This window comes from Buchnera aphidicola (Meitanaphis flavogallis) (genome assembly GCA_039830035.1).
GTDB lineage: Bacteria > Pseudomonadota > Gammaproteobacteria > Enterobacterales > Enterobacteriaceae > Buchnera_B > Buchnera_B aphidicola_AZ.
On record CP140038.1, the window covers coordinates 461372 to 519042 of the forward strand.

Sequence of the window (57671 nt, forward strand, 5' to 3'; positions counted from 1 at the left end):
AATTATCTGACACACAAGAAAAATGTAAAGTTTACATATCTCAACCTGAGGCATTAATGGGAGCAACATTTATTGCAATTTCACCTTTTCACAAATTAGTTAAAAAAATATCTAATATAAACCGAAATGTACATCATTTTATTAAAAAAAAATCTTATCTCAATCTCAATTATAATAATTTTGAAAAAAACGAAGGAGTTAATACTGAAAAATTTGCTTTTCATCCAATAACTAAAAAAAAAATACCCATCTGGATAGCCAATTATGTGGTATCTGAATATAACACTAAAGCAATATTAGGTGTACCTGCTCACAATCAAAATGATCTTGATTTTGCCAAAATGCATAATCTAACAATTAAACCAGTAATACTTGATGAAAATGATAAAATACCAAATATAAAAACTATAGCTATGACAAAACCAGGAAAATTATTTGATTCTGAAAAATATAATAATTTACATACTAAGGAAGGATACCTTTCTATAATATCAGAACTAAAAAACAAAAAAATAGGAGAAGAAAAAACGCATTATAAACTTAAAGATTGGGGAGTATCAAGACAACGTTATTGGGGAGTTCCTATTCCCATGGCAACTTTAGAAAACGGTGAAATCATTCCTATACCAGAAAAATATCTTCCTATACAATTATTATCTAAAAAAACTAATACTGCATACACTCATGACTATTTTTCAAATACTTTCAAAAAAAAGAAAATAAATATCAACGGAAAAATAGCAATATGCGAATCTGATACATTAGATACATTTGTAGAATCATCATGGTATTACGCTAGATATACTTGTACAAAATTTAATCAAGGCATGATAAATAAGGACGCTGCTAATTATTGGCTTCCTATAGATTTATATATTGGTGGTATAGAACATTCTATTATGCATTTAATATATTTTCGATTTTTTCATAAATTATTAAGAGACTTTGGATTAGTCCAATCAGACGAACCAGTAAAAAAACTATTATGTCAAGGAATGGTATTATCTGATGCTTTCTACTATATTGATAGTAAAAATACACAAAATTGGATTAACATTGCGTCTTCTAATTTTCAATATGATCTTAATGGAAATATTAAAAAAACTTTTACATATAACGAAAAAAAAGTTTTTCATGCAGGCATGATTAAAATGTCGAAATCAAAAAAAAATGGAGTAGAACCGGAAAAAATGATTGACAAATATGGTGCAGACACAGTAAGACTATTTATTATGTTCGCTGCTCCAGTAGAAGCATCATTAGAATGGAAGGAATCTGGAGTAAAAGGGATGTATCGATTTCTAAAAAAGTTATGGATATTTTGTTATAATCATATTCAAAACTACAAACATTCTAATGTACTACTTAATTATGAAAGTTTTACTTATGATCAACAAGAACTATATGTGCTATTACACCGAACTATACAAAAAGTAGAAGATGATATCAGTAAAAAACAATCATTTAATACAGCAATTGCTGCAATTATGAAATTAGTTAATACACTTTTTAAGTTTTCTTCAAATCAAAAAGATAGTCAAGAACTAATTCAATATTCCTTATTATCTATTATAAAAATTTTATATCCTTTTACACCTCATTTCAGTCATACACTATTACAATATTTATTGATAAATGATAAACATCTAAAAAATATTTCATGGCCAAAAATTGAAAAAAGCATTATTTTAAATAAAAGTACCACTGTAATAGTAATACAAATAAACGGGAAAATGCGTCATAAAATCACGATAACACAAAAATATTCTAAAAAAGAAATATTAGATAAAGTTTTGAAAGAACCAAAAATATTTAAATATACTAAAAAATATAAAATTAGTAATATAATATATATTCCAAATAAACTCATAAATTTAATAATACATCACTAAAATAATCTAAATATTATTTATACATATAAACATTAATAAGTAATAACATTTACAAACAAAATTATGAAAATTATTTATCCACAACAATTATTTCCTGTTTTTTTTAATACATTAAATTCTTATTATGTTTTAATTGGAAATGATGAATTTTTTATTCAAGAAAGTAAAAAAATTATAATCTCTACTGCTAAAAAACATGGATTCACTGAATATATTATGCATACAATAGAATACCATGTTGATATTAATTACTTATCTTTTGTTTTTAAAATTAGAAACATGTTTTTAAAAAAAACAATCATTATATTGAATCTTTTTGAACATAAACTTACTACTAAAGTTCAACAACAACTATCTATTCTATCTCATTTTATAAATTCTAATTTACTCCTTATTATTCATAAAAATGTGAGAGAGTGCATGGAAGAAAAAATTTGGATTAATATATTTAAATTAAACGGAACAATTATATATTGCCGAACTATTGTAAAAAAAGAACTAGAAACTTGGACTGAAAATAAGAAACATGAATTACAAATAATAATTAGTAATAATGCAAATAATTTACTACTTCAATGTTATAAAAAAAATATAGTTTATTTATACAACATGTTAAATATTTTAAAATTGATTTGGCCTAATTCCTTAATAACAACTCAAAAAATCCGAAAAATTATTAGTAACGTAGCTATTTTTACTCCAGAAGAATGGATCGATGCAATACTAACTGGAAATTTAAATAAATCTATGAAAATACTAAACAATTTTTATATCAAAAATTATAACCACATAAAACTGATCCGATATTTACAACATGATTTACTTACAATATTGATGATACAACGTAACACATCAGTTACTACCAACTATATTTTAAAAAAACGAAACATCTCAAAAAAAAGATATTTTTTACTAACTCATGCTGCACACTTCAAAAGTTTTAAAACAATCAATCAATCAATTAAATTATTAACACAAATAGAAATTACAATTAAGAAAAAATATGAAAAATCTATATGGAATAAATTAAAAATTTTATCTTATATAATGAGTACAAATAATTAAAAAATTTTTATAACCAAACGGAAAAAATAATGACATCATTATATGCAATTTTAGGTGGAACTTTTAACCCTATTCATTATGGTCATATTGTTACAGCAGAAATATTAGCAAAAAAAATTCATTTAAATAAAGTTACCCTATTACCTAATTATACTAGCTTGTACCGATCTAAATTAAATATCACAACAGAACATAGAATTCAAATGATAAAATTAGCTGTAAAAAATAAACCATTATTTAAGATCAATTATCTTGAAATAAAAAAAAAATATTATATACTATAGATACACTAAAAGAAATCAGAAAAGAAATAGGATCTAAAAAACCACTAGGATTAATTATAGGATCAGATAATTTAATAACTTTAGATAAATGGTATAAATGGAAAGAATTGTTACAATGGTGTCATCTAATAATATTAGCACGATATTTACATCAACCAAACATTATTAGTAAAATTTTAAAACAATGGATTAAAACTCATATAATTAAAAATTATATTTTACTAAAAGAACGTCCTTTTGGGCACATTTTTTTTTCTAATACACCATATATTAATATTTCTTCTACTTATATTCGAACTTCTTTAAAAAATAATTTTTCCTGCTTAAATTTATTACCCATATCTGTAATTAATTATATAAAAACACATAAGTTATACATTTAATGTAATTATTTTGAATAATTATATTAAATATACTGTTTATAGTAATATGAATATTAAAAAAAATACAAATCATAAATTACTAGATTTAAGAACTTTGCGGTGTCCTGAACCCCTTATGCTATTAAGAAAAACCATAAGAGAAATTAATTCTGGTACCATTTTATTAATATTAGCAGATGATCCATCAACTATAAGAGACATTCCAAACTTTTGTCATTTTATGAACCATATATTATTAAAATTTGTTATCAACAAATTACCTTATCAATATTTGGTTCAAAAAAGAAATACTTTTTCCAAAAAGGTTTAAAATACTATTAAATAATTTTATGCAATCTAAAAAAACATTTTTAAAAAATAAAAATCAAAAAATATTAAAAAAATCAATATATATTCATATTCATACTTCAGCTTTCAAAAAAAACTAACAATTATTAACTTATTTTAATAATTGTTAGAATAATATTCTATAGAATTAAACTATGTGAATATCATAATAAAAAGTACTCAAATCAATCTACAAGTAATTTCAACATTCGTCGCAAAGGTTCCGAAGCACCCCACAACAATTGATCTCCAACAGTAAATGCAGATATATATTTACTTCCAATGTTTAATTTTCTTAATCTTCCTACAGGAGTAATTAAAGTTCCTGTCACTGCACATGGAGTTAAATGTTTTATAGTTTCATTAATTTCATTTGGAATTACTTTTACCCAATCATTATGATTAGATAAAATATTTTCAATCTCTGTTATAGAAATATCTTTCTTTAACTTGATCATGAACGACTGACTATGACACCTTAAAGATCCAATTCGAACACACAAACCATCAATAATAATATCTCGTTTAGATGATAATATTTTATTTGTTTCAGCCTGAATTTTCCATTCTTCTTTGCTTTGTCCATTCTTAATTTTAATGTCAATCCAAGGAATTAAACTACCAACTAATGGAACATGAAAATTATTAACTGGAAAATCTTTAGACAAACTAATTTTACTAATCTTTTTTTCGATACTTAAAATAGACTGAAACGGATTATCTATATCATCAATTACTTCTTTGCATAACATATTCATCTGCATCAATAATTCAATCATATGTGATGCTCCGCTCCCTGATGCTGCTTGATAAGTAGAAACCATGATCCAATCAATTAAATTATTAGAAAAAAGCCCTCCTAATGACATTAACATTAAACTAACAGTACAATTTCCACCAACAAAAGTTTTAATATTATTATTAAGCGATTCATTAATTACTGATAAATTAATTGGATCTAATACAATAGCTGCTTCATCTTTCATTCTAAGATGAGATGCAGCATCTATCCAATACCCTTTCCAACCTCTTTTTCTTAATTTATAATATATATTTTGGGTATATTCACTTCCTTGACATGTAACAATAATATCTAATTCTTGTAATATATCTAAATTATAAGCATCATATAGACTTCCATAATATTGACTATTAAAGATAGGTCCTTTTTGATTAATTTGAGATGTAGAAAAAAAAACTGGATCAAAAAAATCAAAATCGTTTTCTTCTTCCATACGTTGCATTAAAACTGATCCCACCATTCCTCTCCATCCTACTAAACCTACAGATTTTTTCATAATGTGTTTTATCCAATAATATGAAACATAAAATTAAAAAATTTACAAATGATATTACAATATATTTAACGTAAAGTATATTATTGAAAATAATTTTAAATATCGCATCACTCCTAACCTTTATATAACAAAAACTGTTATATAACTTTAACTAAAGTTAAAAATTTGCTAAAATTTATAATTAGAATCACTAAAATGTTACCAATAAATACCTACTACAACGTAGTAAAACTTATTCAATTGTATTACAAAATATTACTCAGATAATAAATCAAAATATTCAGTTATACATTGATTAATTGCTAAAAAGTTTAAATCATTGAATTACATTTTTTGAAATTATTCAAATAAATTAACAATTGATATCTCAATAAATATAATTTTTATATTATTTTAACGTATTACAAATGTTTTTAATACGAGTAAATTATGAACGAAATGATTTCTTCAACTATTTTATTAATTTTAATTATGGATCCATTAGGAAATCTTCCTATATTTATGTCCATATTAAAAAACTTAGAACCTAAACGTCGTCGAATAGTATTACTACGAGAAATGACAGTAGCATTAATAATAATGTTACTATTTTTATTTGCAGGAGAAAAAATTCTTACTTTACTAAATTTAAAAACTGAAACAGTCTCAATATCAGGTGGAATAATTTTATTTTTAATTGCTATCAAAATGATATTTCCTTCTCACCACTACGAAAAAGAAAAACCATACATCCGAGAAGAACCATTCTTAGTTCCTTTAGCTATTCCCTTAGTAGCCGGTCCATCTCTTTTAGCTACATTGATAGTATTATCACATGAATACCTAAACAAAATAATATACCTAACTGGATCACTTTTAATAGCCTGGACTTGTACAGTAATTATTTTATTATTATCAAATATGTTTTTACGTTTATTTGGCGCTAAAGGAGTAGACGCTTTAGAAAGACTAATGGGATTAATCTTAATCATGCTGTCTACTCAAATGTTTTTAGATGGTGTTAAATCTTGGTTTCACATCTGAATAATCATATTAAAAACTCAAATACAACAATATAAATTATACTTTTATTTGTTCAAAAAGGAAATCAATATGCCTAAATATCGTAAAATTTCAAAAATAACCAACATCTTTTTTTAAAAAATAAAAAATGTTTTAACATCCAATCATACTGAAATTTTATTGATTAGTTAAATATACAAAATATTTTATATATTTTAAAAATCTTAGAAGCACAATAAAAATATATTTTAATTCATTTTTTATTTACATTTAAAATACCAAAATATATATTTATAACGGAAATTTAAATTTTATAAAATCAATAAAATTCTAAAAAATAATGTTTACATTCGCTTAAATTTTTTAGAATTTTATTTTATCAAATATTTCATTAATGGAAAAAATATGCCAATAATCACAATAAAAGATTTAAGTCTTACAAATAAAATAGTGCTTATAAGATCAGATTTAAATGTACCAATTAAAAACCAAAAAATCATGTCTTATGCTAGAATTCACGCATCATTACCAACTATTCAATTAGCATTAAAAAAACATGCAAAAGTAATTGTTGCTTCTCATTTAGGACGACCAGAGGAAGAAAAATATAATCCATCATTGTCATTATTTCCCATTTTTAAATATTTTAAAAAAACCTTTAAAAATACCAAAGTAAATTTTTGCAAAGACTATTTACATGGAATAGATACCAAATTAGGAGAACTTACTATATTAGAAAATGTAAGATTTAATAAAGGAGAAACAAGTAATAGCATTTCTTTATCTAAAGCATATGCAAATTTATGCGATATATTTGTTATGGACGCTTTTGGAACGTTGCATAGAAACGAAGCATCAACTTATGGACTTACAAAATATTCAAAAATAGCATGCGCTGGATTATTGTTACAACATGAACTAACAACATTACAAAAGTTTTTAAAAAATCCAATTCAACCTCTAGTAACTATTGTTGGAGGTGCAAAAGTATCAACAAAATTCAATTTATTAAAATCATTATCAAAAATATCAGATACTTTAATAGTTGGAGGAGGTATTGCTAATACGTTCATATCTATTGACCACAATGTTGGAAAATCTCTTTATGAACCTAATTTCGTCGATCAAGCTAAATTATTGCGCGATAATTATAATATTTTTATACCTATAGATTCTCGAGTAAGCACAACATTTAATGAAGACAGTATAGGAATTTCTAAAAATATTTCTAATATAAACATAAACGAAGAAATCATGGATTTCGGAGATAAAACAATAGAAAAAATGGTACCAATACTAAAAAAAGCAAAAACTATTTTCTGGAATGGACCAATAGGTGTATTTGAGTTCAAAAATTTTAGAAAAGGAACAGAAACATTAGCCACAACTATTGCTAATAGCAACGCGTTTTCTATAGCAGGAGGAGGAGATACTTTATCTGTAATAGAAAAACTAAAAATAAAAAATAAAATTTCTTATATATCTACTGGAGGAGGATCTTTTCTAAAATTTCTAGAACAAGGGGAATTTCCTATAATAAAATTATTAAAAAATTCTGTTTAAAAAAATAAAAATAATTTTATTTATACTAAAATTTCTTTTTAATAGGATATTAAAATGTGTAATATTTTAAGTTTAATAAATCCAGGTGTAATAAATGGGTACGACGCACTAAAAATATTTGAAATAGCTAAAAAAAATTGTTTTGCAATACCAGCAATAAATTGTATAGGAACTGATTCTATAAATATAGTTTTAGAAACAGCAAAAAAAGTTAATAGTCCAGTAATAATACAATTTTCGTATGGAGGATCAAATTTTATTTCAGGAAGAGGATTAAAAACAAATTCTCCACACAAACAAGCGATATTAGGTGCTATATCAGGAGCTCAACATGTACATCTAATGGCTAAATACTATGAAGTTCCTGTAATTTTACATACTGATCATTGTAATAAACACATGCTACCATGGATTGACGAATTAATCAAAAAAGGAAAACAACATTTTAAAATTAATAAAAAACCTCTTTTTACTTCTCATATGATAGATTTATCTAATGAACCATTAGAATTTAATTTAAGTCAATGCAAACAATATCTAAAAAAAATGAACAACATTAATATGATGTTAGAGATGGAACTTGGTTGTACAGGAGGAGAGGAAGATGGAGTAGATAATACTGATATCAATAATTCTTTGTTATATACCAAACCAACTGATGTCAATGCTGCATATGAACACTTATCGTCTATAAGTTCTTGTTTTACTATTGCAGCATCATTTGGAAACGTGCATGGTGTATATAAATCAGGTAACGTTAATTTAAAACCTACTATTTTAAAAGAATCACAAAATTATGTTAGAAAAAAACATAACCTATCTTATAATCCATTAAACTTTGTATTTCATGGAGGATCTGGATCTTCAATAAAAGATATTAAAACATCAATCAAATATGGAGTAATAAAAATGAATATTGATACTGATGTCCAATGGGCAACCTGGAAAGGAATATTAAAATTTTATAAAAAAAATCATATGTATCTACAAACTCAATTAGGTAATCCATGCGGATTAGATAAACCAAATAAAAAATATTACGATCCTAGAGTTTGGATACGTTCTTCTCAAGCATCAATATCAAAATATCTAAAAAAAATATTTAAAACATTAAATTCTAACAATACTTTATAAGAATATTACAATACACACATACCTCTTGAAAAGTTAGAGGAGGATAAATATTATTCTCCCTAATTTTTAATATTTGCACTAACAATATTTATTGTTGCACATAGTTCTAATATTAACGTCACGTACAAAGAACTCTAAAGAATATAGATAAAATGGAAAAATTAAATGTAGTAAACGATATTCATCATGCAGGAAATTGGTTAATAAGAAATCAAGAACTACTACTAGGATACGTCATGAATTTCGTATCTGCTATTATAATATTAATAGTAGGTTTTTTTATAGCTAAAATAGTTTCAAATATCATCAATAAAGTTTTAATTACCAGGAATATTGATTCTACAATTTCTGGATTTTTAGCTGCGATAGCAAGATATGTAATCATTACATTGACGTTAATAACTTCATTAGGATGTATCGGAGTTCAAACTACTTCTATTATTGCTATATTAGGAGCAGCAGGCATGGCTGTTGGATTAGCTTTACAAGGTTCATTATCTAATTTTGCAGCAGGAGTTTTATTGGTGATATTACGACCGCTTCGTACTGGAGAATACGTAAATTTAGGAAATATATCTGGCACTGTTTTAAACATTCATATATTCTACACTACTCTTAGAACACTAGATGGAAAAATGGTTGTTATACCTAACGGAAAAATTATATCAGGAAACATAATTAATTATTCTAGAGAAAAAACTAGAAGAAACGAGTTTATTATTAGTGTATCATATAATTCCGATATTGATCTAGTAATAAAAGTATTAAAAAAAGTTTTAGAAAATGAAAAAAGAGTATTAAAAGATAAAGATATTATTGTTGGATTAAGTGAATTAGCTCCATCTTCTCTCAATTTTATTGTGCGCTGTTGGAGTCATACTGATGAACTAAACATAGTATATTGGGACTTAATGGCACAATTTAAAAAAGCTTTAGATTCCAATAATATTAATATCCCTTATCCTCATCTTGAAGTATATTACCACAAAAAAAAATAACTCAAACAAACTTCTTACACCTATCTAATAAAAGCTATGTTCATATTATATAAATCCTATAATTTTCATTGTCTTATAAAAAAAGCATGTTCTATTATCACTACAACTCCATTATGTAATCCATTAGCTAATGAAATATTCATTACACCAAATAAAACAATCAACCACTGGACAAAAATATTTATAGCTCAACAATGTTCAATAGCATCGAATATTAAATTTCTTAAATTTAACGAATTCGCATGGACAATTTTTCAACATATCAATCTTGAAAAAAATTCAAAATCAGAGTTTGAAAAATATCATCTAATATGGAAGATGATGAATATAAAAAATATTAAAAATCTAACTAAATTTGTCAGTAACAGCAATTCAAAAATAAAATTATTCGAAATAGTATCTTTTTTATCACAACAATTCAAAGAATATTTATCTTATCGACCAGACTTAATACATAAATGGGAACAATTTTCCGAAAACCAGCTTAATATAAATTTATTATATATGAATCAAAATAAATTATTATGGACAACTCTCATAAAGTATATGCAACATAGAAATCAACCAATATGGAACTATGCAAACTTACTCTTCCTTTTAGAAAAGAAAATAAAACAAAAAAAAATCAATATAAATACATTTCCATCAAGAATATTTGTGTTTGGAAACGATATCTTAACACCATATAACATAATAATGTTAAAAAAAATAAGTAACTTATGTTCAATCTATTTTTTTTATATCACTCCATATAAGAACGAAAAAATGCTACTCAGGGAAATAAAATCTCAAACACATCAATGTAACCTTATTCAGGAACATACATCACATTTTTTTAAAGCAACAATATGTTATAAAAAATATCTAGATAAAACTTTAAAAATATATAACAATATCGAAAACATTTTATTATGGGGAAAATATGGATATGATTACACTTTATTGTTAAGCTTAATAAGTAAAAAAGAAATAAATTTATTTAATATACCAAAACCTACTAGTTTACTAAATAAAATACAAAAAAACATAATACAAACTAATTTTAACTTAAATATAAAAAATAATAAAAACAATGCAAATTATAATATAAATAAACAAATAATATATAATAACGACAAATCTATTTCTATACACATATGTACTACGTTAAAAAGAGAAATAGAAGTTTTACATGATAATTTACTTGATGTACTTAACAATCATTATGATATATTATTTCATGATATTCTTATTATTAGTAAAAATATAAATAAATATGTTCCATTTATTCATTCTATATTTCATTCAATCAATCCTAAACATCGAATTCCTTTCTACATTACATCTACTTCTCATGAAGACACAAACACCATCTCAAATATTATTTTACAAATACTAGACTTGCCTAATAATCCACTTAATGAAAAAGATATTTTCAATTTTTTAAAAAATTCTTTTATATTAAAAAAATTTAATATAAAAGAAAAAGAAATAATCATTTTATCAAAAATAATAAAAAAATTTCACATTAAATCAGAAACTAATCATACTTTTAAAAAACATAAACTATCAAAAATTAATAAAGAATATACTTTTAGCAATAATGAGAAAAGAATATTTCTTGGAAAAGCGATCAATGATGTTAATTATACAATATGGAATACAATCGTACCTTTCAATTATTTGAATGAAAAACATTATACAATATTCAGTAAATTAATAACATTTAAATTGTTATTACACAAATGGAAAAAAAAACTATCTATTTCAAAACCATTAACATCTTGGAAAATCGTCTTCGAACAACTATTAAACGATTTTTTTACACATAATGAAATTAAAAAAGAAGAAATAATATCTATTAAAAAACATTGGAACAAAATAGTTGAACCTGGAATTCAAGAAGGTTATACAAAACCACTTCCTGTACAATTGTTAAAAAATGAATTACTGAAAAATATCTCTCAAAAAAAAAATATATACGATTGTTTTTCTGGAAGAGTAACTTTTTGTAACGGATTCATATTAAGAAGTATACCATTTAAAGTAATTTGTATTATCGGAATGCACGATAAATTTATTATTCAAAAAATTCCTACTAAATGTCTTAATTTAATACATACACACCCAAGAATATGTGATCCATATAGAAAAAATAAATACGAATATTTATTTTTAGAAACAATATTAGCAACGCAAAAAATATTATTAATAAGTTATCCACAAGGACCTGAAAAAAATAATAAAACGTATCAAAGATCTATACTAATTGATCAATTATTATCATATATTTCTAAGAATTTTTACATTTTTAATAAAAAATGTGAAAAAAAAAGAAAAGAAAACAAAAAAAAATTAATTTTTCATTTATGTTATTTTCATACCGATCAACCATATAATATTAAAAATTTTATTAAAGGATCTAAATATCAAAGTTTTAATGAAACCTGGCTTAAAATTTCTCAATTAAAACAAAAAAATAAAAACAACTTTGAGAAAACTCTTCAAACAATAAAATTTAAAAATATTATGCTATCCGAATTAATTGCATTCTGGAAAAACCCCGTTCAATATTTTTTTAATAAACGACTACATATTATACTTAATGACGTTAAAAATATAGATTTAAATAAAGAAAACTTTTCGATTACAAAACTTAACCATTACATAATTAGTATGAACATAATTGACTTTTTACTAAAGAAAAAAGATACTAAAAAGTTACTTCTATACTACCAATGCAAAGGAATTATACCAATTGGAAATTTAGGAGAAATATATTGGGAAAATCAAATAATTCTAATGACATCTTTATATAAAAAAAGTAATTTAATAAACAAAAATTTAAGAAATAAAAAATTTCGTATAAAAATTAATCAATATACATTGTTCGGAATATTAAAAAATAAAAATAAAACAGGTTTATTACGCTGGAAACCTACTACTATCAATAACAAAGATATTATCTCGCTATGGTTAGAACATTTAGTATATTGTTCCATATATAAACCTAGTAACAATACCATATTAGGATTAAAAAACAATAATTGCACTTTCATAAAATTAAAAAAGAAAAAAGCCAAAAATCTATTAAATCAATACATAATTGGATATATAAAAGGAATGCATAAACCTATATTGCTCACTAACTCAGGAATTAACTGGTTAAGTACTATATATGATAAGAAATATAAAACAATTTCTACAAAAATAACTCAATTACAAAAATCAAAAGAAAATATGATCACAACATGGGAGGGAAATAATTGGAAAATAGGAGAAAAAAATGATTTATATTTAAAAAAAATCATTACGACTTTAGACGAAAAAAATGTATCTAAAATATGTGCAACAGCTAAAAAATGGATTCTTCCTGTATTAAGATACATTCAATAAAAAAATAAAAATAACTTATATATAAATAATAACTTAAAAAAATAAAATATGAAAAAAATACAATCAATATCTACTAACGATGTAGTAACTTTACCTTTATCAGGAAAAATATTAATTGAAGCATCAGCAGGAACAGGAAAAACATTTTCTTTAATTATTATATACCTAAGATTAATTCTAGGAATTGGAAAAATATCTAATATTCATCGAACTTTTTTAATCAAAGAAATTTTAGTAGTCACGTTTACAGAACATTCAAAAGAAGAAATAAAAAATAGAATAAAAAAATATATTTTTAAATTTAAAGAAATATGCAAAAAAAAAAAGCGACAACGTTGTATTACAACACTTATTAAATAAAATTAAAAATTTAAATACAGCTACTGATTTATTATATCAAGCAGAAAGATCACTAAATGAATTAGCTGTTTATACTATACACGAATTTTGTTATCAATCACTAAACATTAACAAATTTTGCTCTAATATATTATTCCAAAATAAAATAATAAAAAATAAATATCATTTATACCTTCAATCTAGTAGCGATTTTTGGAATGAATATTTAGTCTCTTTACCAAAAAATATTGTTAAAATTATAGTAAAGTACTTTAAAAATCCAAATACCCTTCTAAACTATATATTACCATTGTTATCGAAAAACAACACAAAAAAAAATATATCTATCAAACAGAAAATAAACTTAATTCAATTCTATAACATACTTATTCAAAAAATAATAATCTTCAAAAAAACATGGCTACAAAATTATTCAATAATATTAATATTAATCAATAAATCTGATATAAACAAACGCAGCTATAATAAATCTAATTTATCTCGGTGGACAAAAATTATCAACATGTGGGCTCTTCATAAAACAGAAAATTTTGATATTCCTAAAGAATTACAATATTTTAAAAAAAGTTATTTAATAAAAAAAACTGCTAGTGGAGAAATACCAAAAAACGACATGTTCGAAATAATTGAAAAATTTTTAGAAATTAGTTTTTCATTAAAAAAAACATTTATTTTAGAAGCAATAATACAAATCAAAAAAAGATTTAATAAAAAAAAAGCAGCAAAAGGACTTTTTGATTTTAATGATTTAATTCAATTCCTTTATACTATTTTAAATAAAAAAAAAGAAACAATTACAAAAATAATTAAAAAACAATACCCAACATTATTAATTGATGAATTTCAAGATACAGATTATCAACAATACCAAATATTTAAAAAAATTTATAATTTAAAAGAAGATTTATGTATTTTTATAGGTGATCCTAAACAAGCTATTTACAGCTTTAGAGGAGCTAATATTAAATCATATATAACTGCAAAAAAGGACATAAAACACTGCTACCAACTCAACATTAACTGGAGATCTTCTAAAGAAATAGTGGAAAGTTTAAATTTACTGTTTTTAAGAAAAAAAAACATTTTTTTACTTCCTGAAATCAATTTTATTCCAGTAAAGTCTACTTATAAAAACAAACAAATAGAATTTCAAATAAACGGAATATCTCAACCAGCTTTACAGTTTGTATTAAACAAAACGCCTACTATAGGAACTATTGACTATAAAATATGGATTACAAAAACATGCATAAATTATATTTCATTCTGGTTAAATGAAGGACGAAACGGAAATGCTGTTATCATACACAATAAAAAAACTCGATATCTTACCCCAAAAGATATTTGTATATTAGTAAATAACAAACAAGAAGCAGCTATTATACAAACAGCCTTATACAAAGCCAATATCCAAACTGCATATCTCTCTAAAAGAGCAAGCGTATTTCATAGTACTGAAGCAATAGAATTATTATGGATTTTAAAAGCTATTTTAAATCCTCAAGATAAATTCTTATTAAAACGTGCTATATCTACTACGATTATAGATAAAACAAATAAAGATATCGATCTCCTTACAAAAAAATACTCACTTTGGTCAATTATAATAAATACATTTTATGAATATTTATCTACTTGGAAAAATTTTGGCATTACAAATATGATTCATAAGATAATCATAAATCATAAAATAAATGCAATAGATAATTCTTATATTCATTCTCCTAACATTATAAATATTTTGCACATTGGAGAACTATTAGAAAAGAAATTTAATAAAATTAAAGAAAAACATTTTTTAATTTTATGGTTAGAAAAAAAAATAGAAGAAAAATATGACATCCCTCATACAGATTACATACGAGAAAAAAATGATAAAAACTGTATAGAAATTGTTACTATTCATAAATCTAAAGGTCTTGAATATCCAATAATATGGATGCCTTTTTTCATAACTTTATATAACACCAATCTCAATATTAATAACATGACAAACTCCATATCAAATTCCACAGAATCAAAAAAAATATTATCAGAAGATATGCGACTTTTATATGTAGCATTAACCAGAACAATTGTTCACTGTTGTATAGGAATTGCATCCATCAATAACAAAAAAAAGACAGACATAGAAAATTATTCAGATATTCATAAAAACGCTTTAGGTTATGTAATACAATCAGGAAAAAAATGCAATTATCAACAACTATATAATATTCTTTTAAAAATAAGCCATAACACAAACATAAAAATTTCCTTGAAATCACCTGAAATTAATATTACCAATACAAAACAACACAAAAAATATACAAAACTCAAAAATCGAAAATTAAAAAGAACATTAGAATATAATTATAAAATTACTAGTTATTCTCAATTAAAGAATAATTATACTTCTCTAATATTAACGAAAAAAAACCACCATAATTATATTGATACTAACATTAAGATACATAACGAAAATGAAATTAAACTCACACCACATACCTTCCCAAGAGGTAAAAACGTGGGAATATTTATTCATAAAATATTAAAAAGCATTCATTTTCATAAAAACATAAACATCACTTGGATATCCAAACAACTTGAAGAACACAACTTCGAAAAAAACTGGGGAAAGATGTTACAAGATTGGATCCATAAAATTTTAAATACACCATTAAATAGCCATAATCTTTGCCTATCCCAATTAAATCCTCACAATTATATTAAAGAACTAGAATTTTTTTTACCTATAAAAAATAAACTGACAGATACGAAACTAAATAGAGTAATTCGTAATTTTAATCCATTTTTGAAATCATCTTCTAAAATTTTTTTTGATTCCATAAAAGGAATATTAGTAGGATCAATAGATTTAGTTTTTAAATGGGAGAAAAAATATTATTTAGTAGATTATAAATCTAATTGGCTAGGTTATTCAAAGTTAGATTACTCTATTCAAGCAATGCAAAACGTAATATATACACATCGTTATGACTTACAATATCAATTATATAGTATTGCTTTACATAGATATTTAAAAAAACGTATTAAAAATTATTCTTTTCATAAACATTTCGGTGGAATTTATCTCTTATTTTTAAGAGCTAGAAATATAACAGACCCAGAAAAAGGATTATTTTTTACGTTACCCACGTTAACAAACATAAAAGAACTCGATAACCTTTTTTAAAAAAACCATAGGAAAAAAAATGAACATAATATTTTTATTAAAAGAAGCTATTAAAAAAAATATTATCACTCCATCAGATTTCTATTTCTCTATCTCTATTGCACAAAATCAGTCACCAAAAATAATATTATCAACTATTTGTATTAGTTATTTCACCAGAATAGGACATACGTGTCTTCCAATTTCAGTTCTAGAAAATAAACAAGTATTTAACAAAAAAAATCATACTAAGTTAATTAATAAAATTTGGAAAACAACAAAATTATCACATAATTTTCAATTAGAATTATTAAAAAATAAAGTTATTAGTAATGGATCTTTACCTACTCCTCTCATTGTCTTTAATAACAAAATATACTTAAATAAAATATGGATAGCAGAAAAAAAAATATTTAACTTTATATCACAAAATCAAAATAATAAAATAAAAAATATAATCATAATTAAGCAAAAAATAAAATTTCTATTATGTAAAAATACTGAAACTTTACAAAAAATTGCAATCATTTTATCTATCATTAACAAAGTAACATTTATCATGGGAGGTCCTGGAACAGGAAAAACTACGATAGCATTTAAAATATTAATAGCTATTCTTACAATATCTAATAAAAAATTAAATATTCAGTTAACAGCTCCCACAGGAAAAGCTGCCAATCGTTTAACTGAATCTATAAAAAAATCTATATCAATATTTTCGCATTTATATAAAAATAGTTTACTAATAAAACCCGCTATTACCTTACATCGTCTTTTAGGTATCAACATGGAAAATACTTTAAATATAAAAAAATTAGACAAAATTTCAGAAATAGATGTATTAATAGTAGACGAATCGTCTATGATTGACGTTTTTATTATGGAAAAATTAATTGATAATATATCAAAAAAAACCAAAATAATATTTTTAGGTGATCACAATCAATTACCTTCAATAAATTGTGGTCATATTTTAAAAGATATTCATAGTTACTACTGTAATGGATATAGTCCATCTACAAAAAAAACAATTACTTTTTTTGATATTACTGATGTTAAAGAAATTAAAAAACATAAATTTTCTAATATCAGCGATAAAATATGCATTTTAAAAAAAAACTATCGTTTTCATATTCAATCTAATATTTCTAAAATATCTACTAAAATTAAACAAAATAAATTTAATAATTTTCAAAAATTATTTTGTAACATATATCAAGATGTCAATTTCCATTGTATCGACACCATTCAAGATTATAAAAAAATGATTCTAAATTTAACTGAAAATAACATAAATTATTGGAACTGCTTAAACAAAAAAAAAACTCCTATTGAAATTATATCAAATTTTAATAATTATAGACTAATATGTGTTTTACAAGAAGGACCATTTGGAGTAAAAGGACTTAATTTAGAATTAGAAAATGAAATGAAAAATAGAGGATTAATTAAAACCATTAAAATCAATAAAAACATAATATATTTTGGACAACCAATCTTAATTTTAAAAAACGACTACGATCTAAAATTGTATAATGGAGACTCAGGTATTATTATACACGACGATAAAAAAGAATTACAAGCTTGTTTTTTAATAAATGATAAAAAAATAAAATTTATACCTATTAATTTGCTACCGAAATTTCAAACAAACTGGGCAATGACCGTACATAAATCACAAGGATCAGAATTTTGTAACGTAGTTTTAGTATTGCCTAATATTTATTCTGAAATTTTAACTCAAGAACTTATTTATACAGCTATTACTCGAGCAAAAAATAAATTAACTATATATAGCAATAAAAAAATATTTAAAAAATCCATAAAAAATAAAACAACCAGATATAGCGGATTATCTATGAATGAATGTTCTTATTAATTTAAGAACAATTAAAATGTTTCCAAACGATATTCTAATAATTAATAAAACCGCTATAAATACTTTAAGTATAATAAAGAACGGTTGCGGGGGACGGATTTGAACCGACGACCTTCGGGTTATGAGCCCGACGAGCTACCAGACTGCTCCACCCCGCGTCTTATACTTAAAACTATACCCTATTATAATAAATATGCAATCTTTTTTTTAAATTTTAATATAAATAAAAACATAAAATATAAATTCATTAAAAAAAAATTAAATTTCTTTATAAAAACTGTCCTAAAAGTTTATTTTAGAATATATAAAAAAATAACACACGTACAATAACTTTAATTAAATCGTTAATGTTAAAATATCAATGTTTAAAAAAATAAAAATATCTATAATAACAAACTGAAAATATATTTTAACATATGACAATCAACTGATAAAATGTTTTACAATAAATGTTCAAATGGAAAAAATTATTAAAAACAATATAAATTAAAAAAATTAAATAAAAATATTATTTTAAAATAATTCTTATATTCCACAAAATAAATACCTATTAATTTATACAACATTAAACCTTTCAAAAATTAGATATTAATAAATTTATTATTCAACAAAATTAAACCTTTACCAAAAAATTAAAAAAATGATATTATTCTAAATTCTATAAACACTATAAACATCATATAAACTTTAACTCACATAACAATTATAGTTAAAACTATTAAAATCATACTAACTAGTGTATACAATAAATATGAAAATTATTGAAGCAACTGTCTTAGCACAAACAGCAAAAATTGCTATAATTATTAGCAGATTTAATTATTTTATCAATAAACATCTATTAGACGGGACACTAAATACTCTTAAACGAATAGGACAAATAAAAGATGAAAATATAACCATTATATATGTTCCAGGAACCTTTGAAATTCCTATTATCGCACATACTATAGCTAATAAAAAAAAATACAACGCTATCATTGTATTAGGAACAATTATTAAAGGAAGTACTGTTCATTTCTCTCTTCTATCAAATGAAGTTATAAAACAAGTATCTAAAATTAGTACTCAATATAACATTCCTATCTCCTTTGGAATTATTACAGCTAATAATATTCAACAAGCCATAGAACGCGCAGGAACAAAAATAGGAAATAAAGGATCAGAATCTGCTTTAGTTGCATTAGAAATGATTAATATTATTGATACCATTAATAAAAATCAAATATAATGTTTAATTAATCAATATTTCTATAAAATATAAAACGTATGTTTTAAATAAAACAAATACATCTTAAAATAGAAATCTATATGAACTTAAATGAATTCGAAATCATTCAAAATTACTTTGGAAACACATTAAAAAAACATGACAAGCATGTTATCCAAGATATTGGAGATGATTGCGCAATAATAACAATACCAAAGAATAATACTCTCGCTATTAGCACCGATTCATTAATAGAAGGAACTCATTTTTTTAAAAATACTCACCCTACTGACTTAGGATACAAAATAATTGCAATAAATCTAAGTGACCTTGCAGCCATGGGATCCAAGCCTAAATGGATTACATTATCACTTACTCTTCCAAAAGTTAATATATATTGGATAAAACATTTTAGTCAAAGTTTTTTTCGTACATTAAATACTTATAATATGAAATTAATTGGAGGCAATACTACTAGTGGACCACTAAGTATAACAGCCAGTATTTATGGAATTATTCCCAAAAAAAAAGCTTTATTAAGAAATGGAGCAAAAATTGGAGATTTAATATATGTTACTGGAACTTTGGGAGATAGTGCAGCAGGTTTATTTTTACTAAAAAATAAAAAATATAATATAAAAAAGGATTTCGATTATCTAATTAAAAAACATTTACACCCCATTCCAAGAACCACGCATGGACAGTTATTGAGAACTATTGCTAATTCTGCCATTGATATATCAGACGGATTGTTGACTGATTTAAAAAAAATTTTAGAATCTAGTAAACATGGAGCAAACATAAATTTAGAAAAACTACCAATTTCTAAAAAACTCAAACAGAATTTTACAAAAAAAAAATGTTTAACTTTTGCTGCAAATTCAGGAGAAGATTATGAAATTTGTTTTACAATACCAAAAAAAAATATATCAATTTTAAATAACAAAATTCATCACTTAGGAATACCTTACACTTGTATTGGAGAAATCCATCACATTAAAAAAGGATACAACATTTTTTATAATAAAAAAAAAATACACTTCTCATGCAAAGGATACGATCATTTTTGTTAAAACACTAAAAACATTTTAATTACAATATTTCTAACATGTTTTTACATTTTAAATGTAACTACTACCATTCTCTAATAATAAGGACTATTATTCTAAGAAAGTTATGAACAAAACCATTAAAACAGACATATTTTATATGAATAAAGCAATACAAATAGCTAAAAAAGGAATATTAACTACATCACCAAATCCAAATGTTGGATGCATTATAGTCAAAAATAATATTATTTTAGGAAAAGGATGGCATAAAAAAACTGGACAACCACACGCAGAAATATATGCTTTAAAACAAGCAGGAATAAAAGCAAAAGGGGCTACAGCATATATTACTCTAGAACCATGTAGTCATTTTGGGCATACTCCTCCTTGCTGTATAGAATTAATAAAATCAGGCATTTCTAGAGTAGTAATATCAACGATAGATCCAAATCCAAAAGTATCGGGAAATGGAATAAAATGGCTTAAAAAAAAAGGAATTATAGTAAAAGTAGGAGTAATACCTAATAAATCTGAAGATATAAACAAAGGATTTTTTCAAAGAATGCGAACTGGAATTCCTTGGATTCAATTAAAACTCGCTAGCTCAATTGATGGACGTACCGCACTATACAATGGATTAAGTAAATGGATTACATCATATAAATCTCGTCAAGATGTTCACATTCATAGACGACTGTCTGATGCTATTATCAGTAGTAGTAGTTCTGTCATTACAGACAACGCATTATTAACCGTAAGACAAACATCCATAAAAAAAGAAAACAATATAGATTGGAATAACAAAAATAAAATTCAACAACCTTTACGCGTTATTATTGATAGCAAGAATCGTATAACTCCCTTACATAAATGTATAAAAGAACCTGGTAACATACTACTTATAAGATTAACACCTGATAATAAATGTTGGCCAAATCATGTCGAACAAGTAATATTAAAAAATAAAAAAAACAATATAAATCTAATGCACCTTATAAAATTATTAGGAAAACGTCAAATCAATAAAATATGGATAGAATCAGGAGCATCATTATCTGGATCCTTTTTAAAATTAAACATCATTAACGAAATTATTATTTATATAGCTCCAAAACTATTAGGTCACTATGCAAAACCATTATTTATACTCGATAAGTATGAAAAATTATCTTGGGTTCCTCGATTTAATTTTAAAAATATTACTAAGATAGGACAAGACATTAAATTAACATTAACAAAAAAAATCTAACAACTACTTTTTTTAAAAACAACAAGGAACTTATTTATCTACTTATGAAATCTTTACCTAGAAGAAAAGCACGAGAATGCGCTGTACAAGCACTGTATTCATGGCAGTTATCACAAAATAATATTTATGAAATAGAAAATCAATTCTATGAAAAAAATAATATGCAAAACATCGATAAAATTTATTTTCATGAATTGATCATAGAAATAACAAATAATCAAAAACATTTAGATACATTAATGAAACCTTATCTTTCTAGATCTATTAATGAGCTAGGGCAAATTGAGAAAGCTATTCTCAGAATTTCTTTCTATGAATTAGAAAGAAGACACGATATTCCTTATAAAGTAACTATTAACGAAGGAATTGAATTAGCAAAATTGTTTGGAGCAAAAGAAAGTCACAAATTTATAAATGGAGTTTTAGATAAAGCTGCTATAAAAATAAGATATCATATAAAACAATAAAACATAATTATCTCACTCATTTAACCATGATAAAATTTTTTCTAAAATACCATCTGCATCTAACTTATATTCACTACGGATTTCAGCTTGATTTCCTTGAGGAACAAATTTATCTGGAATTCCAATATTTAAAATAGGAATAGTAATTTTTTTTCGCATAAATAGTTCATTAATGCTACTACCAGCTCCACCTGCAATTATTCCTTCTTCAAGGGTAACAAAAAAATCATGATATTTTGTCAAATTTAAAATCAAATCGATATCTAATGGTTTTACAAAACGCATATCCACTAAAGTTAAATTTAATTTCTGCGCTACTTGTTCAGCAAAAATACATAGTGGTCCAAAATTTAAAATAGCAATCTTTTTTCCTAATCTTTTTAAAATACCTTTCCCAACTGGAATTGATCTCATAGATTGTAGAGCTATTCCAGTTCCACTACCTCTTGGATATCTCACTACACTAGGCCCTTGTCGATAACAATACCCAGTGTAAAGCATTTGAAAACATTCATTTTCATTGCTAGGAGTCATAATGATAATATTTGGAATACATCTCAAATAAGTTAAATCAAACACTCCTTGATGAGTTTCACCATCTTGACCAACTATTCCCCCTCTATCAATTGCAAATAATACAGGCAATTTTTGAAGTGCTACATCATGTATTACTTGATCATAGGCTCTTTGAAGAAAAGTAGAATAAATTGCAAGAACAGGTTTATAACCACTAATAGCTAATCCTGCGGAAAAAGTTACAGCATGTTGTTCAGCTATTGCAACATCAAAATACTGATCAGGAAAACATTTGGAAAAATTAACCATCCCTGAACCTTCTGCCATAGCAGGTGTAATTCCTATTAATTTTTTATCAGTTTTTGCTATAGTACATAACCAATGTCCAAACACTTCAGAATAAGTAAGATTATCTTTAATTTCTGCACACATCTTTCCAGTTAGAACATCAAATTTAGGAACAGAATGCCATTTTGTAGGATTTAATTCAGCAGGAAAATACCCTTTTCCTTTTTTAGTTATTATATGTAATACATTAGTATACTTTTGAGTACTTAATCTACTAATTACATCTACTAACAAAAAAACATCATGTCCATCCACAGGACCAAAATACTGGAATCCTAAATTTTCGAAAAAAGTATTAGACGATCTTATATCCTCTAAATATTTTTTTTGATACAACGAGTCATTTTTTAAAAAATCAGACCTAATACAGAAACTACTCTTTTTTTTATATCTTTTTATCCATTTAAAATTTAATTTAGATTTAGAAAAAGACGAATGTAAAGCACCTACATTTTTTGAAATAGACATGTCATTATGATTTAATATCACTAGTAAACGTATACTATTATATCCAGCATGATTAATTGCTTCAAATGCCATACCTGAAGTCATTGCACCGTCACCAATAACACATATGGTTTTTCTACCTTTTTTTTCTTTTTTAGAAGCAATTGCCATACCAACCCCAGCACTAATTGAAGTGGAAGCATGACCAACACCTAAAACATCATATTCACTTTCTTGTCTACTAGGAAACGAACGTATCCCATGTCTTGTACGAATACTAAATATACTATTCCTCCTTCCAGTTAAAATTTTATGAGGATAAGTTTGATGACCTACATCCCATATTAAATTATCAAAAGGAGTATCAAGTACATAATGCAATGCTACTGTAACTTCAATAACTCCTAAACTAGAAGACAAATGCCCACTAGATTGACTAATAGTTTCCAATAAATATTGACGTAACTCAAAACATAACTGAGGTAATTTTTCAATAGATAATAACTTCAATTGTTTAACTGAATTTGCTAAATACAATATTGGATATTTTTTACAATTAAAATTCATTATAAACTCATCATAAAAACTATTTATCACGCGTAATTATGTAATATGCTAATTTTTGTAATAATACTACATCTATCCACTTATGAGATAAAATTTCTAAACATTCTAATGATTTTGTATACAATTTTTCTAATTTTTTCTTAGATTTTTGTAAACCAATTATTGATGGAAATGTGTTTCCTTTAAAAATTTTATTAGCATTTGTCGGAATTGTTGTGCCATGTGAATCATTTACAAAATCAAGAATATCATCCTGAATCTGAAAAGCAAGACTAATATTTCTAGAATATTGTTCTAACGCTACAATAATTTTCTTTTCGCGTATATTACTAGAAATTAAAACTAAACGAATCGCAGTGCTAATTAAAGATCCAGTTTTATACCAGTATATTTCTTCTAATTGATTCAAATTAACACATTTTTTTTTTGATTCTAAATCAAAAAATTGACCAATACACATACCCAATAAACCAGAAGCATTTGACAATTCTAAAATTATTTTAATTTTCTTAACGTTAGATATTGTGTTTTCATTCCAATTAGACAAGATATTAAAAGATAAACATTGTAATGCATTACCAGCCAATATAGCAGTAGATTCTCCAAATTTTATATAACAAGAATCTTTTCCTCTTCTTAATACATCATTATCTAATGATGGCAAATCGTCGTGAATTAAAGAATACGCATGCATAAATTCTATAGAAGAAGCTAATATATCTATAACATGGAAATTTACTTGAAACATGCTTCCTATAATATACATTAATATAGGACGGATTCTTTTACCACCTAAAAGCACTCCATACTTCATAGCATGTAACAAATCAGAATCTTGAAATGGCAACGTTTCTAAAAGTTCAGACATAAAATTATCAATTCGTTTTCGTTTTACATGAAAAAATTCAACTAAATCCATGTTTAGTCCCTATATATATTCAATAAAGAAACAAAATATTAGTAACAAAAATTAATTATTTATCATACTACTAAAAATAATACTAATTCTAAAATACTAAAATATAAATATATTCCTCAAATTTTATAAAACAATAATTTTAGATTATTTTATTATAATATACATCATATTATTTATATATCACGCATCATAAACATAAACATAAAAATTATCATAATAAAAATTCTATAAATAACCTCGTCGATTGTTATATTTAAAAAATTTAATGTTTAACATTTATTAACAATAGGATACTTAATTAACACTAAAAATTGCATGTATTTTAAAATATTTATTCAAACCTTATGACATCGAATATTCATAAGCAACCAAATAAAAAAAATTATTAATTCAAAAGAAAATACAACAACACTGCTGTTATAATTTAAAATCAATCCCCCTAATATACTCCCTATAAAAGAACCCAAAAATTGACTAATTGAATATATAGCCATAGCAGTACCTTTATAATTTACAGGAGAATTATTACTTACCAAAATAGGAAGCATAATTTCAAATAAACTAAATACTAAAAAAAATATTTGTAACCAAAGAACTAAAAAGAAAAAATTTTTTATAAAAAGCAAACAAAAAATATTAGAAACAATTAATAAAGTTATAGACAACATAATCGCAAACTTGTCGCATTTTTTTCTTTCAATATACGAACTAATTGGAAGTACAATAAAAAAAGAAATCAAAATAGTAGTAAAATATATAATCCAACATGGAACAAAAAAATTTTTATATGAATATAACTGAACTGGAATGGCAATAAAATGTAACATTAATAATAAATGGAGAAAAAAAATATTTAAATTAAATTTTAATAAAGTAAAACTATTAAATACATTTAATATGTTTTTATATTCGTTATCTATAAAAACACCGTTTTTACTACTCATTGGAGTTGGAATAACACAAAAAACTACAAAAATACATATTATTGAAAATATAAAACTAATAAAAAATAAACTATGAATTCCAAAAGAACGAACTAAGATAGGACTCATGACCATAGCACAAATAAAACTTATTCCAAAACTGATTCCTAAAAATCCCATCGCTTGAGATCTATTTCTTTTTGAAATTGTTTCAGATAACAATGTCATACATACCGAAGATATTGCTCCTGATCCCTGCAAACTGCGACCTAATATAATTCCCCAAATAGAACTACTATTAAAACATATAAAACTACCTATCAAAAAAAATAGTAATCCCAAAATAATAATATATTTCCGTCCAAATTTATCAGATAACCAACCATAAGGAATTTGAAATAAAGCTTGAAAAAAATTATATACTCCCAATGCAACACCTATAAGAAATGTAGTACTACTGTGAAAATACATTCCATACATACCAAAAACAGGTAAAATTATAAACATTCCAAATATACGCAAAGAAAAAACAATACATATTCCTAAAACCACTTTCCATTCTCTTATCTCATTATAAAATTTATTCATATATATTAAATTTCTTATTGTAATGTTAATAATACTTATTATAATAAGTCAATTATCATACAAAATAACATTTTTATATTTTCATCTATAGATAATATTTTTATAACACATAATTAAAAATAAATAACATGAAAAAAAAATCTAAAAAATACACATATTGGAATGAAAAAATAGCCCAAAATATCGCTAAAAATGAATCTATTGACATGACTAAAGATCATTGGGAAGTGATATACGCTATGAGAGATTTTTATTTTAAATTTAATTTAACTCCATCTATAATAATGTTAATGAAATTTCTAAAAAAAAGAGGATTAAAAAAAATAAATACCTGTTACTTATTTAAATTATTTCCTATGAGTCCAGTTAAACAAGCAAGTAAAATAGCAGGAATTCCAGAACCATCTAACTGCCTTTGAAGTTATATTAAATAAAAAATATAATCATTTAATCTAATTCTAACGAACAAAATCAATTGACATCATAATGTTCATGACTAACATAATGATAATGGAACAATAAAAAACACTTTTTGAAAAAGTAATATAATTATCATGATAATATTTTTTTATAGCAATATAAAACCATACTGTAGAAAAAATCAATAAAATAAAAAAAAACTTGTATCCCGTACAATTTGTCACTGTTAAAAGACATGAAAAAACTAAAAAAAATAATATAAATATGTTCATGTGCATACGAGTAATAGACAAGGATTGTACGACAGGAAATATTGGTATACTAGCATTTTTGTAATCATCTAAATGCATTATAAAAATTGCATAAGAATGAGGTATCTGCCACAAAAACAAAATGACAAATAAATTAATAGCACACCAATCTATATGATTTGTAACAGAACAATAACCTAAAACAGGAGGAATAGCACCAGATATACTACCAATAATAGTTGAATATATTGATCGTTTTTTTAAAAAAAAACTATAAAATACTACATAAATAATTAATCCTAAAAAAGCAAGTACCATACATAATACATTAATAAACCATCCAAAAATAAATAATCCTAACATTCCTATAAATATCGCAAAAAATATTGCAAAATTATAAATATGAGTAGTAGTAACTAAAATTCTATTTTTAGTCCTATTCATGAGTTTATCTAATTTATAATCAATAACATTATTAAAAATACAAGAAGATCCAATAACAAAAGATACACTCATTAAATTCAATAATAATAAATAATAGTTAATATTACCCTTTGAAGCCAAAAAAAAACCGCCTAACGAAGATATTAAATTACCTACTATTATTTTCGGTTTTAAAAGCCCTAAAAAACGTATTATCATATTATTTCATTATGTACGTAATGATTTAAATTTGTCATTATCCAATATGATCCAAACAGAATAATTGTAATAATCAAAAAAGCAAATATTATCGATATCATATTCCACCTATATTCATAAGAAAAATCTAAATAAAAAAAAGACTTAATATGAACTAAAACTTGAATAATTAAACATAATATCACTATAACACTGGTTATTATCTTAGAGTATGTTCCTTTTATAACGACTAAAAATGGAAGTATAGTTAATGTAGTTAATATTATAAAATTTAAAACATAAAAAAAATATTTACTTTTAAAAATTAAAATACTCTTCAAATAAGAAAAACTCATAATATTACCCCAATTAAATAAACTATAGAAAAAACAAATACCCATATTATGTCCAAAAAATGCCAAAATAAACTTAAACAAAAGATTCTCATGTATACTTCATACGTAATTCCAAATTTTATTACTTGTTGGATCATTACTATAATCCACAATAAAGCTGAAACCACATGAATACCATGAGTAGACAGCAAAACAAAAAAAGCAGATAAAAAACCACTACAAGATGGACCATATCCTCGATGTACTAAATTATAAAATTCCAACGTTTCTAGAACTAAAAATATTAAACCTAATAGAAAAGTTATACTAAACCAAAATATAACTTTGTTTTTATTATATTTTTCTATTTCTATAAAAATAAAACTATAAGAAAAAGAACTAAATAACAATAACAAACTCTCTACCATCACTAATGGAAGATAAAAAATATCTTTTCCAGATGGGCCATGAGCTATATTGTTTTTCATAACTATATACACAGCAAATAATGTAGCAAAAATAATACAATCATTCATCAAATACAACCAAAAACCAAATAATTTATTAGACCGCAAAATGCTCATACTTAACTTTCTTATATTTTTTTTTCTATTTGTTATATTACTCACTGTCATTTTAATCCTACTTTTTTAAGATCATTAATATACTGGTTTTCAATCTGATTAACATTATCTTTGGAAATTATATAACCATGATCAATAAAAAAACTCTTTCTAATTAACAAACATAAAATTACAAAAATAGATAAAAAACATAACCAAAAAATATACCAAATCAAAGAAAAACTAAAAATAACAGAAAATAAACTAATTATAATACCAGAACTAGTTTTATTTGGCATGTGAATATCAGAATATATGACACGCGCTACATTCTTCTTTTTTACTTTTTCTTTTGATTTCCAAAAACAATCACGAGAACAAACCGTAGGTATAATAGCAAAATTATATAATGGAGGTGGAGACGAAGTTGACCATTCTAATGTTCTTCCATTCCATGGATCACCTGTAAAATCTCGATAAATGTTACGATCTCGAATAGACACTAAAACTTGAATAATTTGACATATAATCCCTACTGCAATTAAAAATGTACCAAAAGAAGCACATACCAACATAGAATGAAATTGAGGATCTATATGTTGACTTAAACGACGAGTCATACCCATTAATCCCAAAAAATATAAAGGCATAAAAGCACAAAAAAAACCTAAAATCCAACACCAAAATGCACGCTTTCCCCATTTTTCAGATAAAGTAAATCCAAACATTTTAGGAAACCAATAAGTAATCCCAGAAAAACATCCAAATACTACACCACCAATAATTACATTATGAAAATGCGCTACTAAAAACACACTATTATGTAATACGAAATCTACAGCAGGTAAAGATAATAAAACACCAGACATGCCACCTATAGAAAAAGTTATTAAAAACCCAATAGTCCATAACATAGAAGAATGCATACGAATACGTCCATAGTGCATAGTAAATAACCAATTAAAAATTTTTACTCCTGTTGGTACTGCTATAACCATTGTAGCTATACCAAAAAACGCATTTACATCAGCTCCAGCACCCATAGTAAAAAAATGATGTAACCATACCACAAAAGATAAAATAGTAATTGCAATTGTAGCCCACACTAAAGATACGTATCCAAACAATTCTTTTCTAGAAAAAGTAGCTACTACTTCAGAAAATACTCCAAAAACAGGAAGAATTAAAATGTATACTTCTGGATGTCCCCAAATCCAAATTAAATTAACATACATCATTGCATTACCGCCGGAATCATTAGTAAAAAAATGAAATCCAAGATATCTATCCAAAGTCAGTAACAATAGACTCACTGTTAAAACAGGAAAAGAAGCTAACATCAAAACATTTGTACAAACTGCCGTCCATGTAAACACCGGCATTTTAAATAAAGACATTCCAGGTGCTCTCATTTTTAAAATAGTAACCAAAAAATTGATAGCCGTTAGAGTAGTTCCTATGCCAGATAATTGTAAACTCCAGATCCAATAGTCTACTCCTACTCCAGGACTAAATGTCATTTCTGATAAAGGAGGGTAACCTAACCAACCTGTTTGCGCAAACTCACCAATTCCAAGAGAAAGATTTATTAATACTGCTCCACCAACAGTTAACCATAAACTTAAATTATTTAAAAACGGGAACGCAATATCACGAGCACCAATTTGTAAAGGAACTACTAAATTCATCAATCCAACAACTAAAGGCATTGCTACAAAAAAAATCATAATAACGCCATGTGCAGTAAACACTTGATCATAATGATGAGACGACAGAAATCCTGTTCCTGCTTTAGAAGAAGCTAAAACTTGCTGAATACGCATCATAATAGCGTCAACAAAACCACGAAATAACATAATAACAGCAAGAAAAATATACATAATTGCAATTTTTTTATGATCTACCGAACAACACCATTCGTTCCATATATAATTCCACTTCTTTAAATAAGTAACTATCATAAATATAGACATAGAACATAAAATAATTATAGAATACGTTGTCATTATAATAGGATCATTATAAGGAATAGCATTCCAATCTAATCTACCAAACATATTATAAAATTCCTTAAATCTTAATTAAGTATAATTACAATAATAAAATTACCTTCTGCTATATTTCATTTTTTTTGATAATAATATTAAATAAATTATTTTTTATACTAGAATAATATTCAATTATATTATTTTCACTAGGATATGCTACTTTTTCAAAACTAGATATAGAATCTAATTTATGTGAAGAATGTCGTACCTTTTCTATCCATTTTTTAAATAAAACAACATTAGAAGTTACCCTTGTCGTAAATTTCATATCAGAAAATCCTTTTCCGCTATAATTAGAAGACATTCCTCTATAAACTCCAGATCTATTAGCAATTAAATTTAATTGAGTACGCATACCAGCCATAGTATATATTTGACTGCCTAAAGAAGGAATAAAAAAAGAATTCATTACAGAATTAGATGTTAATTCAAACGTGATTGGAGTATTAACAGGAAAAACCAATTCATTAACGGTAGCAATTTTCTCCTTCGGATAAATAAATAACCACTTCCAATCTAAAGACACAACATTAATTTTTATAGGTTCAACATTAGAAACAATTTTCTTATACGGATCTAAATCATGAACAGACTTCCATGACAATATAGAAAGAAAAATAATTATCAAAATAGGAAATCCCCACACTAATGACTCAATAACATTAGAATGAGACCAATGAGGTCTATAATCAGAATTAATATTAGTCTCTCTATATTTTGTTGAAAAAAACCATGTCATACAAAAAACTGGAACTATAATCAATAACATTACCGTAAATGCAACTAATATTAAAGACTTCTGCTTTATAGCTATATCACCTTTAGGGCATAAAACTCCACTATTACATCCATTTAAAAACAGAATACAACTCATTAAAAAAAAATTTAACATACATATACGAAATTTTAAAAATTGCATTTAATCACCTCAACATCCATTTTATATTGCAAAATGATACTTATAGAATGATCTTTTATTATAAAAATAATCATTTTTTAAAAAATACATTAGTTTTATAATTTCAATTCCAATCTCTAAATAAAATGTATGAATAAAAAAAATCTGTGATGTTAAAAATCACATGAATCTTTAATAAAATAGTTCCTGTTGAAAAATTTTATGTAATGTCTATCAATAAAACATTTATTTTTATGATTTAATGAAATATACCAAAAAATTATATAATTCATATAATATAAAACTTACAACATATATAGCATAAATAAAATTATCTTATGTTTATTTTCAACTTAATATATGCTTAAAATATATTAAAATAACAAAAAATTAATTAAAGAAAAAAATGATTATAAAAATAATAAAAAATATATTAACATCAGTATTAAATACAACAATCGTTGAAATTATTAATGAAAGTAAAAAACATAAAACGTTTATGAAAAATCATTCGCATTTTAAAATCATCATAGTTAGCAATGATTTCATGAAATATAGTTTAATAAAAAGACATCAAAAAATATACTGTTTACTATCGAAATGTATGTCTCAATACAAAATTCATGGATTGGCATTATATACATATACTATTAATGAATGGAACAAAAAATCTAATAAAAACTTAATTTCCCCTATATGTGTAAAATCACATGTCAAATCATCAAAGATGTGAGAAAAAAATTAACGGCTATTAACACAAAAAGATCAATAAAATTTAAAAAAATAATTAAATATTTCATAAAAATTATTTTTAAAAAATAACTTTAAGGAAAAAAAATGGAACTTGAAATTAAAAAAAACAAAAATTTATTACGCAATATCCATATTACTATTCCAAATAACATTATAAAAAAATCTATATATGTAGAATTCTTGAAACTAAATAATACTATACACACAAACGGATTTAGAAAAGGAAAAACACCATTATATACATTAAAAAAAAATTATGGAGCAACAGTACAAAAACAAGTATTGAAAAAACTAATAAAACAATACTTCTTGGATAAAATTAAAAAAGAAACGTTCCAAATAGCTGGAACTCCTGACTTTATCCTACAAAAATATAAGAATAATCAAGATCTTAATTGTTTAATAGAATTTGAAATATATCCGAAATTTAAACTCAACACAGACCAATTTACTATACAGACACCAGTAATTAACATTACTGAACAAGACATTCAAAAAATAGCTGACAAATCTTTTAAAAAAAATATTTGGATAGAAGTAGATCGTACTATTGCACTGTATGATAAAATTACTATCACTTGTATAAATCACAGTTCCAATAAAGAGTTCAAAAAATATAATTTATATAATTTTCAATTTATTATTGGAAACAATGAAATATTACCCGAAATTGAAGAACAATTGCTAGTCCATAAAACTAATGAATCTTTCTTTATTAACATAAAATTCTCAAAACATCATTGCGAAAAACAAATAGCAAACAAAATATGTGCAATAGAAATAATTATTAAAAAAGTAGAAGAACTCAAAGAAAAAATATTAGAAAAAAAAGAAAACAAAAAACTAAATTTAAGTCAACAACGTAAAAATATTGAAAATATACTTAAAAATCAATCAAAAATAATAGTTGAAAATTACATAAAATCAAAAATAATAAATAGTTTGATCTCATCTAATCCTATAGATGTTCCATCCACTTTAATAAAAAGTGCTTTCGTTACGTTAAGAGAAAAACAAATAAAAATATATAAAAAAAATGTAAATAATATATTCACAACTATAAATACAAAAGACCTGACCATAGAAGCACGTCACCAAGTGACAGCTACAATTCTTTTGAATAAACTTATACAAGACCACTTATTAAAACCTAATATTAATAACATACAAAATTTAATACAAAAGTGTTCTACATCATACCATCATACTAAAAAACTAATTCTATTATACAAAAACAATGAAAACATTAAACAATATTTTAATAATATTGACCTAGAACAACAAGCTATTACTAAAATTTTGGAAAAATCTATTAAACATATAAAAAAATATAATTTTCACGAAGCAATGCAAAATTTAATTATATAAACTGATATAACTCAATAGTTAACTATAAGTAATAAAATTGCATTAAATTTATACTGAGTCCTACAATCTATATATTTGTTACAAAAAAATTTTTTTAAAAAATTATCTGTAAAAAATAAATGTTTATTTATTAAATAATATAACTAATACTTTAAAACATCCTGAATTATACTATTCTAAAATTAACAAAACAATACTTTTCATCTTGTACATATTGGAAATAACAAATGCTATATAAAAAAACAAGTAAACAAAAAAATAACAATACTTTGCTAATTCCTATGGTAATAGAAAAAACATCTCACGGAGAAAGATCGTATGACATATATTCTAAACTATTAAAAGAAAGAATTATTTTTCTAACTGGAACTATCGAAGACGTTATAGCTAATTCTATAGTGGCTCAAATTTTATTCTTAGAATCTGAAAATCCTACTCAAGACATTTTTATATATATCAATTCACCAGGAGGAGCAATTTCATCAGGTATGTCTATTTATGACACTATGCAGTTTGTAACGCCTCAAATTAATACAATTTGTATAGGACAAGCATGTTCCATGGCGGCTTTAATTCTTACTTCAGGAGAAAAAGGAAAGCGATTTTGTTTACCAAATTCACGTGTTATGATTCATCAACCATTAGGCGGATGCAATGGACAAGCTTCAGACATAGAAATTCATGCTCGAGAAATTATGATAATAAAAGAAACAATTAACAAGATAATGTCTATGCATACCGGAAAAAATATAAGCGATATTAAAAAAGACACTGAAAGAGATTATTTTCTTTCTGCTGCAGAAGCAATTGAATATGGATTAATAGATTCTATTTTATATCATCGAAAGTAATGTTTAAAAGTATTAAAAAATAATATTTGATACTAAAAACTAAAAAATACTAAATAAAAAAACTTACAATATCTTTATTGTATGTCATTACAATCATATAAGGAAAAATAATGACAGATAATATTCAAAATAATAATAAAAAACCATTATATTGCTCTTTTTGCGGAAAAAACCAAAAAGAAATAAAAAAACTTATAGCAGGACCATCAGTTTATATTTGTGATGAATGTATAAAATTATGTAATAACATTATTTACACAGAAAACAAAAATTCAAAAATATTAGAAAAAGATAAATATGAAATACCAACTCCCGATAAAATAAAGAAACATCTTGATAGCTACGTCATAGGACATAGTCATACAAAAAAAATTCTTTCAGTAGCAGTATATAATCATTACAAACGTATTCAACACTCAAATTGCGATATTGAATTAGGAAAAAGCAACATTTTACTTATTGGTCCTACAGGAAGCGGAAAAACATTGCTAGCAGAAACATTAGCAAGATTTCTTGATGTTCCATTTGCTATAACCGATGCTACTACTTTGACAGAAGCAGGATACGTAGGAGAAGACGTAGAAAATATCATTCAAAAATTACTAACTACTTGTGAATATAACATAAAAAAAGCAGAAGAAGGAATTATTTATATAGATGAAATAGACAAACTTTCTCGTAAATCAGATAATCCATCTATAACTCGAGACGTATCTGGAGAAGGGGTTCAACAAGCTTTATTGAAATTAATAGAAGGAACTATAGCTTCAGTTCCTATGCAAGGTGGAAGAAAGCATCCGCAACAAGAATTTTTTAAAATAAATACTTCTAAAATTTTATTTATATGTGGAGGAACATTTTCTGGATTAGAAAAAATAATTTCTAAAAGAATTGAAACAGGCATGGGAATAGGATTTAACGCTAAAATTAAAAAAAATCAAAAAAAACATACAAAAAACAAAATACTAGAAAAAGTTAAACCTAAAGATTTAATTAAATTTGGATTAATTCCAGAATTTATTGGAAGGTTGCCTATACTCACTACATTATACGAATTGAATAAAACAGCATTAATAGAAATTCTATGCAAACCTAAAAACGCATTAATTAAACAATATCAAAAATTGTTTAATCTTGAAGGAGTAGAACTAAAATTTCATAACGAAGCAATTGCATGCATAGCAGAAAAAGCGATAACTAGAAAATCTGGTGCACGCGGATTACGTTCAATCATAGAAGTTATCCTTTTAGATACAATGTACAACTTACCTTCTATGGTAAATGTTAAAAAAATATTGATTAATAAATCAGTAGTTAATGGTAAGTCGATTCCAAAAATAATTTATAACAAGTATAAACCTGAAGAAATTCCTAACGGATTTAACAAAATTATCTGATTTCTATGAAAATAACATTTTTATTTTTATGATCTTGACTTATTAATATTGAATATTGAATTGTTATTTCCAAATACTCAAGCTTGTTATAGCTTTAAACTAAATATTGGTAATTCAACATAATTTTATAATATCAAAATATTGTTGAAACTAAGAGAGATTTTTTATGAATCTAAAACGTTCTGAATACGTTGAAATTCCTGTTTTACCACTGCGAGACGTAGTTGTTTATCCATATATGGTTATTCCATTATTTATAGGAAGAAAAAAATCTATAAAATGTATTGAAGCTTCTATGATAAATAACAAAAAAATTATGCTAGTCGCACAAAAAGAAGCAGAAATAGATGATCCTACTAACGACGATTTATTTACTATTGGAACAACAGCTTCTATATTACAAATGCTAAAATTACCTGATGGAACAGTTAAAGTATTAGTAGAAGGATTACAACGCGCAAATATAAAAACACTAAAAAATAATGGAAATTATTTTATTGCACAAATAGAACCAATTATTACTCCTAAAATTTCGGATAAAGAACAAACCGCATTAATTAGAACTGTATTAAACCAATTTAAGACATATATCGAATTAAATAAAAAAATTCCAACTGAAATATTCAATTCTTTATCAAATATAGACAATGCAGAAAAATTATCAGATACAATTGCAACACATATGCCATTAAAATTATATGAAAAACAATCTATCCTAGAAACACATCGCGTTAATGATCGACTAGAACGTTTAATGGCAATAATGGAATCTGAAATCGATTTACTAAACGTAGAAAAACGCATTCGAAATCGAGTTAAGAAACAAATGGAAAAAAGTCAAAGAGAATATTATTTAAATGAACAAATGAAAGCTATTCAAAAAGAATTAGGTGAAATGGATGATACTTTGGATGATAATGAACTTTTAAAAAGAAAAATTGATTCAGCTAAAATGCCAAAAGAAGCAAAAATAAAAACAGAATCTGAACTTAAAAAATTGAAAATGATGTCATCCATGTCTGCTGAAGCTACAGTAGTGAGAAGTTATATAGATTGGATGATACAAATTCCTTGGAATAAAAAAAGTAAAATAAAAAAGAACCTTCAAGAAGCACAAACCATTCTCGATTTAGATCATTTTGGATTAGAAAAAGTAAAAGAACGAATTTTAGAATATTTAGCTGTTCAAAGTAGAATTAGTAAGATAAAAGGACCTATATTGTGTTTAGTGGGACCACCTGGAGTAGGAAAAACATCATTAGGACAATCTATAGCAAGAGCAACAGGAAGGAAATATATTAGAATGGCTTTAGGTGGTATTAGAGATGAAGCAGAAATTCGAGGTCATAGAAGAACATATATAGGATCTATGCCTGGAAAATTAATTCAAAAAATCACAAAATCAGGAGTAAAAAATCCACTTTTTTTATTAGATGAAATAGACAAAATGTCTTATGATGTTCGAATAGACCCCGCATCTGCTTTATTAGAAGTATTAGATCCAGAACAGAACACAACTTTTAATGATCACTATTTAGAAGTAGATTATGATCTTTCTGAAGTTATGTTCATTGCTACTTCTAATTCTACTAATATACCTGCACCATTACTCGACCGAATGGAAATTATAAGAATTTCTGGTTATACTGAAAACGAAAAATTAAACATAGCTAAATCATATTTAAAACCAAAACAAATTCAAAGAAACGCTCTAAAAAAAAATGAGTTAATATTAGAAGATTCTGCTATTATTAATATTATTCGATACTATACGCGCGAAGCCGGAGTAAGAAATCTAGAGCGAGAACTATCAAAAATATGTAGAAAATGTGTAAAAACTTTAATTTTAAATCAATCTTTAAAAAAGATACATATTAATGATAAAAATTTACACTATTATCTTGGAGTTAAACGATTTGATTATGGAAAAATAATTAATAAAAACCAAATTGGACAAGTCATTGGTTTAGCTTGGACTGAAGTTGGAGGTGAATTACTAACAATTGAAACCGCTTGCATATCAGGAAAAGGTAAATTAATTTATACAGGATCTTTAGGGGAAGTTATGCAAGAATCTATTCAAGCCGCACTCACGGTAGTAAGATCTCGTGCACATAAATTAGGAATAAAACAAAATTTTCATGAAAAACATGACATTCATGTCCATGTCCCGGAAGGAGCTACACCAAAAGATGGACCCAGTGCTGGAATTGCTATGTGTACAGCTATAGTTTCTTGTTTAACAAATAATCCAGTTCGATCAGATGTTGCAATGACTGGAGAAATTACCTTAAGAGGTCAAATTTTAACTATAGGAGGACTAAAAGAGAAATTACTAGCTGCTCATCGAGGTGGAATTAAAAAAGTATTAATTCCTTATGAAAATAAACGAGATTTAGAAGAGATTCCAAAAAATATTATTTCAGGTCTTTGCATTCATCCAGTCAAATACATTGAAGAAGTATTAAACTTATCATTAGAACACGCACCATGCGAACCAATAAGATAAAATATTTTACTTATAAAAAAAACATTGCATAATACATGAATAGCTGGCAAAACATTAAAAATGTTATTGCCAGTGCGCATCAAAAACTATATTTTAAAAAATATTAAAAATGAATATCATACGAAATCACTCATAATGATTAAAAAAAAAATAAAATTAATATTTTCTAACATAATTATGTTAATATTTTTAATAATAATTTTCTTTTCATTAATTATTACAAAAATAAACTACAATCCGTTAATAAATAAAAACAATTATGTTGTAACAATTAACGATGAAAAGATTAGTTTAGAAGAATTTACAAAACTATATACCCTTGAATTATTAAAAAATAAAGAAAAATTACATAAAAATAATTTAAATTCATTATATAATAAAAATTATACAAAAAATATATATCAAAAAGTATTATCAAATATCGTTTATAAAACTTTATTAAAACAATATGTACAAAAATTAAATATATCCGTACATGATTCTGATGTAAAAAATTATATACATAACCAATCTATTTTTAAAATAAATAATATTTTCAATATTCAGAAATATTACTCTTTTCTTAATTCAGCCAATATTAGTTCTTATAAATATAAAAAAAAGATTAAAATAGATTTAAAAATAAATAAATTTATTTCTTTCATTTCTAATTCAACATTTATTTTAAAACATGAAATTAATAATTTTATTGAATTACTATCACAAATTAGAGTTATAAAAAAAGCTACTATAAATATTCCTGAAACTTTTAAACATTTATACATTAACAAAAAATATTTTAAAAACTATCTTAACAAAAACAACACTATTAATTATTTTCTTATTGCTAAAAAAATAATTAATGAACTGAATACAGGATCTGATAAATTATTAAAAAAAATAAAATTAAAATTTGAAAACTCCCAAAAATTTTCTACATTCGAAATTAGCAAATTAAAAAAACTAATATTTAACCTTCCACTCCCTAAAAAAAATAATAATGTATATTTTAGTATTTTTAAAAATAATGGAAATTTATTACTAATTCAATTTTATAAAATACAACATAAAATTTTTTCAAAAAAACAAAAAAACATTATTATATCTCAATTACTTAAACATCACTTAAAAATGACACTAAACTCTATTCTCAATAATTTATATACTAATGCTAATATTTCATACGAAAAAATTAACTACCTTTAAAAATATCTTTAAGATTTAAAAATTTACGCATAACTGAATAAATTGTGTTTGACAGAAACGTTTCACATTGTATGAAGAGCAATCAATACTTAAACACATTTCATAAAAATCCATCTTGTAAATCATCAATTAAAAAAAATAAAATAAAAAGAATATAAAAACTTTATCGTTATATATAATTAACATTTTAATTTAAATATTAGGAATTTTTTGTGGATTTATTCAAACAATTAGGTTGGTATTTTTTAAGAGAATGGAAACAATATTTAATAGCTCTATTTTTATTAATTTGTATCTCTATTTTACAATTATTTCCACCAAAACTAGTAGGATTACTAATAGATTCTATTGTAAAAAAAGAAATTAATAGTACACAAACGTTTTCTTGGACTATAAAAATTTTATTAATTGCAATAGTAGTTTATATTCTTCGATATATGTGGAGAATCTTTTTATTCGGAGCAGCTTATAGACTTGCTACCGAACTCAGGATAAAAATTTACGATTACATCAGTAAAAAAAATCAAACATTTTATTTAAAATATAAAACTGGAGATTTAATAACGCGAATTACTAGTGATGTAGATAAAGTAGTATTCGCAGCAGGAGAAGGAGTTTTGACACTTATTGATTCCTTAGTAATGGGATTATCTATTTTAACTACCATGATAATAAACATTAATTGGAAATTAACTATTTGTTCCCTACTTCCACTGCCTATTATGATTATAATAATAAATAAAATAGGTAAAAAAATACACTATAGTTTTCAAGAAGCTCAAACAGCATTTTCGCACTTAACTAACCATACACAAGAAAGTTTAAACAGTATTAATTTAATTAAATCATTCGGTCTAGAAGAATATCGAATAAAAAAATTTTTTAAAATTCTAAAATATTTAAGAAAAAGAAATACTAAAGTTGCAAGAATTGACGCTATGTTTGATCCAATTATACACCTATCTATTTCATTATCTAACTTACTAGCCATTTTTGTAGGGGGATGGTTATTTTGGAAAAAAATAATTAGTATAGGGCAATTAACTAGTTTCATAATGTATCTTGGATTAATGATTTGGCCAATGCTCGCTTTAGCATGGATGTTCAATATAGTAGAAAGAGGAAGCGTAGCATGGAAACGAATACAATCTATTCTCCATCAAAATAAATTAAAAGAAAAAAAATATGCAAATATTCCAATCTATTTAGAAGAATTAAATATTAATATAAAAAATTTTTACTATTACAAATGTACAACAAAAATCTTAAAAAATATTAATTTTTCACTTTATCCAGGTCAAACAATTGGAATTTGTGGACCAACTGGATCTGGAAAAAGTACTTTATTAAAACTAATTCAAAAACAATTTCCAATATCTAATGGAAAAATATTATACAATTCTATTCCAATTTCTCACTTCAACACACAAAAATGGAGAAAAAAAATATCCGTAATAGATCAAACTACCTTTTTATTTTCAGATACTATTTATAATAATATTTTGATAGGAAAAATGCACGCATCTCACCAAGAAATAGACCAAGTCATTCATCTTGCACAGTTACATGATGATATCATTAACTTTCCATATGGTTATAATACTCAAGTAGGAGAACGTGGAATGATGTTATCTGGTGGACAAAAACAACGAATTTCAATAGCTCGTGCTTTATTAACAAAATCAGAAATATTAATATTAGACAATGCTTTATCAGCAGTAGATGGAGATACAGAATCAAAAATATTAAAAAATTTTAATAGTTTTATAAAACAAAAACGTACAATAATTATTTGTACTCATCGATTATCTTCTTTAATTAATGCTAATAACATTATAGTTCTAAAAAATGGAACTATAATACAAAAGGGAAAACATAATGAATTAATTCAAGAACAAAAAAAATGGTATAACACCATGTACTTATATCAAAAAAATTTAGGAATTTAAAAAATTATGATAATAAAAATAAAATTTTATATAGTTAAAAATTTAGTACACTTTTGGCCTATATTAAAACGTTTAATGCATTATGGAATAAACTACAAAAAAAAAATGACGTTAGGATTTTCTTTTTTATTATTATCTTCTATATCTGAAGTATTGGGCCCTGTATTAATTAGTAACCTCATAAAAACTAGTTTAACTGCACATTATATATGTTATTCTATATTATTTAAAACAATAATAGCTTACATATTTTTACAAATCATATCAGCCCTATTTAATTACTTTCAAGACATTATTTTTAATAATATATCAATAAAAATCGTTGAAACGTTACGATTTAACTTGATGCTATCAATATTAACATTACCCATTAATCAATTTAACAAAAAACCCATCGGGCAATTTATTTCATGTATAACAAACGATACAGAAGTGATTAAAGAGCTATATGAAACTTTCGTGACCACATTATTACGTAGTATTATATTAATTAGTGTTACGCTTATAACTATGTTTAGTTTAGAATGGAGAATGGCTAGTATAGCAATAATTATTTTCCCATTAGTATCAATAATAACATTATTATATCAATATTATAGCAAACCAATTTTACAAAAGGCTAAAACGTATATTACAAAAATTTATAACACCTTTCATGAAGTAATTAATGGAATTAACGTAATACAGCAATTCGGATTAGAAAAAAAATTTAGAAAATCTATAGAAAACACTAGTAATCTACATTATCTAAATCGTATGAAAATGTTAAAATTAGATGGTTTTCTGCTGAGACCTTTACTTAATTTGTTCTCAGCTATAATATTGTGCGGATTAATTTTGCTATTTAGTTCATATCCCAAAGGATTTTTTGAAATTGGAACTTTATATGCTTTTATTACCTACTTAGGACGCCTTAATGAGCCATTAATTACTATTGCTTCTCAACAATCTATTTTACAGCAAGCTATTATAGCAGGAAAAAGAATATTTAACTTAATTGATTTCCCAAAACAAAAGAATGGAACAGATCTTGTAAACTTAAAAACAGGGGACATATATATTGAAAATTTAAATTTCCAATATGAAAGTAATAATAAAAATACATTAAATAATATTAATTTGCATATCTTTTCAAAGCAATTTATAGCACTAGTAGGACGTACAGGAAGCGGAAAAAGCACTCTTGCACAACTTTTAATGGGATATTATCCCATTAATCATGGAAATATTTATTTAGATAAACGAAATATAAACTCATTAAGTAACAATGTTCTACGTCATGGAATATCTATTGTTCAACAAGATCCGATTATATTAAATGATTCAATTTTTAAAAATATTGCTTTTGGAAAACATATTTCTGAATCAAAAATTTGGAATATTTTAGAACAAGTACATCTTACCAAATTAGTAAAATCGATGCCGCAAGGAATACACTCATGTCTAGGAGAAAATGGAAATAAAATATCTATAGGACAAAAACAACTATTATCTATTGCTAGAATTCTAGTATCTATTCCAAAAATATTAATACTAGATGAAGCTACGGCCAATGTAGATCTAGAAACCGAAAAAAAAATACAAACTATACTGGCTTCTATAAAACATTACACTACATTAATAGTAATTGCGCATAGATTATCAACAATAAAAAACGCGGATAAAATAATAGTTTTTAACCAAGGAAAAATTGTTGAAAAAGGATCACACGATTATTTAATAAATAAACAAAAATATTACTGGAAAATGTATAGAAATCAAAATTAAAAAAACAAACTATGAAATTTAATTCAATCAGAATCTCTGTTAGCAATAACATAGTACCTGTATTACTTAATATGGCTGCTACTTTCCAGTCCTGACCAGTTTTTTAAGACTACAGTACTAGGATACTAACAGAGAACTCTCTAAAACAATTATATATGAATTTTCATTAATAACAAACAATTTTTTTATAAAAAAATGAATATTTTGTCATGACTAACTAAAACTATTCTTTTCTAAAAATCTTTTTTATAAATATAATATATGTTAATATTATTAATTCTATTTAGATTAAAATTGTAATAATGAATTATCAAATTCTAGCTAATAAATGGAGACCTCAAAAATTTAATGATGTTATCGAACAAAAATATATCATTACTGCTATATGCAATGGATTAAAATTAGGACGCGTACATCATACATGGTTATTTTACGGTACTCGCGGAACTGGAAAAACTACGATTTCTAGATTACTAGCTAAAAGTTTAAGTTGCGAAACAGGAGTGACACACATCCCATGTAGAATATGTTCAAATTGTAAGGACATTGAAACAGGAAAATTCATTGACTTATTTGAAGTAGATGCAGCATCACGAACTAAAATAGAAGATATGAAAGAACTATTAAATAATGTTAATTACCTACCAACAAAAGGTAGATTTAAAATTTATTTGATAGATGAAATTCATATGTTATCAAAACATAGCTTTAATGCTCTCTTAAAAATAATTGAAGAACCACCAAAACATGTAAAATTTATTCTAGCAACAACTAATTTAGAAAAAGTACCAAAAACCATTTTATCGCGTTGTTTACATTTTCAATTAAAGTCTATTAGTACAATTGCCATTGTAAACCAAATTAAGTACATACTATCCAAAGAAAATATATTTTTTGAATATGAAGCAATAAAACTACTATCTGTAGAATCTAAAGGTAGTTTGAGAGATGCATTAAATTTAACAGAACAAGCAATTTCTATGGGAAATGAAAAAGTCTCAACTAAAATTGTACAAAATATGTTAGGAAGATTAGACAGTAATCAAATACTAAATATAACTTTAGCATTACTAAAAAAAGATTCTAAAAAAATATTGTCATCATTAGAGTATATTCATACAATTGACGTAAACTGGGAATGTATATTAGTAGAAATTCTTAAATTATTATATCAAATAGCTATATTTAAAGTGTTTCCACAAATAAGTAAAAGTTATTTATTTTGCGAAGACGAAATAGAAAATAAAAAAATATATTATATTTCAAAAAAATCTAAATACGTCGATATCCAATTATATTATCAAACTATATTAAAAGGCAGAAAAGAACTAAATATGGCCCCTAATTTGAACATTGGAGCAGAAATGATTTTATTACGCGCATTGAATCTTAATACTACTCCAATAAATATTGATATAATTTGAAACCAATAAAAGATTTTAAAATATTAATTAATATAATAATAATTATCTTTCCATTACAAAATTTTATATAAATATTAATTTTACTTTATAAAACTATTAAATATACAGCATATACTACATATAATAATATTAGTTGTTAACATTAAATATTCTTGATAGTTATATCATAATAGGAAATTAAAAAATGTTTTCTAAAAACGGACTAAATGGCTTAACAAAACAAGCAAAAGAAATACAAAAAAAAGTAGCACAGATACAAAAAGAAGTATCTACTATAGAAGTCACTGGAGAGTCTGGAGCAGGAATTGTAAAAGTAACATTAGTTGGTGCAAATAATTGTAAAAGAATAGAAATAGACTCAACACTCATAGTACAACATGAAAAAGATGTATTAGAAGATTTGATAGTAGCAGCTTTTAATGACGCAGTAAGACGCATATCAGAATTACAAAAACAAAAAATGTCTTCTATTTCGTCAGATATACCATTTTTAAACGAATTAAATATTACTTTTTAAAAATATACATTATATAAATTCATATTTTTATTATATCATAAATTACGATATAGAATTTCAAAGTAGGCTAAAACACCAAACTTATACGATTAACCCAAAGTTAAAATACCTTATTATTAGCAACAAAATGACTTTTTATTATAATTTCTATAACATACATATCTACTACAGTATTTAAACTTAACATAAGTTACATTAAAAAAATATTATTCGTACTTATCAAGAGATTTTTTATGAATGCAAACAAAAAAGAAATACATGAATTTCAATCAGAAACTAACAAAATACTACATTTAATGATTCATTCTCTATATTCTAATAAAGAAATATTTTTAAGAGAACTCATTTCTAATGCATCAGATGCTATTGATAAATTAAAATTTAAATCTATATCTTCACCAGAACTATACGAAAAAGACACAAAATTACATATTAGACTATACATGGATAAAAAAAATAATAGTCTAATAATTAGTGATAATGGAATAGGAATGACATATCAAGAAATAATTGATAATCTAGGAACGATAGCAAAATCTGGAACAAAGCTATTTTTAAAATCTTGTGAAAAATCTGTTCAAGAAAAAAATAATTTTATTGGACAATTTGGAGTAGGATTCTATTCAGCATTCATTGTATCTAAAAAAATAACAGTAAAAAGTAGATTTGGTGGTTTAAATGAAAGTGAAGGTGTATTATGGGAATCTGAAGGAAAAGGAAAATACGAAGTTAGCAAAATTAATAAAAAACACAGGGGAACAAAAATAACTTTATATTTAAAACCACAAGACACTTGTTTCTTAGAACTATGGAATATAAAAAACATTATCAATAAATATTCCAATCACATTTCTGTTCCAATAGAAATTAATGTATACGATGAAAAAACAAAAATTAGTAAATGGGAACAAATAAATCAAGCAAAAGCATTATGGACTTTAAAAAAATCTGACATAACAGATGAGGAATACAAAAATTTTTATAAACAACTTACTAACGATTCTGATGATCCAATTACATGGACTCATAACAAAGTAGAAGGTATTCAGGAATATACAATTTTACTATTTATTCCTTCAAAATCAGCTTGGGATATCTGGAATAAAGACAATAAACATGGTTTAAAACTATATGTAAAACGCATATACATTATGGATAATGCAGAACAATTTTTACCCAACTATTTACGATTTGTAAAAGGAATCATTGATTCAGACAATTTACCATTAAATGTTTCTCGAGAAATATTACAAAATCATACAATTATTTCAAAATTGAAAACAACACTAACAAAAAGAGTACTAAAACTACTACATGATCTTTCTAAAAATGTTGATTCTTATAAATTGTTTTGGTCCCAATTCGGTTTAATATTAAAAGAAGGTCCTGCTGAAGACCCTAAAAATCGCGAGATAATTGCTAATATTTTACGATTTCATTCCATGAAACAAAATTCTTCGGAAAATATGATTTCCTTGCAAAATTACATTGATAACATGAATAAAAAGCAAGAAAAGATTTATTTTATTACAGCAGATAGCTATTCTTCAGCTATAAATAGTCCTCACTTAGAATTTTTTAAACGAAAAAACATCGACGTATTATTACTTGTTGACAAAATTGATGAATGGATGATGAATTATTTAACTGAATTTGATGGAAAGTTATTTCAATCAATTAGTAAACACGATGAATCTATTGAAAAACTAAACGAAAATTCCGATGAATTGCAAAAAAATTTACATTCCAACATGGAATCTCTATTAGATAAAATAAGAAATATACTAAAAGATAAAATAAAAGATGTAAGATTCACTTATAAGTTAACACACACTCCTGCCATGGTTATTACAGATTCTCATGATATGACTACTCAAATGGCAAAACTTTTTTCTGCTGCAGGACAATCTGTTCCTAAAATAAAATATATTTTCGAAATCAATCCAAAACATGCATTAATTCAAAAAATCAATAAAGAACAAAACGAAGAAAAAATGAAAAACTGGATAAAAATATTATTTGATCAATCGCTTCTTGCGGAAAAAAATACTTTAGAAAACCCTAGTAAATTTATAACTAGAATAAATAATTTTTTAATAAATTGCAATTAATAACTAAAACAAAAATACACACTATATAAAATTTATTTATATTAATTATTAACAATAAAACAAATTTTTAAACTCTAAAGGCATAAAAATGCGTATTGTTTTACTTGGAGCACCAGGATCAGGCAAAGGAACACAAGCTACATTCATCGCAAAACGATATCGTATTCCAATCATATCAACTGGAGAAATACTAAGAAAATTGATACAAAATAACACTTTAATAAGCAAAAAAATTAAAAATACCATTCATAATGGAAAGTTAATTTCAGATAATATAGTCACACAATTAGTAAAAAACAATATTTCCCAAATAAATTGTGATTTAGGATTCGTGCTTGACGGGTTTCCACGAACCATATCTCAAGCACAAATAATTAAAAAAGAAAAAATACTTATTAATTACATCTTTGAATTAAAAATACCAAATGAAATGATTCTAAAACGCATTCAAAAAAGAAGAAATAACTCAATTTTAAAAACAACAGATAGTAATATAGAAGAAAAAAATCCACATCTCAAAAACAAAAACTATAAAAATGTAGTTCATAGATATGACGACAATGAATTGATTATTAATACAAGATTAGAAGAATATAAAAAATTTACAATACCTCTTATAAATTACTTTAATAATAACTCAATTATAAAAAAAATTAAATTTTATACTATAGATGGGACTAAAACTATATCGGAAATTAATGAAGAAATTAAAAATATTTTAGATTAATAATATTTTTTTATAAAAATAATTTATACATCTTACATAATACTTTCTTGCGCTCTATAGGATTTGAACCTATGACCTACGGCTTAGAAGGCCGTTGCTCTATCCAACTGAGCTAAGAGCGCAATTTTTACTAGAAATTACAACAAACGCAATTACTAATTTTTAGAAAAAAATTAATTATTAAAAAAATAAAATATGTTCATATTTAAATGTATACCTTATAATAATATTATATACCATTAATTTTATTAACAGAACACTTTTTTTTATTTCTAAAAAAAATAAGTAAAAAAACTAAATCGAGTTCATTTAATGTTTAAAAAAATTCTAAACGGACAAAAAATCTCCAATAAAATACAAAAAAAAATACAAAAAAAAGTAAATCAAAGAACAAAAGAAGGAAAAAGACCACCAGGACTAGCAGTAATATTAATAGGATACCATATGGCATCAAAAATTTATGTTGATAAAAAAAATATAGCTTGTAAAAAAGCAGGATTTTTTTCAAAAATATGGCACTTTTCTGAAAATGTTCAAGAAAATAAAATAATTAATCTAATAAAAATTTTAAATAACGACCCCAATATTGATGGAATTTTAGTACAATTACCTATCCCTAAACATATTAATATTAAAAATGTATTTAACAAAATTAATCCCAATAAAGATGTAGATGGATTTCATCCTTACAACATAGGTTGTTTATGCCAAAAAATTCCCCGATTACGCCCTTGTACTCCACTAGGGATAATTACAATGTTAAAATATTATAAAATTAATATAAAAGGTCTGCATGCTGTTATAATAGGAGCTTCTAATACAGTAGGTAGACCAATGAATTTAGAACTATTATTATCTGGTTGTACTACTACAATTACTCATAGATTTACAAAAAATCTTAAACACTTTGTTAAACAAGCAGACTTAATAGTCATTGCAATAGGACAAGAAAAGTTTCTACAAGGAAAATGGATTAAACCAGGAGCGATAATAATCGATGTAGGAATTAATAGACTTAGAAATGGCACAATAGTAGGAGATGTAGATTTCGAATCAGCTATTTTAAACGCATCATATATAACCCCTGTTCCAGGAGGAGTTGGACCTATGACTGTAGCAACATTACTGCAAAACACTTTAAAAGCTTGTATAGAATATAGTTCAATCTAAAATGTTAAATAAAAATCTGAAAACTTATACTACTTGTTATCAAAAAATTATTTTACTTTCCTCCAAAAAGTATTACATTTTGAATCTTCTACAACAACACCTAAACTTAATAAATGTCTTCTTATTTTATCCGATTTAATCCAGTTTTTTCTTTTTCGCGCCCCTTCTCGCTCTTTTATTAAAAAATTAATGTTATTTATTTCATCAGGACAAAATTGATTAATTTTTTTTAAAAAATCCTCAGGATCTTTTAATAAAATACCCAAAACACTACCTAACTCCCTCAATTCATTAGCTAACATTAAAATTTTATTATCATTGTTATGATAACTTAACTTTAAAACATTTATTTTGTGAGATATTTTGGATAATATAGATAAAGCACTAGGAGTATTAAAATCATTATCTAACGCCGCATGAAATTCTACTTTAAATAAATAATAATCTATATTACATGATATAGAAAAATCAATATTTCTTAAAGATAAATATAACTTTTGTAATAATCGATTGGATTTATTTAAATTTTTTTCGCAAAAATGCAAAGGATGACGATAATGCGTTGATAGTAGAAAAACACGAATACTCTCCGAGTCATATTGAGTTAAAAGATCTTTTAAAAGAAAAGCATTTCCTAAAGATTTAGACATTTTTTGATTTTTAGTAATAACTAATTCAGTGTGCATCCAATGACCTACGGAAAATTCTCTATTAATACAACTTGATTGCGCAAATTCATTTTCATGGTGAGGAAACAATAAATCCTTTCCTCCACCATGAATATCAATTCTATCTTTAAAAATAGATGTACTCATAGACGAACATTCAATATGCCATCCAGGACGTCCTATACCCCATGGAGAATTCCAAAAACACATTTCATTTTCTTTTACAATTTTCCATAAAACAAAATCTAGTGGATTACGCTTGTTCATATTCTTAGATATACGCGCTCCAACTTTTAATTTATTTATACATTGATGGGAAAGTAATCCATAACTTGGACATCTATCAATAGAAAATATTACATCGCCATTATGTGATATATATGCATAGTCATGCTTTAATAATTGTGAAATGAATTTAATAATAATATCTATATTCTCTGTAGCACGAGGTTCATAATCTGGACAAATAATATTTAAGTCTAAAAAATCTTTATTCATTTGATTAATCATACGATTAGATAAATCTAAAATAGTTTCATTATTTTTCATAGATTGAAAAATAATTTTATCATCAATATCTGTAATATTGCGTACATACTGCAAATCATAACCACAATAACGTAAATAACGTGACACTACATCAAAAAATACAAAAGTTCGACCGTGACCAACATGACAAAAATCATATGTAGTCACACCACATACGTACATACTAATTTTTTTATTTAAATTAAATTTTAACGTTTCATATTTCCGAGTAAAAGAGTTAAATATATTCAACATGATAATTATCTTTTAAAATGAAAAAATTACATTATGTATATATAATTAATGTTTATATTAAAACATCCATGCTATAATATTACGGATTTTAAAGTAATATGATAAAACAATTAAAAAACTAAAACATTATTAAAAAATAAAATATTATGCATTTTTTAAAAAATTATTGTATACACAAAAACCTATTCATCTATATTATTTAATATATAAAATTTATCATTTAATATTACATTAATGTAATGTTTTATAGCTATAAGAATAACTAAAATAGTTATAAACTAATTTTTCACTAATATATACATTATTTTTATCTTCAAAATAGTAACAATGCTAATAAAGTAATAAACTATAAATATAACTGTTTCTAAAAATAGAAATTGTCTACTATCTATTAGTAAAATAAAATATTACAAAATCTAAATATAGGAACGGATATGAAAAATAAACTTGAAAAAATGTTACAATTTCCTTGTTTATTTACTTATAAAGTAATTGGATTAGCTCAACCTGAACTGATCGATCAAATAGTAAAAGTAATTCAATGTAGATTGCCAGGTGATTATACTCCACAAATAAAATCTAGCAATAAAGGAAATTATCTATCTGTTTCTATTACAATTTTTGCTAGTAGTTTTGAACAAATAGAAAGCTTATATCATGAACTAAGTAATATTAACATAGTTCGAATGGTACTATAAATACAATTTTAAAACAATATGTTTCCATAAAATAAAAAATTTTATATTAAAAAAATAAAAAACCTGCATTTTTTGTAAATATTAAAATATGTAATGCAGCAATAAGCTGCATTACAAAATTTAAAATATCTATAAAAATCTTAACAAATATTATAAACTAATAACATTAGCCGCTGATGGCCCTTTTGCTCCTTCGGTAATTTCGAATTCAACACTTTGACCTTCTGATAAAGTTTTAAATCCGTTGCTCTGGATAGCTGAAAAATGAACGAAAACATCTTTGCTTCCATCTTCGGGAGTAATGAAACCAAACCCTTTAGATTCATTAAACCACTTCACATTACCTTTAATCTTAGACATCTATATTACCTTCAAATGAAAATATACACTAAACTTAAGTAACAAGCTAGTACAACGATGATTGATTATTTTTATTTTTAACTTTAATAAAACATTATTAGTACAAAAAATAAAAATATTAAACTAAAGTAAATAGATAAAGTATTATCTATTTCAGATAAATACTAATCTACTTTTTAATATTGTAATATTATACAATATAATACTATTTTATATTGATTTCAAAATTATATATAAAAAAAAATCCGAAACAATTCGGATTTTTTACAACCTGGCAATTTCCTACTCTCACACAGGGAATCCCTGTACTACCATCGGCGTTGAAATGTTTCACTTCTGAGTTCGACATGGTTTCAGGTGGTACCATAACACTATTTTTACCAGGTTGTTTAAAATATTTGAATATTGAATATATTGATATTTAAATAATCAAAATCGGATTACAAGAAAAAATTATATATTAAAAGATTATTTAAACATCTCTGGTGTTGTAAGATTAAGCCTCTCGGGTCATTAGTACTGGTTAGCTCAACATATTACTATGCTTACACACCCAGCCTATCAACGTCGTAATCTTCAACGTCCCTTCAGTCAACATTAACATGTTTCAGGGAAGACTAATCTTGGAGCAAGTTTCGTGCTTATATGCTTTCAGCACTTATCTTTTCCGCATGTAGCTACCGGGCAATGCCATTGGCATGACAACCCGAACACCAGAGATGCGTCCACTTCGGTCCTCTCGTACTAGAAGTAGATCTCCTCAATCTTCCTACGCCCACGGCAGATAGGGACCGAACTGTCTCACGACGTTCTAAACCCAGCTCGCGTACCACTTTAAATGGCGAACAGCCATACCCTTGGGACCTGCTTCAGCCCCAGGATGTGATGAGCCGACATCGAGGTGCCAAACACCGCCGTCGATATGAACTCTTGGGCGGTATCAGCCTGTTATCCCCGGAGTACCTTTTATTTGTTGAGCGATGGCCTTTCCATACAGAAACCACCGGATCACTAAGACCTGCTTTCGCATCTGCTTGCGTTATCACGCTCGCAGTTAAACTGGCTTATGCCTTTGCACTAACCTTACGATGTCCAACCGTAATTAGCCAATCTTTGTACTCCTCCGTTACTCTTTAGGAGGAGACCGCCCCAGTCAAACTACCCACCAGACACTGTCTCTATACCGGATGACGGTATTAGATTAGAAGATTAACTATTAAAGGGTGGTATTTCAAGGTCGACTCCACTTAAACTAGCGTCTAAAATTCATAGTCTCCCACCTATCCTACACATTAAAAATTAATATTCAGTATCAAGCTATAGTAAAGGTTCACGGGGTCTTTCCGTCTTGCCGCGGGTATACTGCATCTTCACAGCAATTTCAATTTCACTGAGTCTCGGGTGGAGACAGCCTGGCCATCATTACGCCATTCGTGCAGGTCGGAACTTACCCGACAAGGAATTTCGCTACCTTAGGACCGTTATAGTTACGGCCGCCGTTTACCGGGGCTTCAGTCTAGAGCTTTAGGTTTCCCTTTACTCCTTCGATTAACCTTCCGGCACCGGGCAGGCGTCACACCGTATACTTCCACTTTCGTGTTTGCACAGTGCTGTGTTTTTAATAAACAGTTGCAGCCAGCTATTATCTTAGACTGATTTCAGCTTATAAAAGTAAATTTTATACACCTAATATCAGTGTGCCTTCTCCCGAAGTTACGGCACTATTTTGCCTAGTTCCTTCACCCGAGTTCTCTCAAGCGCCTTAGTATGCTCTACTTAACCACCTGTGTCGGTTTTGGGTACGATTTAATATTATTTTATAGTTTAGAGGCTTTTCTTGGAAGCATGGTATCAGTTACTTCACTACAATATAGCAGTTCGTCATTACGCCTCAGATTAAAGAAAACCGGATTTGCCTAATTTTCATACCTACACGCTTAAGCCAGGACAACCGTCGCCTGGTTAACTTAACCTTCTTCGTCCCCCCTTCACAATAATACTAAGCACAGGAATATTAACCTGTTATCCATCGATTACGCCTTTCGGCCTCACCTTAGGGGTCGGCTTACCCTGCCTCGATTACCGTTGGACAGGAAACCTTGGTATTTCGGCGAATAGGTTTTTCACCTATTTTATCGTTACTCATGTCAGCATTCGCACTTCTGATACCTCCAATATACTTTACAGCATATCTTCATCGGCTTACAGAACGCTCCCCTACCCAATAAATATATAACTTTACTGCCGCAGCTTCGGTACATAATTTAGCCCCGTTACATCTTCCGCGCAGGCTGACTCGACCAGTGAGCTATTACGCTTTCTTTAAATGATGGCTGCTTCTAAGCCAACATCCTGGCTGTTTATGCCTTCCCACATCGTTTCCCACTTAACTATGATTTTGGGACCTTAGCTGGCGGTCTGGGTTGTTTCCCTTTCCACAACGAACGTTAGCACCCGCTGTGTGTCTCCCGTGATAACATTCTACGGTATTCGGAGTTTGCATCGGATTGGTAAGCCGGGATGGCCCCCTAACCGAAACAGTGCTCTACCCCCGAAGATGAATTCACGAGGCGCTACCTAAATAGCTTTCGGGGAGAACCAGCTATCTCCCGGTTTGATTGGCCTTTCACCCCTAACCATAAGTCATCCGCTGATTTTTCAACATCAGTCGGTTCGGTCCTCCAGTTAGTTTTACCTAACCTTCAACCTGCCCATGGCTAGATCACCGGGTTTCGGGTCTGTATCCTGAAACTAAAATCGCCTATTTAGGACTCGGTTTCCCTACGGCTCCCCTATTTAAATCGGTTAACCTTGCTACAGAATACAAGTCGCTGACCCATTATACAAAAGGTACGCAGTCACCTTTTAAAAAACAAGGCTCCTACTGCTTGTACGTATACGGTTTCAGGTTCTATTTCACTCCCCTAACCGGGGTTCTTTTCGCCTTTCCCTCACGGTACTAGTTCACTATCGGTCAGTCAGGAGTATTTAGCCTTAGAGGATGGTCCCCCTATATTCAGACAGGATTTCTCGTGTCCCGCCCTACTTCTCGAACTTATATAATAACAATTTTCGTATACAGGACTATCACCTTATATTGTATATTTTTCCAAATAATTCTACTAAGAGATATTATATAATTATGTTCTAGGCTTTTCCCTTTTCGCTCGCCACTACTTAGGGAATCTCATTTGATTTCTTTTCCTCGAGGTACTTAGATGTTTCAGTTCCCCCGGTTTGCTTTGTTAATCTATGAATTCAATTAACAATGACACTGTTTTAATAGTGTCGGGTTTCCCCATTCGGACATTACCGGCTGATAACGTGTCATATCAACTTACCGATACTTTTCGCAGATTAACACGTCCTTCTTCGCCTCTGACTGCCAAGGCATCCACCATATACGCTTTTATGCTTAACCTTACAACCCACAGATGTCTATTTTTATCGTTTAATATAAATTTTCTTGCGTCCGAATTTTTAAAGAGCTTAACTTACTATTTAATATAAAATATTTACAAACATCGTACAAATAAAATTAAGGATAACATATTAAAATTGTATAGTATACAAATAATTTTAATATTTTACAACTGTCCCCTAGGGGATTCGAACCCCTGTTACCGCCGTGAAAGGGCAGTGTCCTAATCCTCTAGACGAAGGAGACTCGTAATTGAAAAATAAAATATTAAACTAATATAATAATTTAAATTTTATGTTCTATGTATATCTATGTTACATAACGAAAAAAAAGAGTCAAGAGTTTTTTGCAAATTTTTAATTTTGATAAAATAATTTGTTAATAAAAAAGTATTTAGAACTAACATTTTCGTAATTGAAAAATAACTGAATCAATTTCTGGAAAAATACCATGCCACAAATAAAAAGAATATGCAGCCTGACTTACTAACATTCCTAACCCATCAGAAAACATAAGCGCACCGAAATTTATGCACCAAGATAAAAAGGGAGTATATATATTTTCGGAATAATTAATATCATAAAAATAAACTTTTTTATCCATTAAATGAACAATAGAATTCCAATAACTATTCATTTGTACATTTGAAGTAGCATTAATTATCAAATGAAATGAACTGTGTTTTATACTTTTATTTGAAATTGTAAAAATAGATCCAAACTTTTTGAAATCATTTACTAATTTTATTGCACGATTTATAGTTCTGTTTACAACAAAAACATTACAACCATAAGATAATAACGAAAAAATTACTCCACGAGCAGCACCTCCAGCACCTATTACTAAAATATTATCATTCTTTTTGATAAATTTTAAACGCTGTAAATCATATAAAATACCTTTGCCATCAGTATTATCCCCCAAAATTCTACCATTTGAAAATTTTTTTAAAGTATTAACTGATTTCGAAGATTCAGCATGATTAGTTAATTCATCTGACATCAAAAATGCTTCTTCTTTAAATGGAATAGTTACATTAGCTCCAATACCTTTAAACAAAAAAAAATGAGTTATAAATTCTCTAAATTTACCTAATGGAACTAATGTATGATCATAACTATGAAATACTCCGGTTTGTTTAGAAAATAACCAATGGATATAAGGCGATTTTGTGTTATTAATAGGATTTCCAAAAACTGAAAATTCACTCGAATGTTTTTTAAGCACGACGTATTAATTTCCCATTCATAAGATTTATAATTTTAGAAGGACGAATGTTATTACCTAATGTTCCGTAAAAAATTGGAAAATTTTTTCCGAATTGTTCTATAACTTCTTCATATGTTTTGCATGGTACTAAACCAGAGCGATTAGCACTAGTAGATATTATGGCTTTTCCAAACGTATTGCACAATTTTCGAATAGAAATATGCGAACTAATACGAACTGCTAAAAATTTAGATCTTCCAGTTAACCAACATGGTACGGAAGACCTTGCTGGTACTAAAAAAGTAATAGGTCCAGGCCAACTATTTGACATTATACTTTTATGATAAAAAGACAATTTATATTCAGAAATATATAATTGAATTTGACTATAACAAGACGCAACCAATATAAATCCTTTACTCCACTTTCTATTTTTTAATTGAAGTAATTTTTCTACTGCATCCTGATTATTTGGATCACATCCTAATCCGAAAACTGATTCTGTTGGATAAGCTATAACATCACCATTTTTTAATCTCTTTATACATTCTAATAATGACGAACTATTTACCATCATATTTTGTTTCAAAATTAATAAACCTATTACTAAAAATTTTAATAAAAAAATACATTTAAAACAATCCATACTATTTTAGAATTATTACTTT

At 25.6% G+C, this 57671-nt stretch carries 44 protein-coding genes, 3 tRNA genes, 2 rRNA genes and 1 other RNA gene (1 of these 50 cut by a window edge); 32 read left to right on the plus strand and 18 right to left on the minus strand.

Annotation, left to right across the window (positions count from 1 at the left end; translation table 11 throughout):
• From leuS to tusA, 5 genes are all read left to right on the plus strand, one after another.
• Positions 1–1892: the 3' portion of a leucine--tRNA ligase gene (gene leuS / locus U0T59_02010; protein XBC43200.1), read on the plus strand. Its footprint begins 703 nt before the window's first position; only the last 1892 of its 2595 coding nucleotides appear in the window; the start codon falls outside the window, past its left edge; it ends in the stop codon at positions 1890–1892.
• 63 nt (positions 1893–1955) lie between these two features.
• Positions 1956–2957, plus strand: a complete 1002-nt coding sequence (holA, locus tag U0T59_02015) for a DNA polymerase III subunit delta (GenBank protein XBC43201.1) — start codon at positions 1956–1958, stop codon at positions 2955–2957.
• Positions 2958–2986: 29 nt separating this feature from the next.
• A complete protein-coding gene (locus tag U0T59_02020) occupies positions 2987–3241 on the plus strand; it encodes an adenylyltransferase/cytidyltransferase family protein (GenBank protein XBC43202.1) in 255 nt (84 codons plus the stop codon).
• Positions 3238–3624 carry a hypothetical protein gene (locus U0T59_02025; protein ID XBC43583.1) on the plus strand — a complete coding sequence of 129 codons (387 nt, stop codon included), beginning with the start codon at positions 3238–3240 and terminating at the stop codon, positions 3622–3624. The genes U0T59_02020 and U0T59_02025 overlap by 4 nt, the downstream gene beginning before the upstream one ends.
• Positions 3625–3670: 46 nt before the next feature.
• The gene (gene tusA, locus U0T59_02030) at positions 3671–3934 is read left to right on the plus strand and encodes a sulfurtransferase TusA (protein XBC43584.1); all 264 of its coding nucleotides are present in this window, start codon (positions 3671–3673) and stop codon (positions 3932–3934) included.
• A 202-nt stretch (positions 3935–4136) separates the two neighbouring features.
• Here tusA and asd read toward each other — a convergent pair whose 3' ends face one another.
• On the minus strand, positions 4137–5249 hold the full coding sequence (asd, locus tag U0T59_02035; protein XBC43203.1) for an aspartate-semialdehyde dehydrogenase: 1113 nt from the start codon (positions 5247–5249) through the stop codon (positions 4137–4139).
• Positions 5250–5678: 429 nt separating this feature from the next.
• Here asd and U0T59_02040 point away from each other — a divergent pair, with 429 nt between their 5' ends.
• The 8 genes from U0T59_02040 (at position 5679) to recD (ending at position 18714) form a co-directional block, all read left to right on the plus strand.
• Positions 5679–6272, plus strand: a complete 594-nt coding sequence (locus U0T59_02040; GenBank protein ID XBC43204.1) for a YhgN family NAAT transporter — start codon at positions 5679–5681, stop codon at positions 6270–6272.
• Positions 6273–6656: 384 nt separating this feature from the next.
• Positions 6657–7814, plus strand: a complete 1158-nt coding sequence (locus tag U0T59_02045) for a phosphoglycerate kinase (GenBank protein ID XBC43205.1) — start codon at positions 6657–6659, stop codon at positions 7812–7814.
• Positions 7815–7868: 54 nt separating this feature from the next.
• The gene (gene fbaA / locus U0T59_02050) at positions 7869–8948 is read left to right on the plus strand and encodes a class II fructose-bisphosphate aldolase (protein ID XBC43206.1); all 1080 of its coding nucleotides are present in this window, start codon (positions 7869–7871) and stop codon (positions 8946–8948) included.
• Positions 8949–9100: 152 nt separating this feature from the next.
• A complete protein-coding gene (gene mscS / locus U0T59_02055; protein XBC43207.1) occupies positions 9101–9946 on the plus strand; it encodes a small-conductance mechanosensitive channel MscS in 846 nt (281 codons plus the stop codon).
• Positions 9947–9982: 36 nt separating this feature from the next.
• Positions 9983–13321, plus strand: a complete 3339-nt coding sequence (locus U0T59_02060) for an exodeoxyribonuclease V subunit gamma (protein XBC43208.1) — start codon at positions 9983–9985, stop codon at positions 13319–13321.
• A gap of 48 nt (positions 13322–13369) precedes the next feature.
• Positions 13370–13681: a UvrD-helicase domain-containing protein gene (locus U0T59_02065; protein ID XBC43209.1), complete on the plus strand. Its 312-nt coding sequence runs from the start codon at positions 13370–13372 to the stop codon at positions 13679–13681.
• Position 13682: 1 nt separating this feature from the next.
• Positions 13683–16856 (plus strand): exodeoxyribonuclease V subunit beta, encoded by a 3174-nt coding sequence (gene recB / locus U0T59_02070; GenBank protein XBC43585.1) that lies wholly within the window; start codon positions 13683–13685, stop codon positions 16854–16856.
• 19 nt (positions 16857–16875) lie between these two features.
• Positions 16876–18714, plus strand: a complete 1839-nt coding sequence (recD, locus tag U0T59_02075) for an exodeoxyribonuclease V subunit alpha (GenBank protein XBC43210.1) — start codon at positions 16876–16878, stop codon at positions 18712–18714.
• A gap of 84 nt (positions 18715–18798) precedes the next feature.
• Here recD and U0T59_02080 read toward each other — a convergent pair.
• Positions 18799–18872, minus strand: a tRNA-Met gene (locus U0T59_02080).
• A gap of 593 nt (positions 18873–19465) precedes the next feature.
• Here U0T59_02080 and ribE point away from each other — a divergent pair.
• The 4 genes from ribE to nusB all read left to right on the plus strand — a co-directional run bounded on the left by ribE (position 19466) and on the right by nusB (position 22692).
• Complete coding sequence (ribE, locus tag U0T59_02085) at positions 19466–19945, plus strand: 6,7-dimethyl-8-ribityllumazine synthase (GenBank protein XBC43211.1); 480 nt, start codon at positions 19466–19468, stop codon at positions 19943–19945.
• Between the two features lie 80 nt (positions 19946–20025).
• The gene (thiL, locus tag U0T59_02090) at positions 20026–20997 is read left to right on the plus strand and encodes a thiamine-phosphate kinase (protein XBC43212.1); all 972 of its coding nucleotides are present in this window, start codon (positions 20026–20028) and stop codon (positions 20995–20997) included.
• Between the two features lie 103 nt (positions 20998–21100).
• Positions 21101–22225, plus strand: coding sequence for a bifunctional diaminohydroxyphosphoribosylaminopyrimidine deaminase/5-amino-6-(5-phosphoribosylamino)uracil reductase RibD (ribD, locus tag U0T59_02095; protein XBC43213.1), 1125 nt, complete (start codon positions 21101–21103; stop codon positions 22223–22225).
• Positions 22226–22269: 44 nt separating this feature from the next.
• Entirely contained in the window at positions 22270–22692 is a 423-nt protein-coding gene (gene nusB, locus U0T59_02100; GenBank protein XBC43214.1) for a transcription antitermination factor NusB, read from the plus strand.
• A gap of 12 nt (positions 22693–22704) precedes the next feature.
• On the opposite strand, the gene dxs is transcribed toward nusB, so the two are convergent.
• The 3 genes from dxs to U0T59_02115 all read right to left on the minus strand — a co-directional run bounded on the left by dxs (position 22705) and on the right by U0T59_02115 (position 27000).
• A complete protein-coding gene (gene dxs, locus U0T59_02105; GenBank protein XBC43215.1) occupies positions 22705–24570 on the minus strand; it encodes a 1-deoxy-D-xylulose-5-phosphate synthase in 1866 nt (621 codons plus the stop codon).
• 19 nt (positions 24571–24589) lie between these two features.
• On the minus strand, positions 24590–25489 hold the full coding sequence (locus U0T59_02110) for a polyprenyl synthetase family protein (protein ID XBC43216.1): 900 nt from the start codon (positions 25487–25489) through the stop codon (positions 24590–24592).
• A gap of 335 nt (positions 25490–25824) precedes the next feature.
• Positions 25825–27000 carry an MFS transporter gene (locus U0T59_02115; protein ID XBC43217.1) on the minus strand — a complete coding sequence of 392 codons (1176 nt, stop codon included), beginning with the start codon at positions 26998–27000 and terminating at the stop codon, positions 25825–25827.
• 128 nt (positions 27001–27128) lie between these two features.
• On the opposite strand from U0T59_02115, the gene U0T59_02120 reads away from it, so the two are divergent.
• Positions 27129–27419, plus strand: a complete 291-nt coding sequence (locus U0T59_02120) for a TusE/DsrC/DsvC family sulfur relay protein (GenBank protein XBC43218.1) — start codon at positions 27129–27131, stop codon at positions 27417–27419.
• Positions 27420–27458: 39 nt separating this feature from the next.
• Here U0T59_02120 and cyoE read toward each other — a convergent pair whose 3' ends face one another.
• The 4 genes from cyoE to cyoA all read right to left on the minus strand — a co-directional run bounded on the left by cyoE (position 27459) and on the right by cyoA (position 32157).
• Entirely contained in the window at positions 27459–28313 is an 855-nt protein-coding gene (cyoE, locus tag U0T59_02125) for a heme o synthase (GenBank protein XBC43219.1), read from the minus strand.
• Positions 28314–28644: 331 nt separating this feature from the next.
• Positions 28645–29262, minus strand: coding sequence for a cytochrome o ubiquinol oxidase subunit III (gene cyoC, locus U0T59_02130; protein ID XBC43220.1), 618 nt, complete (start codon positions 29260–29262; stop codon positions 28645–28647).
• The gene (gene cyoB, locus U0T59_02135) at positions 29259–31247 is read right to left on the minus strand and encodes a cytochrome o ubiquinol oxidase subunit I (GenBank protein ID XBC43221.1); all 1989 of its coding nucleotides are present in this window, start codon (positions 31245–31247) and stop codon (positions 29259–29261) included. The genes cyoC and cyoB overlap by 4 nt, the downstream gene beginning before the upstream one ends.
• A 58-nt stretch (positions 31248–31305) precedes the next feature.
• Positions 31306–32157: a ubiquinol oxidase subunit II gene (gene cyoA / locus U0T59_02140; protein ID XBC43222.1), complete on the minus strand. Its 852-nt coding sequence runs from the start codon at positions 32155–32157 to the stop codon at positions 31306–31308.
• A 385-nt stretch (positions 32158–32542) separates the two neighbouring features.
• Here cyoA and U0T59_02145 point away from each other — a divergent pair, with 385 nt between their 5' ends.
• The 8 genes from U0T59_02145 (at position 32543) to U0T59_02180 (ending at position 43915) form a co-directional block, all read left to right on the plus strand.
• Positions 32543–32869: a BolA/IbaG family iron-sulfur metabolism protein gene (locus U0T59_02145; protein XBC43223.1), complete on the plus strand. Its 327-nt coding sequence runs from the start codon at positions 32543–32545 to the stop codon at positions 32867–32869.
• Between the two features lie 104 nt (positions 32870–32973).
• Positions 32974–34257: a trigger factor gene (gene tig, locus U0T59_02150; GenBank protein XBC43224.1), complete on the plus strand. Its 1284-nt coding sequence runs from the start codon at positions 32974–32976 to the stop codon at positions 34255–34257.
• Between the two features lie 227 nt (positions 34258–34484).
• On the plus strand, positions 34485–35108 hold the full coding sequence (gene clpP, locus U0T59_02155) for an ATP-dependent Clp endopeptidase proteolytic subunit ClpP (GenBank protein ID XBC43225.1): 624 nt from the start codon (positions 34485–34487) through the stop codon (positions 35106–35108).
• Positions 35109–35218: 110 nt separating this feature from the next.
• Positions 35219–36505 (plus strand): ATP-dependent Clp protease ATP-binding subunit ClpX, encoded by a 1287-nt coding sequence (gene clpX / locus U0T59_02160; protein XBC43226.1) that lies wholly within the window; start codon positions 35219–35221, stop codon positions 36503–36505.
• Between the two features lie 166 nt (positions 36506–36671).
• Positions 36672–39014, plus strand: coding sequence for an endopeptidase La (lon, locus tag U0T59_02165; protein XBC43227.1), 2343 nt, complete (start codon positions 36672–36674; stop codon positions 39012–39014).
• A gap of 135 nt (positions 39015–39149) precedes the next feature.
• Positions 39150–40199, plus strand: coding sequence for a SurA N-terminal domain-containing protein (locus U0T59_02170; protein ID XBC43228.1), 1050 nt, complete (start codon positions 39150–39152; stop codon positions 40197–40199).
• A gap of 212 nt (positions 40200–40411) precedes the next feature.
• A complete protein-coding gene (locus U0T59_02175; GenBank protein ID XBC43229.1) occupies positions 40412–42148 on the plus strand; it encodes an ABC transporter transmembrane domain-containing protein in 1737 nt (578 codons plus the stop codon).
• Between the two features lie 6 nt (positions 42149–42154).
• On the plus strand, positions 42155–43915 hold the full coding sequence (locus U0T59_02180; GenBank protein XBC43230.1) for a SmdB family multidrug efflux ABC transporter permease/ATP-binding protein: 1761 nt from the start codon (positions 42155–42157) through the stop codon (positions 43913–43915).
• Between the two features lie 34 nt (positions 43916–43949).
• On the opposite strand, the gene ffs is transcribed toward U0T59_02180, so the two are convergent.
• Positions 43950–44046: signal recognition particle sRNA small type (gene ffs / locus U0T59_02185), an RNA gene on the minus strand.
• A gap of 171 nt (positions 44047–44217) precedes the next feature.
• Here ffs and dnaX point away from each other — a divergent pair.
• The 4 genes from dnaX (at position 44218) to U0T59_02205 (ending at position 48694) form a co-directional block, all read left to right on the plus strand.
• On the plus strand, positions 44218–45339 hold the full coding sequence (gene dnaX, locus U0T59_02190) for a DNA polymerase III subunit gamma/tau (protein XBC43231.1): 1122 nt from the start codon (positions 44218–44220) through the stop codon (positions 45337–45339).
• Positions 45340–45523: 184 nt separating this feature from the next.
• Positions 45524–45856 carry a YbaB/EbfC family nucleoid-associated protein gene (locus U0T59_02195; protein ID XBC43232.1) on the plus strand — a complete coding sequence of 111 codons (333 nt, stop codon included), beginning with the start codon at positions 45524–45526 and terminating at the stop codon, positions 45854–45856.
• Positions 45857–46089: 233 nt separating this feature from the next.
• The gene (htpG, locus tag U0T59_02200) at positions 46090–47967 is read left to right on the plus strand and encodes a molecular chaperone HtpG (GenBank protein ID XBC43233.1); all 1878 of its coding nucleotides are present in this window, start codon (positions 46090–46092) and stop codon (positions 47965–47967) included.
• Between the two features lie 88 nt (positions 47968–48055).
• Entirely contained in the window at positions 48056–48694 is a 639-nt protein-coding gene (locus tag U0T59_02205; protein ID XBC43234.1) for a nucleoside monophosphate kinase, read from the plus strand.
• A 48-nt stretch (positions 48695–48742) separates the two neighbouring features.
• Here U0T59_02205 and U0T59_02210 read toward each other — a convergent pair.
• Positions 48743–48816, minus strand: a tRNA-Arg gene (locus U0T59_02210).
• A 190-nt stretch (positions 48817–49006) separates the two neighbouring features.
• On the opposite strand from U0T59_02210, the gene folD reads away from it, so the two are divergent.
• Positions 49007–49864: a bifunctional methylenetetrahydrofolate dehydrogenase/methenyltetrahydrofolate cyclohydrolase FolD gene (gene folD / locus U0T59_02215; GenBank protein XBC43235.1), complete on the plus strand. Its 858-nt coding sequence runs from the start codon at positions 49007–49009 to the stop codon at positions 49862–49864.
• 47 nt (positions 49865–49911) lie between these two features.
• Here the strand turns inward: folD and cysS are convergent, their stop codons facing one another.
• Positions 49912–51315 (minus strand): cysteine--tRNA ligase, encoded by a 1404-nt coding sequence (cysS, locus tag U0T59_02220; GenBank protein ID XBC43236.1) that lies wholly within the window; start codon positions 51313–51315, stop codon positions 49912–49914.
• Between the two features lie 434 nt (positions 51316–51749).
• Between cysS and ybeD the strand changes: the two genes are divergently transcribed.
• Positions 51750–52013 (plus strand): DUF493 family protein YbeD, encoded by a 264-nt coding sequence (ybeD, locus tag U0T59_02225; GenBank protein XBC43237.1) that lies wholly within the window; start codon positions 51750–51752, stop codon positions 52011–52013.
• Between the two features lie 150 nt (positions 52014–52163).
• Here the strand turns inward: ybeD and cspE are convergent, their stop codons facing one another.
• The 6 genes from cspE to U0T59_02255 form a co-directional block, all read right to left on the minus strand.
• The gene (cspE, locus tag U0T59_02230) at positions 52164–52373 is read right to left on the minus strand and encodes a transcription antiterminator/RNA stability regulator CspE (protein ID XBC43238.1); all 210 of its coding nucleotides are present in this window, start codon (positions 52371–52373) and stop codon (positions 52164–52166) included.
• 269 nt (positions 52374–52642) lie between these two features.
• Positions 52643–52758, minus strand: a 5S ribosomal RNA gene (rrf, locus tag U0T59_02235).
• Between the two features lie 107 nt (positions 52759–52865).
• Positions 52866–55794 (minus strand): 23S ribosomal RNA (locus U0T59_02240).
• 173 nt (positions 55795–55967) lie between these two features.
• Positions 55968–56040: transfer RNA gene (locus U0T59_02245), tRNA-Glu, on the minus strand.
• A gap of 153 nt (positions 56041–56193) precedes the next feature.
• Positions 56194–57021 carry a shikimate dehydrogenase gene (gene aroE, locus U0T59_02250; GenBank protein XBC43239.1) on the minus strand — a complete coding sequence of 276 codons (828 nt, stop codon included), beginning with the start codon at positions 57019–57021 and terminating at the stop codon, positions 56194–56196.
• The gene (locus tag U0T59_02255; GenBank protein ID XBC43586.1) at positions 57014–57577 is read right to left on the minus strand and encodes a Sua5/YciO/YrdC/YwlC family protein; all 564 of its coding nucleotides are present in this window, start codon (positions 57575–57577) and stop codon (positions 57014–57016) included. The genes aroE and U0T59_02255 overlap by 8 nt, the downstream gene beginning before the upstream one ends.
• Between the last annotated feature and the right edge of the window lie 94 nt (positions 57578–57671).

Coding starts and splice junctions, on each gene's coding strand:
- holA (XBC43201.1), top strand. CDS start 1,956: ATGAAAATTATTTATCCACAACAATTATTTCCTGTTTTTTTTAATACA.
- U0T59_02020 (XBC43202.1), top strand. CDS start 2,987: ATGACATCATTATATGCAATTTTAGGTGGAACTTTTAACCCTATTCAT.
- tusA (XBC43584.1), top strand. CDS start 3,671: ATGAATATTAAAAAAAATACAAATCATAAATTACTAGATTTAAGAACT.
- asd (XBC43203.1), bottom strand. CDS start 5,249: ATGAAAAAATCTGTAGGTTTAGTAGGATGGAGAGGAATGGTGGGATCA.
- U0T59_02040 (XBC43204.1), top strand. CDS start 5,679: ATGAACGAAATGATTTCTTCAACTATTTTATTAATTTTAATTATGGAT.
- U0T59_02045 (XBC43205.1), top strand. CDS start 6,657: ATGCCAATAATCACAATAAAAGATTTAAGTCTTACAAATAAAATAGTG.
- fbaA (XBC43206.1), top strand. CDS start 7,869: ATGTGTAATATTTTAAGTTTAATAAATCCAGGTGTAATAAATGGGTAC.
- mscS (XBC43207.1), top strand. CDS start 9,101: ATGGAAAAATTAAATGTAGTAAACGATATTCATCATGCAGGAAATTGG.
- U0T59_02060 (XBC43208.1), top strand. CDS start 9,983: ATGTTCATATTATATAAATCCTATAATTTTCATTGTCTTATAAAAAAA.
- U0T59_02065 (XBC43209.1), top strand. CDS start 13,370: ATGAAAAAAATACAATCAATATCTACTAACGATGTAGTAACTTTACCT.
- recD (XBC43210.1), top strand. CDS start 16,876: ATGAACATAATATTTTTATTAAAAGAAGCTATTAAAAAAAATATTATC.
- ribE (XBC43211.1), top strand. CDS start 19,466: ATGAAAATTATTGAAGCAACTGTCTTAGCACAAACAGCAAAAATTGCT.
- thiL (XBC43212.1), top strand. CDS start 20,026: ATGAACTTAAATGAATTCGAAATCATTCAAAATTACTTTGGAAACACA.
- ribD (XBC43213.1), top strand. CDS start 21,101: ATGAACAAAACCATTAAAACAGACATATTTTATATGAATAAAGCAATA.
- nusB (XBC43214.1), top strand. CDS start 22,270: ATGAAATCTTTACCTAGAAGAAAAGCACGAGAATGCGCTGTACAAGCA.
- dxs (XBC43215.1), bottom strand. CDS start 24,570: ATGAATTTTAATTGTAAAAAATATCCAATATTGTATTTAGCAAATTCA.
- U0T59_02110 (XBC43216.1), bottom strand. CDS start 25,489: ATGGATTTAGTTGAATTTTTTCATGTAAAACGAAAACGAATTGATAAT.
- U0T59_02115 (XBC43217.1), bottom strand. CDS start 27,000: ATGAATAAATTTTATAATGAGATAAGAGAATGGAAAGTGGTTTTAGGA.
- U0T59_02120 (XBC43218.1), top strand. CDS start 27,129: ATGAAAAAAAAATCTAAAAAATACACATATTGGAATGAAAAAATAGCC.
- cyoE (XBC43219.1), bottom strand. CDS start 28,313: ATGATAATACGTTTTTTAGGGCTTTTAAAACCGAAAATAATAGTAGGT.
- cyoC (XBC43220.1), bottom strand. CDS start 29,262: ATGACAGTGAGTAATATAACAAATAGAAAAAAAAATATAAGAAAGTTA.
- cyoB (XBC43221.1), bottom strand. CDS start 31,247: ATGTTTGGTAGATTAGATTGGAATGCTATTCCTTATAATGATCCTATT.
- cyoA (XBC43222.1), bottom strand. CDS start 32,157: ATGCAATTTTTAAAATTTCGTATATGTATGTTAAATTTTTTTTTAATG.
- U0T59_02145 (XBC43223.1), top strand. CDS start 32,543: ATGATTATAAAAATAATAAAAAATATATTAACATCAGTATTAAATACA.
- tig (XBC43224.1), top strand. CDS start 32,974: ATGGAACTTGAAATTAAAAAAAACAAAAATTTATTACGCAATATCCAT.
- clpP (XBC43225.1), top strand. CDS start 34,485: ATGCTATATAAAAAAACAAGTAAACAAAAAAATAACAATACTTTGCTA.
- clpX (XBC43226.1), top strand. CDS start 35,219: ATGACAGATAATATTCAAAATAATAATAAAAAACCATTATATTGCTCT.
- lon (XBC43227.1), top strand. CDS start 36,672: ATGAATCTAAAACGTTCTGAATACGTTGAAATTCCTGTTTTACCACTG.
- U0T59_02170 (XBC43228.1), top strand. CDS start 39,150: ATGATTAAAAAAAAAATAAAATTAATATTTTCTAACATAATTATGTTA.
- U0T59_02180 (XBC43230.1), top strand. CDS start 42,155: ATGATAATAAAAATAAAATTTTATATAGTTAAAAATTTAGTACACTTT.
- dnaX (XBC43231.1), top strand. CDS start 44,218: ATGAATTATCAAATTCTAGCTAATAAATGGAGACCTCAAAAATTTAAT.
- U0T59_02195 (XBC43232.1), top strand. CDS start 45,524: ATGTTTTCTAAAAACGGACTAAATGGCTTAACAAAACAAGCAAAAGAA.
- htpG (XBC43233.1), top strand. CDS start 46,090: ATGAATGCAAACAAAAAAGAAATACATGAATTTCAATCAGAAACTAAC.
- U0T59_02205 (XBC43234.1), top strand. CDS start 48,056: ATGCGTATTGTTTTACTTGGAGCACCAGGATCAGGCAAAGGAACACAA.
- folD (XBC43235.1), top strand. CDS start 49,007: ATGTTTAAAAAAATTCTAAACGGACAAAAAATCTCCAATAAAATACAA.
- cysS (XBC43236.1), bottom strand. CDS start 51,315: ATGTTGAATATATTTAACTCTTTTACTCGGAAATATGAAACGTTAAAA.
- ybeD (XBC43237.1), top strand. CDS start 51,750: ATGAAAAATAAACTTGAAAAAATGTTACAATTTCCTTGTTTATTTACT.
- cspE (XBC43238.1), bottom strand. CDS start 52,373: ATGTCTAAGATTAAAGGTAATGTGAAGTGGTTTAATGAATCTAAAGGG.
- U0T59_02255 (XBC43586.1), bottom strand. CDS start 57,577: ATGGTAAATAGTTCGTCATTATTAGAATGTATAAAGAGATTAAAAAAT.